Source organism: Chryseobacterium cucumeris (genome assembly GCF_001593385.1).
Taxonomy (GTDB): domain Bacteria; phylum Bacteroidota; class Bacteroidia; order Flavobacteriales; family Weeksellaceae; genus Chryseobacterium; species Chryseobacterium cucumeris.
This window is the reverse complement of record NZ_LUVZ01000047.1, coordinates 57,672-115,342: the sequence shown is the minus strand read 5'-3', so window position 1 is coordinate 115,342 and position 57,671 is coordinate 57,672. Positions and strand designations below refer to the sequence as shown.

Genomic DNA, 57,671 nt, shown 5'->3' with positions numbered 1-57,671 from the left:
ATAAGCTCTCCCCTGGAACATAAATGCGTTTCTGAAAGTATTCTGGATATGAAAAGCAGAAAAGGAGTAGAAGTAAACTATATCCGCCCGAATGAAAAAGGAGATATTGATCTTGCTAAATTGGAAGAACTTTTAAAAGCTTCAGATAAAAAAACATTGGTAAGCTTAATGCATGCCAACAACGAAATTGGGAATATCATCAACCTTAAACAGGTTGCCCAGCTGTGCAAAGAACATCATGCACTTTTCCACTCAGATACGGTCCAGACAATGGCTCATATGAACCTTGACTTCTCTGATATTCCTGTGGATTTTGCATCCTGCAGTGCCCATAAATTTCATGGGCCAAAAGGAGCTGGATTTGCGTTTATCAGAAAAACAACAGGTTTAAAAGGAATTATTACCGGAGGTCCTCAGGAAAGAAGCCTTAGGGCGGGAACTGAAAATGTTTGTGGTATCGTAGGATTAGGAAAAGCATTAGAACTTTCTCTGAATCATATGGAGGAATATACCAACCATATGCAGAGTATAAAGGATTATGCAATTGAAAGACTTTCTGCTGAAATAGAAGGAATTAAATTCAATGGAAGAAGTGCTGAAAAGGACAACAGTCTTTATACAGTTTTAAGTGCTTTATTACCTTATAAAAATCCACTCATAGGACTTCAATTAGATATGAAAGGGATTGCCATCTCTCAGGGAAGTGCATGCTCATCAGGAGCTTCAAAACCTTCAATGGTCATGATGATGGTGCTTTCTGAGGATGAAATGGATCACTGTACTCCATTACGTATCTCGTTCAGCCATATGACGACCAAAGCGGAGATTGATACATTGGTCAATGCATTAAAGGAAATTTCAAGTGATTACACTATAGAAAAAACTAATGTTGAGCATAGATAGGCTTGTGCTCTAAAAAGCGTAATTTTGAATATCCAATAAAGGATTAAAAGAAAATAATATTAATTAAAATAAAAGAAACAAAAATGGCTTTAGAAATTACAGACAGCTCATTTCAGGATACGGTTTTAAAATCAGAAAAACCGGTATTAGTAGACTTCTGGGCAGTATGGTGCGGACCTTGCAGAACTTTAGGACCAATCATCGAAGAAGTAGCATCAGATTTTGAAGGTAAAGCAGTAGTTGGAAAAGTAGATGTAGACAACAACCAGGAGATTTCTATGCAGTATGGTATCAGAAATATTCCTACTGTTCTTATTTTTAAGAATGGAGAAGTAGTAGACAAATTAGTAGGTGTAGCTCCAAAAGAGGTAATTGCTGAAAAATTAAGTGCTCACTTATAAAAAAAATAAGTTTGATAATGAACGCCTTCCAGTATTGGGAGGCATTTTTTTTAAAATAATTTGCAGGTAACAAAAAAAGTTGTAATTTTGCAACCACGAAAAAGAAACGACGTTCTTTAAAATAATGATCCGGTAGTTCAGCTGGTTAGAATGCCGCCCTGTCACGGCGGAGGTCGCGGGTTCGAGTCCCGTCCGGATCGCAGAAGTTTTCTCAATTTACTTTAAAAAAATTGATCCGGTAGTTCAGCTGGTTAGAATGCCGCCCTGTCACGGCGGAGGTCGCGGGTTCGAGTCCCGTCCGGATCGCAGAAGTTTTCTCAATTTCTTTTTTAAAAAATTGATCCGGTAGTTCAGCTGGTTAGAATGCCGCCCTGTCACGGCGGAGGTCGCGGGTTCGAGTCCCGTCCGGATCGCAACTATCAATCAAAGTAGTCAAAATACTGTAAAATACCTATTTTACAGTATTTTTTTTTGGAATATGCGTATTAATTTTAGGTTAAAATATTTTGTGGTACTAGTAATTTATATTTTGAATAAAAATTAACGTATGCTATTAAAAATATTAATAATAATTATTATCTTCGCCTGATAATAAAACCACCAATTGTTGAAATAATGAAAAAGATACTTTAGGTTTATTTGTGTATGGGGAATGTTTTTAAAATCAGGGAGTTAAGATATATACCCAGGTGGTCGGTTTTTCTTATTGATGTTTCAGTCATTTTTTTTTCAATTTTAGTTTCATATTTTCTTCTGAATAGTCTGGAGGTAAAACTTAATTTTACTAAGTATCAAAAGGAAAAGATATTTTCAGTGGTGCTTATTAATATTCTGTGTATAATTCTGTTCAAAACTTATGCAGGAATTATCAGACACTCTACTTTTTTTGACTTTTTTAAAATTGTATGGTCTTCAGGGAGTGCTCTTATTGTCTTGCTTGGACTGAATTTTATGTCAGAACTGATATTGGGCAAACCCGTATTTTTATATCCTGTTCTTTTTTTATTTTTCTTTGTCTCCATTTTTCTGATGTTTTTTTTCAGAATGGCAATCAAAAAGCTTTTCGGTGTCTTAATAGATTCTAAGGATACTCTATCCAAAGCTAGAATTGCTATCGTAGGAGTAGAGGATACTTCCGTGTCATTAGCAAAGGCTATTATTCACAATCCCGATCATCCCTATCAGCTGGCAGGATTTCTCACTGCAAGATCAGATTCTAAAAAAGCAAGGTTGCTTGGATATAAAATTTATAATAAAAAGCAATTTCTTAAGAGTGATACTCTGAAAGAACAATTTGATGCGGTTTTAATCAAAGACGTGATGACAAAGCAAGAGATAGAAGAATGGACTAGCTTTGCATTGGATAAAGGATTGAAAGTATTAAAAGTACCCGTAACCAATATCATAAAAGAGGATGATAAGGTGAGAAGTATCCGTCCTCTTCAGATTGAAGATTTACTGAATCGTCCGACAATTAAAATAGAAAACAATGAGGTAAAATGTTTTCATGTTAGTAAAAATATTCTGGTAACCGGAGGTGCCGGGTCTATAGGAAGTGAGATTGTAAGGCAGGTTGCTCAGCTAAATTCGTCATTGATTGTTGTGGTAGATCAGGCTGAGTCTCCTTTATATGAGTTGCAGCTTGAATTATTAGAAAGATTCCCAAATCAAAGGTTCAAATTTATACTGGCTGATATTTCAAACTATTCCAGAATGGAGAAATTGTTTGATGATTATCAGTTTTCAATAGTTTATCATGCAGCAGCCTACAAGCATGTACCATTAATAGAAGATAATCCACATGAAGCTATTTTTGTCAATATTGGAGGAACTAAAAATGTGGCACTCTTATCGAAAAAATATAATGTAAATCGTTTTGTGATGGTGTCTACAGATAAAGCTGTAAATCCCACCAACGTAATGGGAGCTTCTAAAAGAGCTGCTGAACTTTTTGTACAGTCTCTACAAAATTCTTCGGAGAATACAACAAAATTTATAACAACGCGTTTTGGAAATGTATTAGGTTCCAATGGCTCTGTAATACCACATTTCAAAAAACAAATTGAAAAAGGAGGTCCGGTGACGATTACTCATCCCGATATCATTCGTTATTTTATGACGATTCCTGAAGCCTGCGAATTGGTACTTCAGGCAGGAACAATGGGACAGGGAGGAGAGATTTATGTTTTTGATATGGGTAAACCGGTTAAAATTTTGGATTTAGCGGAAAGAATGATCAAATTATCAGGATATACTCCAGGTATCGATATTAAAATTGATTTTATTGGCTTAAGACCTGGTGAAAAACTATATGAAGAACTTTTAACGAATAATTCTACAACTATTCCTACCCATCATGAGAAAATTATGATATCCAGAGATCCATTGATGAAGTTTGAAGATATAGATATTTTGTGCTCGCAAATTATTCTTTCAGCAATGAATAAAGATAGTTTACAGATTGTAAGAATATTAAAAATAATTGTGCCGGAATTTAAAAGCAATAACTCTGAATTTGAAATTCTTGACAAGATATCTGAACATGAAGCATATGAATGAAATTAAAGAATAAAATACATAAAAAACTGATATAAAATAATAATTTTGCTATTTTAATTCCAAACGGAATGAAAATTGCTAGAGAAAGAATTGATTTAAATATAAAGATTAAATACCTCTCACATTCGTAAACTTCTTATAAATATAGAATACTTATGTGGTTAGTTTTCTTCCTATTAGGTATCTTAAATTAAATTTAGTTCAGATAGATTTTAAATAATAACACAAGTAGACTTAGAATAAACAACATATGAATAAAAAGATTATTACATATATAACATTGTTATCGGTTATTTTGTTATCATGCAGACCGAAGCAGAATATGGTATATATGTCGAAACATAATATGGAAGAGGAAGTTGCGAAAGCAAAATTTCAGGGATTACATATTCAGGAAGGTGACGTGCTGTTAATCCTTGTTTCTGCATTAGATGAAATTGCGGTAAAACCCTTCAATCTTAATACTGCCAATAAAGTTGGAAGTGTAAGCAGTACTGGAGTTAATCAATATGTACAGCCAAGCGAATATCTCGTGAATGAGGAAGGATATATAAACTTCCCGGTATTGGGAGATGTTTTTGCAAAGGGAATGACACAGATACAGCTTAAACAGGACCTAGAAGCCAGGTTGAGAAGATACCTGACAGACCCTTTGGTTACGATTACCCTGAAAAATTTTAATGTAAGCATCTTAGGGGAAGTGAAAAACCCTGGACAGAAAGAAAGTGTTTCCCAAAAGATCAATATTTTCCAAGCTCTTGGTCTTGCAGGTGATATGACAGATTTTGGAGACCGTACCAATGTAAAATTGATCCGTTCCGGAGATGATGGATCAGATCAGGTTATCAACGTTGACCTTACTAGATCAGATATTGTAAATTCACCATACTATTATATGAGGCAGAACGATATATTGTATGTACAGCCGGACAAAAACAAACAGGTTCAGGCCAACTCTAATCCGAACAGAGCCCTTACATTCCAGATTATTGGTGCATTACTGACAGCTGGTACACTTATTATTGCTTTAACTCGAAAATAAAATATGCAGCAGATAGAATTTCAGGAAAGTGAAGAGTCTTTAGATCTTAGAAAGATCATTGGAAAGTATTTAGGCAAATGGCCTTGGTTTATAGCATCTGTATTATTATTTGTAATCGTAGCTTTTGTATATCTTCGGTATGCTATACCTCAATATCAGTCTACCACAACTCTAAAATTTGATAAAAAACAATCGGATCTAAGTGGTGCTTTGATCGATCTTGATAATCTTGGCCTTGGCTTGGGAAATGCAGATGAGCTTAAAAGTGAGGTTGCTGTAGTAAGTTCCAGGCCTATTTTGATGAAGGTTGTCGAAAACCTTAATCTCAATGTACAATATTATAATTCTGGTGAAATAAGGGATTCTGAATTATTCACAAAAATACCTATCGAAGCCAAAATTATATCTTATAAAACTGATATCAAGAAATTTGTTTCATCCGAATATCTTGTGAAGGAAGTCAATGGAAATGATTTCGTTTTAGAGGATAAAGATAAGAAAACAGTAAAAGGCAGTTTCAATAAAAATCTGGCTCTTAATTTCGGAACTGTAGTTCTTCAGAAAGTTCCAGGACTTATCTTTAAGGATAAATATAAAATTGTGTTTTGGAATCCTCTGGAGAAGGTAAAATCTTTGGAAAAAAAGATTCAGGTTGATCTTCCGGATCAGAAAGCGATGCTTATGGACATTAGCATCATAGGAACTGTTCCTGAAAAATCAGAAGCCATTCTTAATGAAGTAACCAAACAGTATAATCTGGATGGGCTAAGAGATAAAAATTTACAAGCTCAAAATACTCAGGAATTTATTGATAAACGATTAGAAGTTATCTCGCGTGATCTTTCCGGAGTTGAAAATCAGAAAGAAGATTTTCAGAACCGTAACCGTATAGTGGACTTGCAGGCACAGGCGCAGTTAGCACTTCAAAATACGACCGACAACACAAAACAACTTCTTCAGCAGCAAACGCAGCTGGATCTCCTTAACTCTCTTCAATCTGAAGCTTCAAAGGGTTCTAATCAACTTATGCCTTCTAATTTAGGATTAAACCCTTCTTTAGAACAGACAATTTCACAATATAATAGTCTTGTTATCAGTAGAAACAAAACTTTGAAGCAGGCAACCAATGAGAACCCTGCGGTAATAGAAATGAATAAAGAAATTTCTTCATTGAAAGAAATTGTAAGAGATAATATAAGCCAGCAAAAGGCTACAATTCAGGCATCTATTGCGCAGATAAACAGTCAGATTTCTGCCAATACAGGAATGATTGAAAAAGTTCCCGGACAATCGAAAGTTTACAGAGGTATCGAACGGCAGCAGAATCTTAAAGAACAGCTTTTCCTTTTCCTTTTACAGAAAAGAGAAGAAAACGCGATCAATCTTTCTGTTAATGTTCCTAAAGCTAAAATTGTAAATCCTGCTTATACGATTGATGGGCCTGTTTCTCCAAAGAAGATTATAATTCTTTTGGCTGCACTTATATTAGGATTGCTTTTACCTGCTGGGGTACTTTATCTTTTCTTTATGTGGGATGATAAAATCTACAACCGTACAGATATTTCAGAAAATTCATCTCTTGGTGTATTGGCAGATATTCCTGCTCTTAAAGATAATCAGCTTCACCTTGTACAGAAAAATGATTTTTCAGAATTGGCTGAAGCATTCAGAATATTGGTTTCCAATCTTAAATTTCTCCTTCCTAAGAAAGACTCGGCGAAAGTTATATTGGTAACTTCTTCAGTGAAAGGAGAAGGAAAAACATTGGTTTCAGTGAATCTCGCTCTGACATTGGGAAGTAAAAACGGAAGATCATTACTAATTGGTTCGGATGTTAGAAATCCGCAGATACAGAGATATGATGATGAGCGTGTTAAGAATGCTGGTCTTACGGAATATTTATATGATGAGACAACAGATATAGAAGATCTTATACATATTTCCGATACCAATCCTGAATGTGATGTAATTTATGCGGGATCTATCCCTCCAAATCCTCAGGAACTTCTTTCCAACGGTCGTTATCAGAAGCTTATCAGTGAGATGTCCTCCCGTTACGAATATATTGTGATTGATTCGGCTCCTCTGATGCTTGTTTCAGATACGTTGAGTATTTCAGATACAGCCGATGCTTCTCTATATGTTGTAAGATCAGGAGTATCAAGAAGAATATTAATAGAGTTTGCAAATAAACTCGTAAAAGAATCAAAAATAAAAAACATGTCTTTTGTAATTAATGATGTTGCTAAAAATGTAGGAGGATATGGCTACGGTTACAACTATGGTTACGGTTACGGGTATACGGCTGATAAGAAGAAAAACTGGTGGCAAAAGCTTTTTAATAAATAATCCATTTATCTTCAAAAATATACATTAAAATAAAGTAAGAACATCACATATAATATGAATATACAGAATAAAATTGGGGTAATCGGACTGGGGTATGTAGGATTACCTCTGGCCCGTTTATTTGCAACAAAATACGCGGTCGTTGGTTTTGATATCAATCACGCCAGAATTGCAGAACTTAACAGCGGAAAAGATTCTACTTTGGAGGTAGAAGATGACGTATTGCAGCCGGTTTTAGTAAAAGAGAACCCATTTTCAGGTTCATCAAAAGGTTTGCTTTGCTCATCTGATCTTGAAGATATTAAAGAGGCTAACATCTATATTGTAACTGTTCCTACACCGGTAGACAAACATAACCGTCCAGATCTAACGCCTTTATATAAAGCGTCTGAAACAGTAGGGAAGGTATTGAAAAAAGGGGATATTGTTATTTATGAATCTACTGTTTATCCCGGAGTTACAGAGGAAGAATGCATTCCTGTACTAGAAAAAGTTTCGGGATTGAAATTTAACGAAGATTTTTTTGCAGGATATTCTCCTGAAAGAATCAACCCAGGAGATAAGGAACGTACAGTAGAGAAAATTTTAAAGGTAACTTCAGGTTCTACACCGGAAATCGGTAAAAAAGTAGACGAGTTATATAAATCTGTAATTGCAGCGGGTACCCATCTGGCACCAACCATCAAAGTAGCTGAAGCATCAAAAGTAATCGAAAATTCACAGCGTGATATCAATATTGCATTTGTAAATGAGCTTGCAAAGATATTTAATCTCTTGAATATCGATACAAATGCCGTTTTGGAAGCTGCAGGAACGAAATGGAATTTCCTGAAATTCAAGCCCGGATTAGTAGGAGGGCACTGCATTGGGGTAGATCCTTTTTATCTTGCCCAGAAAGCACAGGATGTAGGATATTATTCTGAGCTTATCCTTACAGCAAGAAGACTGAATGATTCTATGGGACAGTTTGTAGCTTCCGAGGTGGTAAAAACGATGATTAAGAAAAGAATCAACATTCCGGATGCCAAAGTGCTGAATCTTGGAATCACCTTTAAGGAAAACTGTCCGGATGTAAGAAATACGAAAGCTGCAGATGTTATTAATGCACTGGAAGACTATTCTATCAACGTAACAACGTATGATCCATGGGCGAATCCGGAAGAAGTGATGCATGAATATGGCATTAAATCTACAAATTCTGTGGAAGATGTCAAAGGGAAGTTTGATGCAGTTGTTCTCACAGTTTCTCATGATGAATTCCTGAATATTGATCTTTCCAGTTATTTAAAAGAAGGTGGGGTGATATATGATGTTAAAGGAATTTTAGAGAAATACGATAATCGTTTATAAAAAGAAATTAGAAAATGAAAATAGCAGTAGTAGGAACAGGATATGTAGGTTTGTCTAATGCCATCTTATTGGCGCAACATAATGAAGTTGTAGCTTTAGATATTGTTCAGGAAAGAGTAGAATTGCTTAATTCTAAAAAATCCCCTATAGAGGATGAAGAGATCAGTACATTTTTAAGTACGAAACATCTTAATTTTAAAGCTACTTTAGATAGAAAGGAAGCTTATGATAAAGCTGAATATATTATTGTTGCCACACCAACAGATTATGATCCTACAACAAATTATTTCGATACAAGCAGTGTTGAAAATGTAATAAATGAAATTGCAGAATATAATTCTGAAGCTGTAATTATTATTAAATCTACGGTTCCGGTGGGTTATACTGTAGATTTAAAAAGCAGACTAAATATAAATAATGTGGTGTTTTCTCCTGAATTTTTAAGAGAAGGCAAAGCCCTGTATGATAATTTATATCCCTCCAGAATTATTGTCGGGGAACAGAGTGAGCGCGCAAAAATTTTTGCAGAATTATTGAAAGAAGGTGCCATAAAAAAAGATATTCCGGTTTTATTTACAAATCCTACAGAAGCAGAGGCAATTAAATTGTTTTCAAATACCTACTTAGCATTGCGTGTGGCTTATTTCAACGAATTAGACAGCTATGCACAGATCCATGAACTGGATACCCGCCAGATTGTAGAAGGTGTTGGTCTGGATCCAAGAATTGGCTCACATTATAATAACCCTTCTTTTGGCTACGGAGGATATTGTCTGCCTAAAGATACCAAACAGCTTTTGGCAAATTATAATGCTGTTCCTAATAATATTATTCAGGCAATTGTAGATGCAAACAGAACCCGTAAAGACTTTATAGCAGATTCTGTACTTGCTAAAAAACCAAAAAAAGTAGGCGTTTACCGTCTGATTATGAAAGCAGGCTCAGACAATTTCAGAGCGTCTGCCATACAGGGTGTCATGAAAAGGATTAAAGCTAAAGGCGTGGAAGTTGAAGTGTTTGAACCGGCTCTTAAGGAAGAATATTTTTTCGGTTCCAAAGTGGTAAAAGATTTAGTGAAGTTTAAGGAAGAATGTGACGTAATTATATCTAACCGTAATACTACTGAACTATCAGATGTTCAAAGTAAGGTGTATACTAGAGATTTATTTGGAAATAACTAATGGAAAAAATATTAATAACAGGTTGCGCTGGATTTATTGGTTTTCATTTATGTAAAAAACTTTTGAATCTTGGATATGTCATTGTAGGTCTGGATAATATCAATGATTATTATGATATAAACCTGAAATATGATCGTTTAAAAGAATTAGGTATTCATAGATCAGAAGCCGAAAAGGAAAATAATTTAGTTGAATCCTCTACATTTTCAAAATTTAGTTTTATCCGTTTGAATTTAGAGGATAGAGAAAATTTGCCAAATCTTTTTAAAGTACAAAATTTTGACTATGTAATTAATTTGGCAGCTCAGGCAGGCGTTAGATACAGCTTAGAAAACCCAATGGCTTATGTTGACAGTAATTTGGTAGGTTTTGTAAATGTATTAGAATGCTGCCGACACAATAAAATTAAACATTTGGTATATGCCTCAAGTTCATCTGTATATGGTGAAAACGATAAAATTCCGTTTTGTGAAAACGATCAAGTGGATCAGCCAGTAAGTTTGTATGCTGCAACTAAAAAAGCAAATGAATTAATGGCACATACTTATAGTCACTTATATAAACTTCCAACCTCTGGTTTGCGATTTTTTACAGTATATGGACCTTGGGGAAGACCAGATATGGCACCTATGCTATTTGCTGATGCTATGACCAATAATAGAGAAATAAAGGTTTTCAATAATGGAGAAATGAGTAGAGATTTTACCTATATCGATGATATTGTAGAGGGAATTATCGTAACTCTTAACCATCCTAATAAAGATGATTTTTATCAATTATTCAATATTGGAAATGGATCTCCTGTATCATTATTATATTTTATTGAGTGCATGGAAAATTCTTTAGGATTAAAAGCAAATAAAAAAATGCTGCCAATGCAGGCGGGAGACGTTGTAAGAACCTGGGCAGACACTACTCTGTTGAATGAATTAGGATATAAGTGTATTGTACCTATAGAAACGGGCGTTTCAAAATTTGTTGAATGGTTTAGTGATTATACAAATGAATAAGCTAATCAGCATAATTAAAAACAACGAAAGATTGGTAAAGAATTTTTCTTATTTATCAATTATCAAAATTGTAACATTGTTTTTACCGCTTTTTACTTACCCTTATTTATTGAAAACCTTAGGTCAAAGTAACTATGGATTATTGATATATTCTCAGGCGGTTGTTGGATATTTTGTTATTTTCGTAAATTTTGGATTCAGTATTACGACAACCAGAGAAATTTCCCAAAATAGAGATAATTTATTAAGAATATCTGAGATAATATCAGCTACTTACTTTGCTAAAGTTTTATTTTTTGTTATTTCGCTTTTAATTTTGTATTTGTTGAGCATATATATAAATGATATTCATCAGCACTTTTCTTTATTTTTATATACTTTATTATGGCTAGGATTATTTGAAGTTTTTTTTCCAATATATTATTTTCAGGGAGTTGAAAAAATGAAATATATAACGATGATTACTCTTGTCAGCAGGGTGATTTTCTTTATTTGTATTTTTATTTTTATCAAATCAAAAAGTGACTATGTACTTTTTCCTATAATAAATTTGGCAGGTTCACTCGTTGGAATTATTTGTTCCCTTTATATTCTTTATAAAGACGGAATAAGACTAATAAAGCCCTCATTTAAAGAGACTATTTATCATATAAAAAGTTCCTATATAATGGGATTGGCACTTGGCTCTAATTCTTTGAAATCAAATTTAAATCTTATTTTAATTAAAAACGTTCTTAGCTTTAATGAGGTTGCCGTATTTGATCTAATTTCAAAGTTGTTAAATATAGCAAATACTGTAATAGATTTAATTAGTCAGACGGTTTTTCCAAAGCTAGCGAAGGAAAAAAATAAAAAATTCTTTTTAAAGCTTTTAAAATTCGTTACAGTAATATCTATAGCTATGACTCTTTTATATATAGCTTTTGGAAATATGGCTATTGATATTCTTTCAAATAATCAAATAAAAAATGCATATCCTGTTTTGATTTTAATGAGTGTGATGGTTCCTATATATTCCATCGGAACAATGTTAGGAAGAAATTGTTTAAATGTCTATGGATATGACAGACATGTACTTTATAGTATGATTATATCAAGTTTCATATATATTCTAGTTTACTTATTACTTAAAACTATTCTAAAAGTAGACTTCAACATATATGTGTTTGTTGGTGTTTATTTATTATCGTTTTTTGTTGATACTTTCTATAGATATATTATCTGTAAAAAAGAAAAACTAATTTAATATGAAGAAGTTATATAGAAATTTAATAAAACTGTACCAATATGTGTACAACTTATTTTATAGTATATTTTGCCTTAATAATGTAAGAATTTTTGTTAATAATCACATTACAGTAGGTCTTAAGTATATAAAAAAACAAAAAACAAACTTTCCTCACCCAATAGGAATTGTGATAGGTCAGAAAGTTGTTTTAGGAAATAATTGTACTATATATCAAAATGTTACTATTGGATCTAAAGATACGGCAAACTATAAGACCAGTAAATATCCAACCTTAGGTGATAATGTAACGATATATCCTAATAGTATAATAATAGGTAATGTGACAATTGGAAATAATGCCATCATCGGTGCCGGTTCGCTAGTTCTTACTGATGTAGAAGAGAACTCTATAGTAGCAGGAGTACCTGCAAAAAAGATTGAAAAAAAATAGTATGGTTAGTGCAAGTGTAATAATGTCTGTTTATAATGAAAAGATTGATTGGGTTAAGGAATCAATCGAATCCATTATTCATCAGACTTTTAAAGACTTTGAGTTTTTAATAGTATTAGATAAACCTGATAATATTGAATTAAAAGAATATATACATTCAGTTTGTGAAAGTGATAACAGAGTTATTTTCATTATTAATGAATCCAATATAGGTTTAACAAAGTCACTAAATAAAGCGATCAGCATGTCTAAGGGGCAATATATTATCAGAATGGATGCTGATGATATTTCTTTAAAAGATAGGTTTGAAAAGCAAATAGCCTTTATGAACTCAAATGAAGACATTTTAGCTTCAGGCGGTAGTATTGAAAAATTTGGTAATACAAGTGAGCTCTTAGAAATTGAGACGGATTCGATAAAAATTTTGGAAAAATTTGTTATTCCCAGTCCACTCTATCCTCCATTACCACATCCTACTGCTATCATTCGGAGAGAGGTCTTTTTTGAAATGGGAGTACGCTATAATGAGGACTTTTTAGTGACTCAAGATTATGAGTTGTGGAATACTATTATTAAGATAGGAAAGATTGGTAATCTTGAAGATATATTATTAAAATATAGAATAACAGATAATCAAATTACTAGTAATAAAAAGCAATTACAGAGAACAAATAAAAGTAGAATAATAAAAGATCATATAGAGTTTTTTATTAGTAAAAATACTAAAGGAAATTATAAAATTCCTTCTAAAATAACAATTAACGAAATCAAACAATTAAAAGTTTTTCAAGATAGAAGTGAATTATTATTTAGAAATCAGCTTACAAATTTTATAATTTGTTATTATCTATCATTAGATAAATATAGTTTTTCTAGTCTGTTTTATTTTATAACACAGGATTTTTTTAATAATAGAATACCTAATTCTCTTAAGAAAACTATAATCTTAAATCATATTAGAAAAAATTCAAAAATTATTCAGTAAAATAAATGAAATATAAAATATTCTTATATGTATTATTATTTTGCTATATATATCCTATATATATGAAATTTTTCCCTATCCCAACAGATAGAATTATTCAAATATTGGGGTTAGGATTTATTTTCATGGATATTCCATACAGAAAATTAGTTTTTAGGATTAAAAATCTCAGCTTATTTTATTTTGCTTCATTATTAATTTTAATTGTAATACTAATTGTTCAGAACTGGAACTATAGTTCACTTGATCTTTACTATTTTAAAGATCATTTTGATATCTTTTTGTATTTTTTTCCAGCTTATCTTATCATTTATATTTTATATAAAATTAATAAGAATAAAATTGTTAATAATTTATTAGATTCAATTGTTATCATTGCAGCGTTACAGGCTATTATTTCGTTGGTTTTCTTTTTTGTTCCACCTATATTTGACGCCTATACTTCTTTATTATCTCAAAATGCAAGTCAGGGTTTAACAAGTAGATTAGGACAGGTTGAAAAAAGATTAATAGGTGTTGGAAGCGCTTTTTTTACTGGTGTAATAAAATATGCTGTTGCTTTTTTCATAGCTATTATTCTTCCCTATTTAAAAACCGATTTATACAAAAGGAAAACAATTTATATAATATCCTTTGTGTTAATCATAATTGCTGGATTGATGACAGGAAGAACATTTTTCGTTGCTATTTGCTTGGGATTAGTTTTATACCTTTTGATTGATCCCCGAAATACCCTTAGACTTATATATAAGGTTATCCCATCAGTTTTGGTATTAACAATGTTACTATATTCAATAATGATTTCAATAGGAAATCAAGAGCGTATTGACAGAGTTTTTAATTTTGTTTTTGAATTATTTATTAATTATCAAAAAAGTGGAGAGCTTACAAGTTCTTCAACTGAAGGGTCTATAAGTATGTATAAATTTCCAAAGACATTAAAAACATGGATCATTGGAGATGGAAGGATGCAAAACCCAAATGGTTCATATTATATGGGATCAGATATAGGGTATGTTCGAATGATTTTCTATTTTGGGATAATATTCACTGTACTTTATATGATGTATCAGGCATACTTATGTTATTTACTGTCAAAAAAAAGCCCTTCGTGGATCTTCAAAGCATTTTGTTTAATCGTATTATCTTGGATTATTGTTTTAAATTTTAAAGGGTTAGCGAATTTGAACATGTATTTGTTGTTGTTTTTTATTGGATTAGGTGTTAATAATGTTGTTGCTAAGCAAAGTAGCATGATCAAAAATAAAAATATAAAATGATAATTGATTTTTTAGATAGGGTTTATTCTTCATTAAGATCTAAAGAAAATAAGATCGAATCATTATTTCGGTTTATTATTAGAAAACTAAGCAATCTGATATTACCATTGTATCTTAATCTTACAAAAAAAGATTCAAGGTTGCAATTAGTTAATAAGGAAAATATTATCGTATCACTCACAACATTTCCGGGAAGAATATCCAAATTATGGATGGTTGTAGAATGTATGTTACGACAAAGTCTGCTGCCAAACAAAATTGTATTGTATCTGGCAAAAGATCAATTTCCGAATGAGTTGAAAGATATACCGGATAATCTTCTGGATTACTATAATAAGAAGCAATTAGAAATAATATTTGTAGAGGAAGATTTAAGGTCTCATAAAAAGTATTACTATGCCTTTAAGGAATATCAAAACGACATTATTATAACCATAGATGATGATATTTTTTATCCGTCGAATATCATCAAAGACTTAATGGATTTACATAAGAAATTTCCCGATACAATTTGTTGCCACAGAGCACATAAGGTTATTAGAAATGATGATAATACCATAAGCAAATATTCAAAATGGAAAAAAGTCTTCGGAAATTGTGGACCGACATTTGATCTATTTCACACAAGTGGGGGAGGAACTTTATATAAAAGTAATTTTTTTAGTGAAGAAGTTGTAAATAAAGATGCATTTGTCAGCTTATGTTTTATGGCAGATGATGTCTGGCTGAATATTATGGCTCAGTTGAATAAGACAAAGACAGTGAAATCCGATTATTTTTCAAACCTAATTCCCATTGAAAATAAAAATTCACTCTTTAAGTTAAGTCAGGAAAACGTTGCAGATGGAGGTAACGATAAGCAGTTACAGAATCTGATTCAAAATTATAATATTAATAATTATGAAATATTTAAGTGATTTTATAAAGCTTAGTGCGTTATTATTATTTAGCTTTTCTTTTGCTCAGCAAAACAGAGTAAGCAGGTATAATGCAGATATGCAGGCATCCAAAAGTTATGGTTTGCAGAAAATGGAACTGTCATCGAAGAGTAAAAATACTTATGATTTCATGGCATTAGGATATTTTATCAATGCAAATAACAATATGTATCTTAAAACAAAAGATAAAAAATATATTGATACTAATATTTCTGTCATAAAACCAATCCTGATTGATACGAATTCAAATACCTCGTACCAAAAGAATGGCTGGGTGATGAATGTCGCAAAAGGAAATCAGAATGCAGTAGCGAACGGAAAGGAGCATTTAATTTCGGAAGGATATTTTTTCAGATATATTGGTGAGTTTTTGGATATTCTAGCTAAGAATAAATTGTATACGAATTATCAACCAGCGATAGAAAGTGGTTTAAAATACTCCTTCGATAAATGGAAAGCCAGAAGCTTCAGCCAATATGGAGATTATTCATTATTGTTTCATCAGAGGCTTCATACAGGAGCAAACTGGGCTGTTGTTGCACTCTATCTGATGAAGTATGACGAATCTGATAAAAATTCATATGCCTTATTTGTAAATCAGTTTGATCAGCAGCTAAAAAAAGCGTTGGTTTTAAATAAGAGCGCAGGTAGCGTTTTGTATTATACGTGGAACAGTACATATCCTGATACTTTTTGTAAGGCGTTACAGAAAATTAAGAATTATAAACCGGTTGTACAGGATGTGTCACATGGAAATCATGTTGTTTTATATTTAATAAAGGCAAAAGAATTGGGAAATGCCAATTGGGCTGACTTTAATTTCAATTATTTATGCAATACCTTAAAGCTTAAGATTCTTAAAGGGAACAGTATTGCCGATAATGTAGATGGTACTACAGATCCAAGTGTGCAGAATACAGGATGGAAAATATCGGATGGCTGGATGAAACTTATCTATTTTGATGCAAGTTTATATCCTTTAGTCGAAAAAAACCTTTCGAATTACAGTAATAAAATTAGCAACTCTTCTTTAGAGCTGCAGTTTAATTCAATTTATCCATAATGATACTTCACATTACAAACGATTACTCAGGATCTACAGTTTATAAAAATTTGGTGAGGGAGCTGGATAATAACGGGCTAGAGCAGATTGTATATAATCCATTTCGAGAATCTTCCAGAATAGGGAAAAATAAAATAGATTTTAAAAATACCCGCTCTCAAATTATCTATAGCCATATTTTATCAAAATATGCAGATCGGATTTTGTATAAAAGAAAAATTAAAAAAATAGTACAGGACATTGAAGCAAAAATAGACCTCAAGACCGTCAGATTTATTCATGCTCACACCTGGTACAGCGATGGTGGGGTGGCCTATGAGCTTCATAAAAAATATAATATTCCATACATATTAGCAGTACGAAATACAGATCTTAACGTGTTTTTGAAGTATTTTCTGCACGAAAGAGGCTACGGACAAAAAATACTTCAGAATGCAAATAAGATCATAACCATTTCGGCAGTCTATAAAAAAAGAATGCTTGAAGATCCCCGCTTGTCTCATATCATGAGCGATATACAGCAAAAACTAATGGTGATCCCAAATGGTGTAGACCCTTTCTGGATAGAATCAAAGGTTATAAACAGGAAAATTGTTGAGAATGAAAAAAACATTAAGCTGCTTTATATAGGGAAATTCAATAAGGGCAAAAATGTTTTTAACCTTATTAATGCTGTTAAGAATCATAATCACAAAATTCAGAATAAAATAAAATTAACACTGATTGGAGGGGGAGGAAATGACGAGAAAAGAATCCTGGATTCCATTAAAAATGATCATTCCTTTGAGTTTGTAGGAAAAGTAGACAGTCTGCCTGTTCTAAAATCCTATTACGAACGAAGCGATTTCTTTACAATGCCTTCCAAAGCAGAAACCTTTGGCTTGGTCTATATAGAAGCACTTTTGCAAGGTTTACCGGTGATGTACACGCAAAATGAAGGGATCGACGGTTTTTATGATGATTCTATTGGAGAAAAAGTGGAGGACACTTCTGTTTCTGCAATCGAACGAGGGCTTGAACGGTTAATCCAAAAACGAGATCATTATAGTTTTGATATGGAACAATTGTTAAAAAATCATGACTGGAAGAGAATAGCTGAAGTATATCAACAATTATATATAGAAAAAAAATAATGAATATATTATACATCCACCAATATTTCGTAACTCCTCAGGAGCCAGGAGGAACAAGATCGTACTGGCTGGCACAAGAACTTATTAAAAACGGGCATAAAGTTACTATGCTCACCTCATCATCCAAATTTTCAGAGGATATTAAAATTGTAGAAATTGATGGTATTGAAGTCGTTTATATAAAAGAAGACTACGACCAGAATATGAGTGTTTCCAGAAGGTTAAAGGCCTTCTTGAAATTTATGTACAAATCATCTGTAGTAGGAATGAAACAGAAAGATATCGATTTGGTAATTGCTACATCTACTCCTCTTACAATAGGTATTCCGGCACTTATATTAAAGTGGTTTAAAAAGAAGCCTTTTGTTTTTGAAGTAAGAGACCTCTGGCCGGAGGTGCCAATACAGATGGGAGCCATAAAAAATAGTTGGACAATAAAAACGACTCGTCTGCTGGAAAAAGTGATTTATAAAAATGCTTCCCGTGTTATTGCTCTTTCTCCGGGTATGCAGGCTGGAGTTGTAAAGTATATTCCTAAAGAAAAAACATCCATGATTCCTAATATGGCTAAAATGGACGAATTCTGGCCTAGGGGAAAAAATGATCAACTGATGGAAAAGCTCGGCTTAAAAAAAGATTCCTTCAAAATAGTTCACTTTGGTTCTTTGGGATTGGCAAATGGGGCTCAGACAATTATTGAATCCGCCAAATTATTAAACAATAGAGAAGATATAGAATTTTTGTTTGTAGGAGGAGGTTCTACCGAAAAAGATTTAATAGAAGAAGTAGAAAAAAGTAATCTTAAAAATGTGAAATTTCTCGGAAAGTTCCCTATGACTGACGTATCTGAGATTGTCAATTTTTCGGATGTTTCGATGATTTCCTTTTTGGATATTCCTATTTTGTATACCAACTCTCCAAACAAGCTTTTCGATTCGTTGTCTGCAGGAAAACCAATTATTGTAAACTCTGCCGGCTGGACGAAAGATATAGCCGAAAAATATCATTGCGGATTTTATGTAAACCCAAACCGTCCGGAAGAACTTGCACAAAAAGTACTCTATCTGAAAGACAATCCCGAATTGGTAAAGGAAATGGGACAGAATGCAAGGAAACTGGCTGAAACAGTTTATGATAAATCCATTTTGTGTAAAAAATTTGTTGAAGTCATCGAACAAACAGAATAAATGATCAAGAGAAAGAATCTATTGTATGTACAAATTATAGATAAAGGGTTATCTTAGAATTTAAAGTAACAAGAATGTTGGTTTTGTGTGTTTTTTATAATCGACTTTCTTAAATTTTCTAAGTAAAATAGGGCAGAAGAGTATTAAGTACAGCTCTATATTAATTTTTTTATCTTTGACAATCTGTATCTTAACAATAACTTTGAAAGAAAAGAAATACGTTTCTTTGGAAAAGTTAAAAAAATCTATATATTTGCACCAGTTAAAAAGCAAATGCTACCTTAAAAAAATGATCCGGTAGTTCAGCTGGTTAGAATGCCGCCCTGTCACGGCGGAGGTCGCGGGTTCGAGTCCCGTCCGGATCGCAAAAGAGTCTTCTATTTTTAGAAGGCTCTTTTATTTATTACTCCTACTTTTGAGACTTATATTTTTGTGGAAAATTTCTTGATGAAGGTAAAGTTTTGGTTTAAAATTAAGTAAGTAATTATGTTTTTCTTTGGGCTTTTCAACTATAACTCCTCATTTACAGTAATAAAGCCTCCGTTTTTTTACGGTATTTTTAAGAATGTCTTTTAGGATTCAAATTTAGGTCTGATATTTGTACTGGGTAGCCAAACTAAATGGCCGATTTATTTATGAAAAACATATCTGTGAAAAAATCCTTTTTTTATATCTGTTTATGTGCTTTTTTTCTGGTTTCCTGTAAAAAGGAAATAGAAAAAATAAGTGATACTTTTAAAGATACAGTTTCTTCTTCGGAAGTTGCGGAGGTAGAAAAGGATTCTCTAAAGAAAGATTCTGTTCCTGTCGTTAAAAAAGAATCTGTTCCGCCTGTTATGCAGGAGAATGGCTTTTATAATGCCTTTGTTCTTCCCAAAGATAAAAAGATGCGTGATTCTGTTTACGCAGAATTCAGCAAGAAATATAGTGTGGAAGAAAGAACAGCTATTTTAGCCTTAAACAGATTGGATTCTAAAAGTAAATGGAATGCCGACACCTTGGTAGTTCCTGCAAAAATAGATACCACGCTGATGGCCTATTCACCGTTTCCAATGCAACTGGATGTGTTAAGCGGAGTGAAAAAGTTTGTCATTTTCTCATATCCTATACAGGCTTTTGCGGTATACTCTAATGGAAGTCTTGTAAAATGGGGACCAACAAGTATGGGTAAAAAAGCAGCCCAGACTACAAGAGGCCTTACTTTTGCCAACTGGAAAAAGAAACTGGCTATTTCCACTGTAAGCAGCGAATGGAAACTTCCTTACAATTTTAATATTCACAATATAGGCGGAATCGGGTGGCATGAATATACACTTCCCGGATATCCTGCTTCACACTCATGTTTACGATTGTTGAGAAAAGATGCCCAATGGTTGTATTCCTATGCAGATACCTGGATTTTGAATCCCGGTGGAGCTACTACTAAAGCCAGAGGTACAGCAGTAATGGTATTCGGAGATTATAAATGGGGAGGAAGAAAACCATGGAGAAATCTTTTGGATGATCCTAATGCCAACAATATTTCCGTTGAAGAATTGACGAAACTTTTAGAACCAGACGTTCCGAAGATGCTTAAAGAACAAAGCAACAGAGAAAAAGTTGCAGATTCTATCAAAGCAGCAAAAGCAGCAGCTCCTATTCAAAATGAAAAGCCTGTAGAACCTCTGTCTAATTAATTTTCTTTTCAAATTGTAAAGTAGATTCTTCAGCAAACTTTCGAAGTTTAAGCATTTCCTCTTTACCTTTATGTTGCCCAAATCTGGCAGCGATATACGTAAGAAGAATAAAAAATAACATGATAAAAGAAGCGCTCAGTGCCCAAGGGTATTCGGCGCTTTTTATTTGCTTTTCTACGTAATACATTGTGAAAAAGGTCATCCAAAGAATAGAAAAAGAAAAATACAGGAACATAAAGAAGGTCCACACCGCAGAACTGGGACCGAACACTCCACGTATGGTCGTATGCTCATCTTCTATTTCTATCCGTAAGGCAAGGCTGGGTTTCCAGTAATTATCATATTCTGTTTTTACCCAGATGGTAGCCACTTCTTTATTGATATTGCCTGAAAACTCATCTTTATGCTCTTCCATATATTTTTTCAGATTTTCAGCATACTCTTCCTTAGTAAGATGAGTAAACATTTTAAATCTGGGTCTGGTTCTTATTCTGTCTAAGGTGGTTTCTTCAGTATTCATATTATTATTCTTGATAAGGAATAGGGTCTTGAAGGGTAAAACTTAGTGTGAGTTTTTCATTTTTCCTTTGAATGAGCATATTGATAGTTCTACCTTCATTAGATTTCATAAGCTCTACAATTTTTTCAAGGGTCATCTCGGAAGTAGGATCTCCATTAATACTTAGAATTCTGTCTTCCTTTTTCAGACCTGCTTCATAGGCCGGCGAATCTTTTCTTACTCCGGCAATAGAAAATATAGGTTTTAGACTGAATTTATATTGAAAAGCATTTTTATAGGCACCGTTTACTATGGTTGTCGTTTTTTGGGTTTCAATATTTATTCTGTCTTGCTGCCATTCCAGCCCGTCCTGTTTGAAATCCAATCCGCTCATATTAAAGTGAAAAGGATCATTAAAGTATCTGTTTCTTTTCAAATATAACTTTTTGTTAGGATAATCAAAAATGACTGTAAACCTGCGCATAATTTCACTGCCTATAGAGCCTTTCCTGTTTTCTACTAAATTGACGTGTTGTATAGAGAATTCATCCGGCATAGAAGTGAGAGGCTTTTCAAACTTAAAATTTCCAAGGTAAAAATTATGAATACGACTTCTTTTACCATAAATATCTCCATTGAAACCACGGCCAAGAAAATCATCAATATTAGGTCTGTTATAAACAAAATTTTTAATTAGTGTGGGAAAGAGCCATATCGCATCACTGTTTCCAAGATCAATCAGCAGTTTTGAGTCTTTCTTTTCATTTGTCATTTCTACACCTGCATACAGATAGGGCTTGTCTCTTTCAATGGTAATGGGGAATTCTTCAAATTTTCTGATTTTCTTTTCTAAAAGAGCAGCATTTTCAAATACAGTTATTTTCTTGGATGAATAATCGATATAAATAGGATGATTTTTGAAAAAATGATAGCCAATCACTCCATTTACAGGAATTCCTACGTGAGGCGAAATATTAAATTCTTCATCAATAATGATATAAAGAGACATGGAGGTATTGATAATCCCATCACCTATTTTGCCTATATTGCGCTCAGACTTCAGTCCATCAATACTTAAACTACCCCCAAGCCCGGAAAATTTGACTTTTTCAACATTGCTTAGCTTCACTTCTTTGTTTTCCAGGCTGAAAAGGATGGTTTCAGAAACTCCCGTATCCAGAAGAAAGGTGAGTTCAGCACCGTTGATATTAATAGGAATAAAGATAAGGTTGTTGATAAGCTGAAAAGGAATGACTGTTTTTTTAGTATTAATTAACTCAAAAGTATTTTGAGCATTTACAAAAATGCTTAGAAATAATCCCAGTAAAAGCAATTTAAATTTCATTTACTGAATTTACTGAATTTATCTATATGATAATAAAAAAAACATTCCAAAAGCTGGAATGTTTATATAAGTTACAATGAAGTAATGTTTTTTATTGAATTTATTCCAAAATGGTTTTGGTTATTTTGAAAAGAAGTCCATTAAATCCATATAATTCTTCTGGTTAACCCCATGCCCGCTCATATATTCTCTAAACGTGAAATAACAGCTAAGATCATAAAGAAGATCAGCTGCTTTTCTTCCCCATTCCAGAGGGATCACAGCATCATCCGTACCATGAGAAATGAAGAAACGCAGCCCCTCCAGTTTCTTTTTATCTTTTACAATACCCTCCAGAATTTTATCTTCAGGATAACTGCTCATACAGGCAACACGATTGAAAAGCTCAGGATGTTTTAAAGCCAAAGCATAACATAATATACCACCCTGGCTGAAGCCACAAAGATGAGCTTTGCTTTCCGTAAGCCCATAGTGGTTGACAATCTTTAGTATACTTTCCAGAACTGCATGTAAAGATTCGTTGGCTTGGGGAACATCAATGAAATTTTCAGGATCATTAAAATTGATATCATACCATGAATATCCTTCAAATTGAGTATCATGTGGAGCTCTGAAACTTACAATGATCCAGTCATTGGGAAGAGTTTCTCTAAAACTGAAAAGATCCTGCTCATTGCTGCCGTAGCCATGAAGCATAAAAAGAATGGGAGTTTGGGAAGTAATATTTTCCGGCTCTCTTACTAGATAATCTAAATTCATACAGCAAAGATAATTAAATTACCTGCAGAATCTTAACTTTTATTATTCATACAATGAACTTCTGTTGCACGAGGGTTTATGTGTAATGATTAATTATTTGGAGTATATTTTTGAATATTTCCGGGTCTTTCTGTTTTTATTGATTTGATATTATTTGGAAATCTTTATTGGAAATTTTTCATAAAAGTTATTTTTATATTAATAAAAAACTTATATTTGAAACATTAAAAAATCTATTTGGAGAAATGAAGCAATTTTACAATTCAAAAAGTTTACTTAGACTTTCTTTTTTATTCGTTTTATTATTTTCTGTAATCACCGTTGTTAATTCTTGTAAAAAAGATGATGATGAAGAATTTCAGGATCATGTGGTTCAATTCGAAGTGAAGACCACTGCCGGAGGAAACATTATAAGTGTTGTAACACAGGTAGGTACAGCTCAGAATACCATATACAATACTCCGCAGTCTCCTGTAACTTCACCATGGACAAGTGGAGAATTCTTTGTGAATTCCAGCCAGGCACAGCTTAATCTTGATGCGAATGCATCAATGCCGGATGATAATTCTGAATTGACAATCAATCTTTATATTGATGGTGAGATAGCAAGAACAGTGAAGAAGAAAGGTAAAGGGGTATTGGTTGCTTCTATTGATTATAGCTTCTTAGAACCTTAAATTACTTTAACAATATATAAAAAACCGCTTTTAAAGCGGTTTTTTTATTCTTCAATCATACGTTGCTGTACTGCGAGGTTAATCAATTCTGTTGAGTTCTTTGCCTGAAATTTCTGTAGCAGATTCTTACGGTGAGTGTCCACGGTAAGAGGACTTAAAAAAAGTTCTTCAGCAATTACATTACTTGTTTTTCCCTGTGCTACCATCTGTAGAATTTGTTTTTCCCTTTTAGTCAGTCTTGGAATAGGAAGGGTAGTCTGAGAAGGAAGACTGATAATCTGTTTGGTTTCATTGCAGAAAACAATATCTCCCGAAAGAGCTCCTCTGATACCTATCACAAGATCATCAATGGAAGTATTTTTGAGAAGGTAACCGCTTGCTCCGTTTTGTATAGACTGCATAATAATGCTTCGTTCTGAACGGTTACTGAACATTATGACAGAGGTGCTTGGCGATATTTTTTTGATTTCTCGGCAGAGTTCTGTTCCGTTGGAATCTGGGAGCGTAATGTCCAGAAGAACAATATCTACCATTTCAGACCGGATAAAACTCAGTGTTTCTGCACCGGATGCAAAACTTCCTGCGACATTGAAGAAAGGCTGGCTTCTCAGCATCATTCTTAATCCTTCAATGACAATGGGATGATCATCTACGATGACAATATTTATTTTTTCATTCTCCATGGATGTTAAGTTCTATATTAATTGCTGTTCCTTGATCATCAGAATTGATTTCCATTTTTCCTTTCAGGTAGTTGACTCTGTTTTTCAGATTACGAAGTCCCATACTTTTGGAGGTATTTTCTATATTTTTATCAAATCCTTTTCCGTTATCTTCAATCGTGATCAGAAAATTCTCGCCGGATTGGGAGCATTGAAGCAGAATACTGCTGGCTTCGGCGTGTTTTACAGCATTGGCCAGTAACTCCTGTACAATCCTGTAAATATTAAGCTGGATATTTAAAGGTAATGCTTTGTCAATATCAATAGCCTGAAAATCAATTTCCAGGTTTTTTCTCTTGTAAAATTCACACAGGTCGAGTATCGCGGTTTCCAAACCAAAATTAAGCAATGATTCTGGCATTAAATTTCTCGCTACATGACGGAGTTCACTTACAGAGCTGTCCAGCTGCCCCAGTATCTTATAAAACTCCCGATCTTTTTCAGGGTTTAAATGACAGGAAGACCACGTAGAAAAGTTGATCTTTACGCCGGCAAGCATTCCTCCCAGACCATCATGAAGGTCTCTTGCAATACGTTCTCTTTCCCTTTCTTCGCCATCAAGAATGGCTTTGGTTAACGATAATTCTTCCTTTTGCTTAATATCATTGATTCTCTGTTCATTTATTTTTTTGTTTTTTCTGAAAATAATAAACAGGAAGATCAGAAGACTTAACGCCAGCAGTAAAACAAGACCCATTCCCCACAAATAAGAATTCTTTTTGTTGACTTCCAGATCTTTTTGATTCTTTTCAGCATTTAAAGTTGCTATTTTCCTTTCTTTTTCAGCAGTATTGAATTTAGTTTCGAGTTTGTTGATTTCAAGCTTTACATTTTCTGTATTCAAACTATCGTTGAGTTTGGAATATCTTTGTTCCCACAGGAGCGCTTCTTTAGTATCTCCCAGTTCTTCATTAAGCAAGGAAAGCTGCTTATAAAAAGTTTTTCTGTTATTAAGATCAATAGCCAGAGATTTTTCCGTTAAAACATCTTTCAGGGTAGTCTTAGCTTCTTTATATCTTTTAAGTTTCTTTAAAATGTCAAACTTGTTGAAATAAAACATTTGAGCCAGAAGATTCTGATTGTACTTTCTGGTATACAATATTCCTTTTTCTATCACAGGAAGAGCTTCCTCATTTTTCTGCCGGGTAATATACAACAGGGTTTTGCTGTAATAATAAAAAGCATTGGATGAGGATTCAGGATATGTCCTGACAAGCTTTTCGGCTTTATTCAAATACTTTTCAGCCTGGTCTCCATTGGCCTGATAACAAAAATTGTTGGCAGAATTGAGATAGGTAAAAAATAGCTCCGCAGAATTCGGATATTGTTTTTCAAGAATTTCAAGGGCTTTGTTATTATAACCTTCAGCTTTTTTAAACTGGGCATTATAAGTAAGAATAACTGCAAGCTGAGTATACAGGAATCCCAGGTTTCTGCTGTTCTTATATTTTTCAACCAATGGAATACTCTTTTCAAGCATGATTTTAACTAACGGAATATACCCCTCTTTATCCTTTTGAGAGACTCCGTAGCTGTACCAGGCAAGAGCCTGAAGAAAATCGGATTCTTCATTTTTAAATTTTGATAAAAATTGAATAGCCTGCTGATAAGAAACAGCAGCTTTGTTTTTATTCCTGTCCAGATTATACTGTCCTTCGTAATAATAATATTTTGCCGAAATAAAAGGATTGTTTTGAGCCAGTATTTTCCCTTTTGCAAGATATTTTTTACTCAAAACCGAATCACTGTTCCTGTAATAATTTGATAAAAGAAAAGAGGCCGTTGCTTTTGAAGGATCGGAATGATTTCCTTTTGTAATGTTTTGTAAGCTGTCTATATAAGCTTTCTCATTAAGCGGAATGATTTGTTGGGATTGTAAAGTAAAAGATAAAAATAGACTTAACAGGACAAGTAATCTCTTCATTATGGATCAATTCTGTAAAATTGTTTTTTTAAAACGTTCAATTTAATTAAAAATTTTAGCATAAAAAATACCTGAATTTAGGTAGAAAAAATTACTGGTTTTTCAGGATTGATAGACGTACGTGATGCTCATAGCTTTGCAAACATCAAATCATGAATCATAGAATATTCAATATAGTAACTAAAATTTAAACAAAAAGATTATGAAAAAAATGAGAATGAATCAGCTGTTAAGAGGAGCATTTGTTGCAGTAATAGCAGCAATGCTTATTGGATTTACGGCTTCATGCAGTAAAGATAACGATGACAATGAGAATGGAGCAGGAAAAAGTCATAAAGTGGTTTTTAAAGCAATCGCTTCTTCAGGTAGTAATATTGAGGTAGCGGTTTATGGAATTGACGGTAATCCTACCACTGCAACAAGTCTTAGCGGAACAACATGGAGCAGCCCTGAGGTAACATCAGAACCGGGAGCATACAATGCCACCGTTGGAGTAAACGCTGTCGGACCGGATGCTTCTGCAACTTTGAAAGTTCAGATCTGGGTAGACGGAGAACTGAAGAAAGAGGGGACTTCCAGCGGACAGTATTTGTCGGCTTCTACAAGCTATACATTTTAATATTAAATTATTTTAGGACATAAAACGGGCGCTGAGATTCATCTCAGCGCCCGTTTTTATATATATCTTTTACTAATTTGCTCTTACAATAAAGTAGCTTTTTTTACCTTTTTGTAATAATAAGAACTTACCATCGATAAGATCCGTTTCATTAGCTGTAAAAGTATCATTTACTTTTTGCTTGTTGACAGAGATTGCATTTCCTTTAATCTCTCTTTGAGCTTCACTCTTAGATTTTAAGAACCCTGACTTTTCAGAAAGAAGATCAACAATATTCACTCCTAAAACATCAGCTTTTGCAATTTCTTTCTGAGGAACTCCATCAAAAACTTCAAGGAATGTTTCCTCATCAAGACTTACAAGATCTTCAGCAGTAGAACGTCCGAAAAGGATTTCAGAAGCTTTCAGTGCTTTCTCATACTCTTCTCTTCCATGTACCCAAACTGTTACTTCTTCAGCCAGTTTCTTTTGTAGTTTTCTTTCGTGTGCCGCTGTTTTGTGCTCTTCAATTAAAGCTTCAATTTCCTCTTTTCCTAAGAAAGTGTAGAACTTAATGAATCTCTCAGCATCTTCATCAGTAGCATTCAGCCAGAACTGGTAGAATTTGTAAGGAGAAGTTTTCTTTTTATCCAGCCAGTAATTTTCTCCACTTTCAGACTTCCCGAATTTGGAGCCGTCTGCTTTGGTAATCAAAGGAACCGTTAATGCAAATGCTTCACCCTGAGCTTTTCTACGGATCAATTCTGTACCTGTAGTGATATTTCCCCACTGGTCTGAACCTCCCATCTGCAGCTTTACATTATTGTTTTGGTATAAGTGGAGGAAATCATATCCCTGGATGAGCTGGTACGTAAATTCTGTAAAACTCATTCCGTCTGCCCCTGACTCTCCAGAAAACCTTTTCTTTACAGAATCTTTAGCCATCATATAGTTGACTGTGATATTTTTTCCTACATTTTTAGCAAAATCAAGGAAAGAAATATTCTTCATCCAGTCGTAGTTATTTACCAGCTCAGCTTTGTTAGGCTCGTTTCCTTCGAAGTTTAAGAATTTCGAAAGCTGATTTTTTAAACAGTCAACATAGTGTAAAAGAGTTTCTTCATCCAAAAGATTTCTTTCAGCAGATTTTCCGGACGGATCACCAATCATTCCCGTTGCACCTCCCACTAATGCAATCGGCTTGTGGCCATGAAGCTGGAAGTGCGCTAAAATTTTTATCTGGATAAGACTTCCGATATGTAAAGAATCGGCAGTAGGATCAAAACCAATATATGCAGTAGTTACCTCTTTATTCAGTTGTTCATCGGTTCCTGGCATCATATCGGCAAACAAACCACGCCACTTTAGTTCTTCTATAAAGGAATTCATTGATTTTTAACTTTAAAATTTTAAGATGCAAAGATAGTAAATTCATAAGTATTAAGGGTAAAAGCGGAATAGCAAAAATGTAGGGAAAAGAAAGTCATAAATCATGAAAATCTTTGTTAACTTTGAGAATTGAACAAGTTCACATTTTTGCCCTTTTACTCCTTTGTTTTTCACCCCAAATAATCTATATTTGTTATTAATGAACGACGAACAGCTATTCCTGCTCATCCAGAAGGCCAAAGATAAAGATCAGAAGGCCCAGACTAAACTCATCAATATTTTTTGGGTAGATGTTTTCTCTTTTGTCATGAAAAAGGTAAGAGATGAAAATGATGCGGATGAAATTACCGTCAATGTTTTTTCAAAAGTATTGTCAAAACTGGATATGTTTGATCCTCATTTTCAGTTCAAGACCTGGATATTGACCATTGCCCAAAATACTGTTATTGATTTCTGGAGAAAGAAGAATCGGGATAACGAAGACGCTGTTGAAAACCTTGATGAAGTCAAAAACCAATATGCAAAATCACCTGAAGAGCTTCTGATTTCTGAAGAAGAACAAAAGAAAATCATCAAAACCATAGAATCTCTGGATGCCAATTATCAGGACATTATCAAGCTGAGATTTTTTGAAGAAAAAAGCATCAAAGAAATTGCTGAAGAGCTGGGAATCTCCGTTGCCAATACTAAAGTAAGAGTAATGCGAGCCAAAAAAGTCTTAGCCGAACTGTTGAAGAATAATGAATTTGATGATCATTAAGCTCAATAATTCAATACATACTATTCAATAGAAACGTATTTTAACCCGTTTACTAAAAATACAAATTCAAAATTGGCTTTAGCCAAAGATTAAAAATAAACCTCTTCTTTTGTTTTCGGAAGAACTATTTTTTGCTGCTTTTCCTGATTTCTGTTCTGCAGATTGATCTTCAGCCCTTTTTTAATATAAGTTTCTTTTAAAGACTTACCATATTCCGCAGTATTTTCTACCTCTTTTGAATAATTAAGCTGTCCTGTTGAAAGGTTAAAATCTATCTCTTTCCAGTAATCACCAGGTCTTCCGGAAATGGAGGAGGTTCCTATGAGCTCAAAATTCCCGTTCTGAAATCTATATTTATCTGTAACATCCCATTTCCAGCTGCTTCCGCCGTTTTGGGAAATAATCAGAATTCCTTTTTCTATTTTAGTTTCTCCATAAGGATCACCCATCATCCCTCCGCCATTGCTTTCCATAACAGCGTTTCTCGATTTTTCAAGAATAGTCCATGCTCCACCTGTTTTTTTCAGAATCTGAATTTCACGGATGTTTCCCATATCAGTCGTATCCTTTGTATTGTAAATAATTACTTTCTCAGGAATTTTATCACCATCAAGATCACCATCTACTGTTTCAATAACTGAAGAACCTGCAGGCTGAAATTGTTTTTGGGCCAGACAAAATGTTCCGCATACAGCGAATAAAAGAAAGAATATTTTTTTCATAAGAATATTTTGAACAGATAAATATACAAATGAAATTTGAATGATCAATTTCATCAATATATCCGGTTGATGGTTTCCATTAAAAAATCCTTAACTTTGAGCTTCAATTTTAGAAATGGAAAATTCAGTTCAAGACACTACCGTTCAAAAACCAAAATGGATCCGCGTAAAACTTCCTACCGGAAAGAATTACAGAGAGCTGAGAACTTTGGTTGATAAATATAAATTAAATACCATTTGCCAAAGCGGAAGCTGCCCGAACATGGGAGAATGTTGGGGTGAAGGTACAGCTACTTTCATGATTTTAGGAAATATCTGTACAAGAAGCTGTGGATTCTGTGGCGTAAAAACAGGAAAACCGCTTGACGTAAACTGGGACGAACCTGAAAAAGTAGCAAGATCCATCAAATTAATGAAGATCAAACATGCCGTTCTTACTTCTGTAGACCGCGATGATTTGAAAGATATGGGTTCTATTCTTTGGGGAGAAACAGTGAATGCTGTCAGAAGAATCTCTCCGGGAACCACAATGGAAACATTGATTCCTGACTTTCAGGGTATCACAAAACACCTTGACAGATTAGTAGAAGTTGCTCCTGAAGTAATCTCTCACAACATGGAAACCGTAAAACGTCTGACCAGAGAAGTGAGAATTCAGGCAAAATACGAAAGAAGCCTTGAAGTATTAAGATACCTGAAAGAAGCCGGACAAAGAAGAACCAAAACAGGGGTAATGCTTGGATTAGGTGAAACTAAAGATGAGGTTTTCCAGACGATCGAAGATATTAGAAATGCCAATGTAGATGTCATTACACTTGGACAATACCTACAGCCGACTAAAAAACATCTTCCGGTAAAGAAATTTATCACTCCTGAAGAATTTGATGAATTCGGGGATTTTGCAAGAAGCCTAGGTTTCAGACATGTTGAAAGTTCTCCACTCGTAAGAAGTTCTTACCACGCAGAAAAACATATTCACTAAAAATACAGACCGTTCAGCAATGAGCGGTTTTTTGTTTTTTAGGTAGCAGATTATAGGTGATAGGTTGCAGATATTAGTGGTTACTAATGAAGGCGACAATCGTTACAATAACGACTGTCATCATTCCCATCCTTTGGAGGGGTGTCAAAAATTCAAAGAATTTTTGACGGGGTGGTTCCTACAACACTCAACAAAGCCTACTTAACAAGTCGTATCCTTCTTAATCACTCCAATCCTACCATTTATTTCAATCGGTCTGAAATGTTTTTTCTTAAACTCCGAAGGCGTTTCTCCTGTATGCTGTTTGAAAAGTTTATTAAAATAAGAAAGACTTTCAAAACCTACCTGAAAACAAACTTCTGTCACAGACTGATCTTTGAGCAGGAATATTTTAGCCTGATTGATCCTGTAATTGTTAACAAAATCAGTAAACGTCATATTCGTCTGCTTTTTAAAATACCGGCAGAAAGCAGGAGTACTCAAGCTGACAACTTGGGCCACTTCATTGACATTGGGCTTCCGGTCATAATTTTCATGGATATAATCGTAGATGGTTCCCATTCTGATTTTATCATTCAAAAACCATTTGATCCGGGTATCTTCCTTATTCAATTCTTTCACTTCTGTGGAATGGGCAAGAATTTGCAGAATTTCAATCAGCCCAACCAAGGATTCAAAAGAGTTTTTATCTTTAATAGCCTGTAGTTTTTCAACAACTGTATTTTTGGTTTCTCCGGAAAATGAAAGTCCGAGATAGGAACGTTCCAAAAGGTTCTTAATATTCTCAAATTCCGGAACAGGAAGGATAATATCCTGAAGGAAGCTTTCCCGCATCTGTAATACAAGCTGCCTGCATTCGGTCTGAATACCATAGTCAAAATTAAGATGAGGAACGTTGGAACCAATCAGTAAAAGATCACTGTCTGTAAAGCCGGAAATGTTTTTTCCAACGTGGCGGATTCCATTCACAGCTTCTACATACACCAGTTCAATTTCCGGGTGATAATGCCAGAAAAAACAGTTTTTCAGAGAAGGAGAAAATAGTTTGAAGGATTTCCCTTTTTCAAACTCAATAATTTCTTTCTGGATCTTCATTTTGTTCTTATTTGATTATTTATGAATTTAAAATTAAGTAAAAAGGTTAATATGGAGCAAGTTTTTATCATTCAAAGAGAAGTGAAATTCAAACTTTCTTGCGATTTTTGCACTTTCAAAATAAAGATACTCAGGTGATCCTTTAACTTGAACGAAATTAATTCAGAAAAAGATTTAGAGACAATGAAGATTGATAAAAGAATAATACCACTGGCAATTGGTGGTTTAGGGATAGGAACTACGGAATTTACCGTCATGGGACTGCTGCCGGATATTGCCAAAACATTACAGATTACGATTCCGCAAGCCGGACATTTGATTTCAGCATATGCCATGGGCGTGGTTATCGGAGCTCCAATCCTGATTGGATATTCTGTAAAATTCCCTCCGAAAAAAGTCCTGATGGCTTTTATGATCCTTTTTACATTCTTTAATGCGCTTTCGGCTATTGCACCGGGATATAACAGTATGCTGGTTATCCGTTTTATGTCCGGACTTCCGCATGGAGCCTTCTTCGGTGTAGGAACAGTAGTGGCTTCAAGAATGGCAGGAAAAGGAAAAGAAGCATTTTATATATCGATGATGTTTACAGGGCTTACGGTTGCCAATCTCGCAATGGTGCCTCTGGTCACCTATATCGGGCATACGTTCCACTGGAGGCTGTACTTTGCTATTGTGGCTGTTATCGGACTTTTTGCCATCTTATTTTTAAAACTGTGGCTTCCGAATCTGGAATCCAACCAGAATACCCACTTTATGGAAGAACTGAAATTCCTTAAAAATAAACAGTCGTGGCTGGTATTGGCTATTACAGCCATTGGATTTGGAGGATTGTTCACATGGCTGAGCTATATTACTCCTTTAATGACTGTTGTTGCCGGGATTAAAAGCAGCCAGATGGCTTATGTAATGGTCCTTGCCGGGGCCGGAATGGTAGTTGGAAACCTGGTGGGTGGTATTGTTTCAGATAAATTAGGCCCGGAAAAAACCTGTGTATTACTGATTTTCCTTATGATGATCTCTCTTGGAGGTGTTTTCTTCCTTGCAGAATACAAGAATATTGCTTTGATACTGACGTTCATGTGTGGTGCGCTCTCAATGTCTATCGCATCACCCATCAATATTATGATGATGAAAGCTGCCCCGAAAAGTGAAATGATGGCCGCGGCTTTTATGCAGGCAGGGTTCAATATTGCCAATGCAATGGGAGCGTTCCTTGGAGGAATTCCTTTGGAGTATGGTTACTCCTTCAACTATCCATCGTTGGTGGGAGTAGGGATGACCTTTATCGGATTGGTTATAAGCGTAAGATATATGTACCTGTACGGCTCAAAAACTCAGAATGAAGAAGAAATAGCTGCAGAATGCGTCTCATGCGATAAATAAAAATGAGTCATAGTGAAAATAACATCGCCTGTTTCTTACTGAAACAGGCGATTTTTTATCAAATAAATGTTATGCCTCTACCTCATCTCCGTTTTTACACCAGTAGAGGGCATTGTATAAATTTTCTTTGGGGAAAGATTTAAACTCTCCCGGCATCAGAACACTGAAAACACTGGTGAAATCACGTATTCCTTCTTTATCCGTAACAATGGCTGACCGGTTCCAGTTGGTAAGATTTTTCAGTCCCAACAATAAATCTTCAAGCCACGCACCCATGGTAAAATTATCCAGATCGGTATCCAAATACAATAAATAATTCAGCTCACCGAACTGCTCTACCTTCTCTTTTACGCGCGGAATTACCAGTTTTTCAAAATCCTCTTTCGTTACTTCTCCCGTTGCATTGAATGCCGCAACATTCTCCGGGGCTTCTGGAATAATTGTTATCATAATCAATATTTTATGGTGGTTCAGTTTAAAAGAATAACAATAATTACACCATAATTTAGTAGAAAATTGTTAAAAAAGGTATAAATGTTGTTAGTTTCAGTGTAAAATATTAATATGAATCTCAAATCAAATGAACCTTTCTGGCTTTTAAAAAACGGATTGTTAGCATCTTATCCATCTTTAAAATCAAATGAAGAATGTGATGTTCTCGTTATAGGAGGCGGCATTACGGGAAGCCTGATCGCTCATCAGATGATAAAAGACGGGTATAAAACCATCCTGATTGATAAACGTGAACTTTGCAACGGAAGTACTTCCGCTACCACTTCAATGTTACAATACGAAATAGATGTTCCTCTCTATGAACTGATCGATCAGATTGGGAAAAAAGGAGCGGTCTTAAGTTATAAAGCCTGTAGCGATGCTATTGATACATTGGAGAAAATCACAAGAACCATCAGATCCAAAGCAGGTTTCAAACGCAAAAAATCATTATACTATGCCTCGAAAAAGAAAGACCTGGAATGGCTGAAAAAAGAATATGAAGCGAGAAAAGCCGCCGGATTTGAAGTAAAATGGCTGTCTTCGGATCGTGTTATGGACCAGTTCGGATTTGAAAATACGTATGGCGGAATCTTGTCAAAACAGGGCGCAAGCATTGATGCTTTCCAATTCGCTCATGAGCTTTTCATGCATAATGTAAAGAAGGGATTGAAGATATTTGATAAAACTGAAATGGTAAAAGTGGAGGAGCATAAGGGATTTAATCTGGTCACCACAGACAGCGGATTTCAGATCAAAGCAAAAAAAATGATTTACTGTATAGGATACGAAAGCAAAAATCTGATCAAAGAGAACTTTGTCAACCTTAAAAGTACCTACGCGGTCGTCTCTGAAATTGATAAAGACAAGTTCAAAAACATCAGCAGCACATTAGTATGGAATACTGATGATCCTTACCTCTACATGAGAACTACTGATGATGGAAGACTTCTCATTGGAGGAGGAGACGAAGACTTTTATGATGCCGAAAAACGTGATGCTATATTGTATAAAAAAGAAAAAGAAATTCTTAAAAATTTAAAGAAAATAAAACCCGATTATCATTTCTATACAGACTTTGTCTGGGCTGGAACTTTTGGGGAAACAAAAGACGGCTTACCCTATATCAGTGAGCATAAAAAATTTAAAAACTCTTATTTTGTGTTAGGCTTCGGAGGAAACGGAATTACTTTTTCAGTCGCGGGAATGGAAATGACTTCTTTGTTCATGAAAGGCAAAAAGCATTCGTTATCAAGATATTTTAAGTTTGGAAGGTAAATTTTCATGCTTTGTCTTATATATGACAATACTCCAATTGTTGTGCCCAATTCCCCTCCTGTGGAGGGGTGTCAAAAATTCAAAGAATTTTTGACGGGGTGGTTTAAAAAAGCAGGCAGTCACAAAAAGACTGCCTGTTCAACTACAAACTATACCCGTTCTTTTTAGCAAGTTCAACAATAGAACTCTCAATGGCTTTTCCCAAATCATCAGAATCTTCTGTTCCTCTTTTTTTCATTTCGGAATCAATATAACCCTGGCGTTTTTTGGAAAGTTCTTCTATTTCCTTTTGAATTGTATCGCGTGCCGCAGATTTGGCAGCAATCGTTTTTTGAATTTCTTCCTTGCTTTTTCCTTTCAACTCGGCAGGAAGTTCACTTTCTTTAACATTGGTGATAAATCCGGCATCTTTTTCAGCTTTATCTACCAGATCCCAGTGATCATTTTTGTAAGCATTCTTTTTAGATTTGGCAACTGTTCTTTCTACCAGATTGGAAGCTGACTGCATTTCTGCGTTTTTATCCTGTGTGATCTGCTTAAGCCTGTACTCTGAACCATGATTTCCGTAGTAGATATAAGTATCATTTAACCTGGCATTGCATTCGGAAATTCTTTTGTCGTAAGGTGTTTCAATGTACATCACTTTTCTGTCGCTGTCGATATTGAAGTATTTTCCACCTCCCAGAGATGCCCCGTTTTGCCAGAACGTTTGGATTCCCTCTTCGCGGCTTCCGCAGAAAATGGTGTTGGTGTAAATATTTTTACCTTTCGCTTTTAAAACAACTTCCTTATAATTTATTTTTCCCTGATCAAATGCTTCATTACCTGCGATATAAATCAGTTTCATACTTTTCTCATTGCTGTCCCAGTTCAGGTTGGCAGCAGCATCACGGATCACAGCACCACAATATTCACTGCCGCCATTGGTTCTTAATGCGAACAGCTTTTCAGAAACAAGATCCAGATCCTGAGTGAGGGGAGTTACCTGACGGATGTAATTTTCATCACGAATTCCGTCGTTGCCGTATTCATACAGTGCAATTTCGATCTGGGGAGCTTTTCCGTTGTATTTAAGAGTGGTCAGCGTATTCACAATATTCCACAGTCTGGATTTTGCCTGATCAATCAGTCCGTCCATACTATTGGAAGTATCAAGGAGAAGAGCAACCTGAATTTTATTGTCTTTTACCGTTGAGGTTAGCGGAATTAATGTTGCTTTTTGTTCCGGTAAATGATCGTCAGTATTACTTTTTGCAGCAAGGTTTTCCTGAATGTTTCCGGAGCTTAAGAAAGCTGTACCTGCTGCAAGTGCTAAGATTTTTAAAGTTGTCATATTGTTGTTTTTTATTGGTTATTTGTTGTAATCGGAAATCTTTAAATCCTTATTATTTTAAATTCCTGAAGTAAAATTATCCCTATTTGAGGCTTGAAATCACGAAACTTGGTGAACGGAAAGTTTCACTTGGTGGATGACAAAATAAGGAAGGCTCTAATTGTATGTTTAGTGTGATAGTAATAAATCTAATGTATCATTTCAATACTGTCAGGCTGAGTGGAGTCGAGGCCTTTACCATTCGAAAAACTTTAAAAGATCGACAGGTATTTTTCTTCAGCCATAACCCGATAACCCAATAGTACAAAAACAAAAAAGCCGCCCAAAAGGCAGCTTTCTCACATCTGTTATTTTAAAGGATTTCATATTTTGTTTTGATGCTGTATTTCAGCTTGATATTTTCAATATTATCAAAAGAATAATCTACAGGAGCATCAGCCATTTCCACCTGCACACCGTAAGATCTTCCTTTATAAGCTGCAGGCATGATCACATCACTGGTGTAGTCTTCTATCTCTACAATTTCAAGAGCGTTTCCTGTTTTTTTACCCATGCTTTCCAGTAGGTAGTCTGCTTTTTCTTTAGCGGCTTTCAAAGCATTGATCTTCACTGTTTTTTTGAAATCCGCAATTTTAGTATTCTTTACCTCTGCAATATTCAGGCTGCTTACCCACTTTTGATTCAGGTCTTCAAAGATTTTGCTGAGGTTTGATTTTGTACCGGCTTTAAACTGATAGTTCTTAGAAAACTTAGCTGTCTTAGAATAGATATTCTGGTACATCGCTTTGAATTTGATATCCTCGTTCTTTACTCCTGCATTTTTTAAAATATCAAATAACTTCTTTTCATTATCTGCCAGATCGTTTTTATTATCAGCTTTTATCCCGATGCTAAAGATAATTTCATCCGGTTCCACTTCCATTTCGGCAACGCCTGTTACTTCAATGGCGTTTTTCTTTACTTCCTGAGCATTTACAAAGCTTCCAAGGGTTAAAATTCCGATTAATAAAAAATGTTTCAATTTCATAATTTCCTGTTTTTAAATTTTTAATTCTGATGTAAAATTACGCTGATCAGAAACCAGATTCCGGGAGACTTGGTGAAATAGAGTTTTCACTTGGTGAGTCTTGAAAAAAGTATTGTTTTGAAAAAAAATCTTTTAAACCATTAATAGAATCAAGAGACTTAATTTTGTTTAAATGCTTAAGTGGTGACCTTCTCTTTATTTTAAAAAAAATCATCTTACCCCAGAGTATCAAACACTCAACTTGGTGAAGGGGAAACTTCACTTGGTGAATAGTTTTTGAGCAGACTATATATATGTATATCTTTGTTTTATGAAAATGCTTAAACTCTTTACTATCGTTTTACTTGTGCTTTTGGGAAATATAATCTATTCCCAAACCACTACTAACAGCAGTGCTGCTGTGGAAGAAGTACAGGTAGAAACGAAGAAGCTGAAAAAAGCAATGGACAAGAAAAATGAACCTGCCCAGGCAGATTCTTATTATAATATTGGAGAAACATTCTTCAATGGCGGGAACTTTGCGAAAAGTGAAGAATATTATACAAAAGCCAAGAAGCTGTATGAAAAACTCAACGATAAGCCCAATATTGAGAAAGCTACCCGAAGATTAGCCCAGTCACAGGAAAAGCAGAATAAAATAACACCAGCCATCAGCAATTACAGCATGGCTGCACAGGTAAGCTATAGTGAAAAAAGTAAAGCGGTCAATGCTAATGATGTAGCAAGACTTTCTTCTCCCACACCGGAGCTCAAAGCAGAAGCCATTCAGAATAATATCAATCTGACCAAAAAAGAAAATGAACAGGGCGATCTTGCAGAAAGTTACAGCCAGCTTGCAGATGTTAATCTGAGACAGAAAGACGTTTCCAGTGCCGAAGAAAATTTGAATACAGCCTATAAAATTTCTAAAAAAGAAGCTCCTCAGCAAGCGCTCGCCATCAATCAGAAACTGGCAGATCTTTATGTGGAAAACAAAAACTTTGAGAAAGCTATTGAAGCTAAAAAGAAAGTTCTGAAGGAGGATTTTGTGAAAGAGAACTCACAGGAAAAAGTGAATCAGATTCAGGAGCTGGCCGATATCTATATTAAAAAGAATGATCCTAAAGAAGCCGTAGACCTTTTGAAAAATGCCTACGGAATTGCTTTAGACAAAGGTCATACGCTGGAAGCACAAAGAAGTGTAAAGAAACTGGATAGCCTTTATGCGATTTCAGGAAATGTGGATGCCTCAGTTCAGCTGTACAGAGATTTTTTGGGAAAACTTCCGAATCTTGTTTCCAAAGACAGAAGCCTTGTTGATAATAAAATTCTCGAAGATACAGAGCAACGAATCTCACAGCTGGAAAAAGAAAAAGAGCTTAAAGACGAACTTATACGAAAGAAAAATGTCTTTAATTACAGTCTGATCGGTGCATTGGTTTTGCTGACAGGACTAATCATGTTTATTTTCAGCACCCTGAAAAAGGTTCAGACGAAAAATAAGAAAATTGCCCTTCAGTCGTTACGTCGTGAGATGAATCCTCATTTTATTTTCAACAGTTTAAATAGTGTCAACCATTTTATAGCCACCAATAATGAGCTTGAAGCGAATCAGTATCTTACCAAATTTTCGAAGCTGATGCGCGGTGTAATGGAAAATTCCACTGAAGATTTTATTCCTTTTCAGCAGGAGCTGGATCTTCTTCAGAATTATCTTGCTCTGGAAAAAACGCGTTTCGCAGATAAATTTGATTATGAAATTGAAGTAGATCAAAGCCTGAATATGCAAAATCTGCAAATTCCGGGAATGCTGATACAGCCGTTTCTGGAAAATGCTGTCTGGCACGGACTCCGCTACAGAACTGACAAAGGATTTTTAAAATTAAGCTTTAAAAAAAGTGAGTCTCATCTGAACATTCTTATTGAAGACAACGGAATAGGTATTGAAGAAAGTAAAAAGCAGAAAACCCAGCACCAAAAGACCCGAGAGGGAAGAGGGATGAAAAATACGCTGGAAAGAATTCAACTTCTGAATGATCTCTACAAAAAAGAGATCACCTGCTCTGTAAAGGATAAGGAAAATAGTAATGGTGTTTTGGTAACTATCCAGGTCAATTTGAAGTAATTGAATTCAAATCGATCTGTGGTTTCTATTTGATATATTTTTTCTTTAAAACAGAAAAATTCTTTTTGATATAGTCCAGTTCATAATGGGCAGGAATGATTTCAGTACCTGAACGGTTAATAAATCCATAGGTCCCCGTTATGTTTTTTACCAATGCCAGGTCCTCAGAGTATTCACCGAATTTATTAATCCTGGAATACACAGGTTGAGTGATGATTTTTCCGCTTACATCTGAAATTCCATACGTTCCGGAATTGGTTTTTGTAAGTCTCCAGTTTTTATTGATCTTACTGATATCCTCTCTTTCTGAAATTTTCATCTGTGAAAAAGAAAAACTGAATATACTCATGCAGCAAAGAATAAGAAGTTTTGATTTCATATGATTTTGTCTGGTTTATTAATTTTAATCTCTAAAATAATTCTTTTGCACCTTTCCTGCAATAAAAGTTACCAAAAGTATGGCTAGAGAACTTGTGTCAGCAAATTGTAAGGTTGGTTAAATATTCCTAATTTGCAACTGCAATCTAATGATCTGCCACCTAAAATCTGATCTGATGAAAATAAAAGCTGTAATTATAGATGATGAACTCATAGCAAGAGAAGTTTTACGAAACTATCTGACCAAATATTGTCCGCAAGTGGAAATTCTGGGTGAAGCTGAAAATATTAAAGAAGCCGTACCATTAATCGCTGAAAAGCAGCCTCAGCTGGTCTTCCTGGATGTGGAAATGCCTTTTGGAAATGCCTTTGATGTACTGGAAGCTACCAAAGAATTCTCCTATGAAACTATTTTCATTACTGCATTTTCACAATATTCATTACAGGCTTTAAATAAATCAGCAAGTTATTATATTCTAAAACCTATTGATATTCAGGAACTGATTCTTGCAGTCAATAAAGTAACAGAAAGTCTTGAGAAAAAAGATGAACTCAACCGGAATAAAATCCTTCTTGAAAACCTGAAATTAAAACCTGAAAAACAGCAATTGATTTTGCCAACTTTACAAGGATTTGACGTCGTAAAAACCGAAGATATTGTAAGACTTCAGGCGGATGGAAATTTCACTCAGGTATATCTTACGGATGGTTCAAAGAAGATGGTATGCCGCTTTCTGAAACACTTTGATGATCTTCTGGAAAATCCGTTTGTGAGGGTTCACCGTTCCCATATTATCAATACAGGTTTTGTGAAATCCTACCATAAAAGCGGAACAGTGATGCTGTCTGATGATACAGAAATTGAGGTTTCAGGAAGCTTTAAAGATAATTTCCTGAAAGTATTTTCATAGAATTTATTGTACCTTAACAGACTTAAGGCATTATTTTTGACGTTTTTATAACAACCATACAAAATCTTTCTGTCATGAAAACTATTCATAAAATTATACTTCCCGTTTCGTTAGGAGCATTGGGGCTTATCGTTTTCAATTCCTATTCTGTAAGGATTCCCAGAGGTGCATTTGCTGTAAAGAATTTTGATCTTAAAAAATATCTGGGCAGATGGTATGAGATTGCCCGTTTTGATTACAGGTTCGAGAAAAATATGGACAATGTTACTGCAGAGTATACAGAGAATCCGGATGGAACAGTTCAGGTCAGAAATAAAGGGTATGATTACGTTAAAAAAGTATGGAATGAATCTATTGGAGAGGCAAAATTTGTAAAAGACCCGACAGAAGCACGCCTTAAAGTTTCATTTTTTAAACCAATATGGGCGGGTTATAACGTTATAGATATTGATGAAGACTATCAATATGCTCTTGTAGCAGGAAGCAGTTTAAAATATTTATGGATTCTTTCCCGTACTACCAATATTCCTGAAAGCATCCGCCAGCGTTTCATTCAGAAAGCAAAAAAAATAGGCTATAATACTGATGAACTGACCTGGGTAAAGCATAACCAATAAAAAAAAACGAAGAAAACAGATGAGGTTCCTAAACTAATTTGCTCTCTGTTTTCTTTATTCTAAGCTTTTAGCTGTTTATATATTCCTTCCATTCTTCAAAACGGTGGTCAATAACCTGTTTCATCAGATCATAATTTTCGTAGGTGTCTTCGATGTGGTAGAATGTCTCGTATTCGTAGTCGCTTTCCTCTGCTTTGGCATCAAAAATATTCACATAATCATCAGCAAATGAACTGTATCGGTTACCGAAATCAGTATCGTCTGCATAATAGTCTTTGGCAAAAAGATTTCCCAGTTCATTCAGATCATATTCGGAAAATTTTCCATCGCAGGAATCCATAACAAATTCTGCTCCAGTCATTTCTCTTCGTTTTACCTTTTCTATTTCTTCTGCAGCATCTTCTTTCAGTTCATCGGAGATCAGATTGTTATGAATACACCAGTTCAGAAACATTCCTGTATGTGTTGCCCCGTTTTTCTGAGGAAGTCCTTCCGGAAAATCACCACCATAATGCCATGACGCATCATCATATTTAGACATAATTTGTATTGTAGTTTTTGATAATTCTGGCAAAAATAGAAAAAATCAATTTATATTGCCGCTGCCATAGAATTTTCCGTCATTTGCATAGAATTTTTTTCAACAAAAAAATATATGGAAAAAGCTGTTCTGATTACTATCGGGGATGAAATTCTTTCCGGAAATACGGTAGATACCAATTCTAATTTTATTGCAACTGAACTTAAAAATATTGGAATAAAAGTTATTCAGATTCTTACAATCTCAGACGAAATTGAAACTATTAAAAATGCTTTAAGTACTGCCTTTGAAACCGGAGACTTAGTCATTACAACCGGAGGACTTGGGCCAACCAGAGATGATAAAACCAAAAAGGCACTTGCCGAATATTTCAATGATGAAATTGCATTGGATGAGGTAACCTTCGATCATTTGAAAGGCTATATGGAAAGAAGAGGACGCGCAGATATTCTGGAGAGAAACAAAGAACAGGCTTTTGTACCTACAAAATCCATCGTTTTTCAGAATCATTACGGAACGGCACCATGTATGATGATGGAACAGGACGGGAAATTGTGCTACAGTCTTCCTGGAGTTCCTTATGAAGTAAAACCACTGATTAAGGATCAGATTATTCCTTATTTACAGCAAAGATTCAGCCTTCATTATATCCATACCAGAATTGTTTCTGTAGTAGGAATTCCTGAGAGTATCCTTGCAGACAAAATTGAAGAATGGGAACTGGCGCTTCCTGAAAATATTGCACTGTCTTATCTTCCGGTAGGAACACGTGTAAAACTCCGTCTGACAGCTTCCGGTGAGAATGAAGAACAATTGAAACAAAGAACAGAAGAAGAAATTCAAAAATTACTTCCTTTGGTACAAGGTCATGTAATTGCCGTAACTGAAGATAAAATAGAAAATATTCTGGCAGAAATGCTCACTGAAAGAAATTTGACGATTTCTACTGCAGAAAGCTGCACAGGAGGTGAACTGGCCAAAATGATTACTTCAGTTTCCGGAAGCTCAAAATATTTTCTAGGGGGAATGGTAGCTTATGCCACAGAGAAAAAGATTAAAATTCTAAATGTTTCCAGAGAAACCGTTGATGAGTTCACTGTAGTGAGTGAACAGGTGGCACAGGAAATGGCCAAAGGGTGTCAGGAATTGTTTGAAACTCATATTTCCCTTTCTACAACAGGCGTTGCTGGGCCAGGAAAAGGAGAAGACGGTAAAGATGTAGGAACGGTTTACTATACAATCAGGATCAATGATCAGGAAGTAACCTCCAAATTATATATGCCACATCTGGAAAGAGTAGACTTTATGGATTTTGTTTCCCAAAAGGTGATTCAGGATCTGGTAAGTCTTCTCGTAAACAGTTAAATACGAATATATCTTTTTAATTTTTTTTTAATTAATTTTTATATAGTTTTTCACGCTTTTTGAAAGCCCTACAATAAATTTCAAAAATCGTGGAAAATTCCAAACAGATTTTTCAGACCAGCAGCAAAAAACGCTGGAAAAGTGTCCAATGGGGAAGCCGTATTTTTATTTTCATAGGAATACTGCTTCTGCTTGCTTTAGGTCTGATGATGACTCTGGACAGAAGTCCTAAAATACCTTTTAAAGAAGATTATAAAGCGGTAATTACAGCTAATAAACCTTATCTTCAGGAGAATAAAATTTCAAAAGAATATAAAGGTTTCAGAAGCTTTATTTCTGAAAAAACAATCCATACCAGCCTCGACAAAATTGAGAAGGCGAGAGCAGAAAGATACAAGAATCAGAACCGAAACTGGGCTCAGTTTCCGGGAGGAATTCGTTCTGCATTTTATGTAGCGTGGGATCCTCAATCGCTGATGTCACTGAAAAGAAATATCAGACACGTCAATCTTGTTTTCCCTGAATGGTTTTTCCTTGATCCCAAAACAGGAGATCTGAAAACCAATGTAGATCCGGAAGGATATAAAGTGATCAAAAGAACAGGTGTGGCTGCCATGCCGATGCTTAGTAATAACTTCGACAGAGAATTCCGTTCAGAAGGGCTGGTAAAAGTTCTTAATGATCCTCAGAAAAGAACTCATCTAATCCAAAAAATCACTCAGCAATGTAAAAAATACCACTTCAAAGGAATTAATATTGACTTTGAAGATATGAATCTGAATTCTGATGAAAATCTGATTGCCTTTATGAAAGAACTTTCAGAGACTTTCAAAAAAAATCAGTTACTGGTTACGATGGATATCATGACGGATAATGATGATTACAATATTCCAAGGCTGAATCCTTATGTAGATTATTTTGTGCTGATGGCTTATGATGAATATTCAGCAGGAAGTGATGCAGGTCCGGTTTCTTCTCAAAAATGGATTGAAGAGCAGACTGGAAAAATTGTAAAACAAACCTCTCCTCAAAAGATTATTTTAGGGTTGGGAGCATACGGTTACGACTGGAGTTCCAATAAGGATGATAATACTTCTGTTACTTATATGCAGGCAATTACCAAAGCCAGTGCCAGTAAAGCAGTTATTGATTTTAATGACAATACTTTTAATTTAAATTATTCTTATACCGATTCTAAAAATTTAACCCATACCGTATTTTTTAATGACGCCGCTTCTATTTTCAACACAATGCGTTTCTCTTCAGAATATCCTCTGGCCGGAACAGCGCTCTGGAGATTGGGAAGTGAAGACAGCAGAGTCTGGAATTTCTATGATAAAGATCTTACTTTCGCCGGACTTTCAAAAGTGAATTTGAAATCACTTGAAAATGTAAAAGGGCAGACCATGGTGGATTATATCGGAGACGGAGAAGTTCTGGATGTTCTGAATACCCCTCATGACGGAAAAATTGCACTGGAGATTGATCCGAAAGAGAAAATTATCACAGACGAAAATTATGTCACTTACCCAAGTTCATATGAAGTAAAAAAATACGGAAGCGCTCCTCAGAAAGAGCTTGTCCTCACTTTTGATGACGGTCCGGATGAAACGTATACGCCGCAGGTATTGGATATTCTTTCCAAATACCACGTTCCGGCAGCCTTCTTTCTGGTAGGATTAAATGCAGAAAAAAATCTTCCGCTTGTTAAAAGAATTTACAGAGAAGGACATGAAATAGGAAATCACACCTTTACCCACGAAAATGTAGCAAAAGTAAGCCCGGAAAGAGCTTTGCTGGAAATGAAACTGACAAGATTGCTGATCGAATGTATTACTGGTCACAGTACCATTCTGTTCAGAGCTCCTTATAACGCAGACTCTGAGCCTACCACTTCAGAAGAGATTATTCCGGTAGCATTGGCCAGACAGCAAAACTATCTTGATATTGGGGAAAATATAGACCCTGAAGACTGGCAGCCGGGGATAAAAGCAGATGAAATTGTAAAACGTGTAATGGCTGGAATCAAGCAGCAGAGAGGAAATATCATTCTTCTTCATGATGCAGGCGGAGATACCAGAGAAGAAACGGTAAAAGCTTTAAAAATTCTGATCCCGACACTTCAGAAACAGGGCTATCATTTTACCAATCTAACGAATATTCTGCACAAAAGCAGAAACGAGTTGATGCCTGAAGTTCCTAAAACAAGATCGTATTATATCATGCAGCTGAACCTTGTATTGGCTACTGTTATCTACGGAATAAGCCATTTCCTGGTTGCATTGTTTACCATTTTCATTGTGTTAGGACTGATCAGATTACTGCTGATGGCATACTGGGCTTTTAAAGAAAGAAGCAAAGAAAAAAAACTGGGTGAGTTTCCGGTTCTAAAATCTTATCCGAAGGTTTCCATCATAGTTCCTGCTTATAATGAAGAAGTGAATATTGTGTCTTCCCTGCAGAATTTGTTGAAACAGACTTACCCCAATTTTAATATTATTATGGTAGATGACGGAAGTAAAGATTCTACTTATGAAAAAGCATTGGAAGCATTTCCGGATCACCCGAAACTGAAAATCTTTAGCAAAGGAAACGGTGGAAAAGCCACTGCCTTGAATTTCGGAATATCACAGACCGATGCCGAATATGTAGTATGTATTGATGCTGATACGAAACTGCAACAGGATGCTGTGAAATATCTTATTGCAAGATTTTTAAATTCAAGTACGGAAGAAAAAATAGCCGCTGTAGCAGGAAATGTGAAAGTAGGAAACAGGGTGAACTGGCTTACCAGATGGCAGGCTATAGAATATACAACAAGTCAGAATTTTGACAGGCTGGCGTATGCACATATCAATGCCATTACAGTTATTCCCGGAGCTATCGGAGCATTTAAAAGATCCGTGATCATTGAAGCAGGAGGCTATTCATCAGATACTCTGGCAGAAGATTGTGATATTACGGTGAAAATATTAAAAGCCGGATATACTGTAGCGAACGAAAACAGAGCAATAGCAGTAACGGAAGCTCCCGAAACCACAAAACAGTTTTTAAAACAACGTTTCCGCTGGACTTATGGAATTATGCAGATGTTCTGGAAACAGAGACAGACTTTCCTTAACCCCAAATATAAAGGATTGGGACTTTGGGCAATGCCGAATATTTTATTATTCCAATACATCATCCCATTTTTCTCGCCATTGGCAGATGTAATTATGTTCTTTGGAATCCTGTCCGGAAACGGAGACAAAATATTCACCTATTATCTGATTTTCCTTTTGGTAGATGCTTCATTAGCATTAGTAGCATTCATCATGCAGCGGGAAAAACTGATCAATCTCCTGTATATTATTCCACAGAGATTTGGGTATAGATGGCTGATGTATATTGTATTATTTAAAAGTTTAAGAAAAGCATTGAAAGGCGAAATGCAGTCCTGGGGATTCCTGAAAAGAACCGGGAATGTAAAAGAGATAGCAACTTCTTAATGAGGTTGGTGGCTGAAGAATGAGGCTGGAGGTTGTTTTCATGACTTTCATAACTTCCAGCTTTCTGTGCCCAACTTCCCACTTAGGATACTTTCATGTTATTTATTTAAATTTGTTTTCATATTCAAGTAACAAATCTGAAATAAATCATACATATTCTAAAAATTGTTATCATAATGAAAAAAATAACGCTTTCTTTGTTTTTAATAGCAGGGATCTGCACTCAGACTACAATGAGCGCACAAGCTAAAGCTGCTAAAGTAGCAGTGAATAACACAGATAAAGGTTTAGACCTTAGCTTGATGGACACTTCAGTACGTCCGCAGGATGATTTTTACAACTATGTAAGTGGAACCTGGATGAAAACTGCCAAAATTCCATCTGACAAACCAACTTGGGGAAGCTTCAACAAACTGGCTGAGGATACGGATAACAATTCCATGACCATCCTGAACTCTCTTCTGAAAGATAAATTTGCTGACGGAAGTGAAGGAAAAAAAATTCAGGATCTGTATGCTACTTATATGAACATGCAGAAAAGAAATGCTGATGGAATTAAGCCAATCCAGGAAAATCTGAACAAGATTGACGCTATTAAAAACATGACTGATCTTCAGAACTACCTTACTTCTGTAACGAAAGAAGGTGAAAATGTTTTCTACGGATGGGGAGTGGATGCAGACCTTAAAGATTCTAAAATGAATGCAGTTTACTTAGGTAATGCTTCTCTAGGTTTAGGAAGAGATTACTATCAGAAGGTAAACGAAAAAAATACTGAAGCTATCGCTGAATATCAGAAATATGTAGCTTCCATGCTAAAAGAATTAGGATACAAAAATGCTGATGAAGCAGCAAAAGGTATCGTTAATTATGAAAAGAGCATCGCACAAACTTACCTGACCAATGAGCAGAGCCGTGATAACACGCTTCAGTACAATCCTAAGACGATGGCTGAACTTTCTGCTTTGGTAAAAAATGTTGACCTTCCAGGTTATCTTAAAAAAGTTGGGGTAAATTCTGACAAAGTAATTATCAGTGAATTAGGATTCTATAAGAACTTCGATAAATTGGTAAATGCTCAGAATCTTCCTGTAATCAAAGATTATCTGAAATTCCACATGATCCACGGAAGCGCTTCCTACTTAAGCGAAAACTTAGGAAATATGAAGTTTGCTTTCTATGGTAAATACCTTAGAGGACAACAGGAGCAAAGAGCTCTTAACAAAAGAGGATTTGAGTTGATCAACGGTTCTTTAGGAGAAGCTTTCGGAAAATTATATGTTGAGAAATATTTCCCTGCTGAAGCAAAAGCTCAAATGGTGGAATTGATCGACTATTTAAAGAAAAGTTTCGCTGTTCACATCAATAACTTATCTTGGATGTCTTCAACAACTAAGGAAAAAGCAATGCAAAAGCTGAATAAGTTCACTGTAAAAGTAGCTTATCCGGACAAATGGAAAGACTATTCAAAATTAAATATCGTTTCTGAAGCTAAAGGAGGAAATCTATATCAGAACCTTCAGAACATCGGTGAATGGCAGTATAACAAAGATTTGGCTAAAATTGGTAAGCCGGTAGATAAAACAGAATGGGGAATGACTCCTCAGACTGTAAATGCATATTACAACCCGGTAAACAACGAGATTGTATTCCCTGCAGCGATCCTTCAGCCGCCATTCTTTAACCCTAAAGCAGATGCAGCTGTAAACTTCGGAGGTATCGGAGCGGTTATTGGTCATGAAATGAGCCACGGATTTGATGATTCAGGTGCACAGTTCGATGCAGATGGTAACTTAGTAGACTGGTGGACTCCGGAAGATAAAGCAAACTTCGAAAAAGCAACAAAAGCTCTTGCTTCTCAATATGACAAATACGAGCCTGTAAAAGGAACTTTTGTAAACGGTACTTTCACAAATGGTGAAAATATTGCTGATTTAGGTGGTGTAAATATCGCTTATGATGCTCTTCAAATGTACTTAAAAGATAAAGGAAACCCAGGAAAAATCAGCGGATTCACTCAGGATCAGAGATTCTTCCTAAGCTGGGCAACCGTTTGGAGAACGTTATCAAGTGAGAAATATATGGTGAATCAGGTGAAAACCGATCCACACTCTCCAGGATACTTCAGAAGTTTTGGTCCGCTTATCAACGTTGACGCTTTCTACAAAGCATTCGACGTTAAAAAAGGAGATAAACTATACAAAGCTCCGGAAGACAGAATCAAAATCTGGTAACAATAACAGCCGCTCAGCAATGAGCGGTTTTGTTTTTTTAGGTAGCAGGTGATGGGTTGCAGATTATAGGTAATAAATAATAAGTAATAGGAATCATGATTAGGAATCGAAGTGACAATTTTATATTAACGGTTTCCATCATTCCCCTCCCTCGGAGGGGTGGCAAAAATTCTTTGAATTTTTGACGGGGTGGTCTAATAACATTAAACTTTAAATCCCGAATTATCAATTATCATTCATTACATATCATTAAAGTTTGTATATTTGATAAGTTTGTGTAAAATCAAAAATTATCTTTAATGAAAAAGCTAAATATTGGAATGCTTGCCCTTTCAGGTATTGTATTTCTTAACTCATGTGGTGCAGCAAAGACTGTAGGGACAGACAATAAAACAGAAGCTACAGCAAAAGTAGTTGAACCGGTAAAAGAAGAAGCAAAAGAAGAGGGAATCAATTTATCGTATATGGATACCAGTGTCCGTCCACAAGATGATTTTTTTAGCTATGTGAATGGAAACTGGGTGAAAACGACTCAGATTCCTTCAGATAAAGCAAACTGGGGATCTTTCAATGCATTGAGAGAAAATGTAGATGATGCTTCATTAGATATATTAAACAAAATTCTTACAGAATCATATTCTTCCGGGTCAGAAGGACAGAAAATCCAGAATCTGTATGCCTCTTTTATGGATACCAATAAGAGAAATGCAGAAGGTCTGGCTCCTATCAAAGCTGATCTTGCCAAAATAGATGCTATTAAAAGTCTTGGTGATCTTCAGAAATATCTTTTAGAAGCTACAAGATTAGGCGATAACTCTTTCTACGGATGGAGAGTAGGTGCTGATATGAAGAATTCCAATATGAATGCGGTGTATCTTGGCGGTCCGGATCTTGGTTTGGGGAGAGACTATTACCAGAAAGTAAATGATGCCAATACTAAAACACTGGCGGAATATCAAACCTATGTTGGAAAGTTATTCGGAGTTTTAGGATATAAAAATACTACTCAGGCGGCACAGAATGTGGTAGACTTTGAAAAACAGCTTGCTAATTATTTATTGACTCTTGAGCAGAACAGAGATGCCAATTTAAGATATAACCCTAAAAAAGTATCAGAATTATCTGGGCTTGTGAAAAACGTTGACCTGGCAAAATATCTGAAAGATGCAGGAGTAAACACAGACCGGGTGATCATCGGAGAACTGAAATATTACCAGAATATGGATCAGTTCATTACCCAGAAAAACCTTCCTTTACTGAAAGACTATCTGAAATATCATATTATCAATGGAAACGCAAGTAATCTGGATGACAATTTGGAGCAGATCAGATTCGATTTCTATGCTAAATATTTACAGGGACAAAAAGAACAGCGTCCGATGAACAAAAGAGGACTTACCCTTGTCAATGGTGTTCTGGGTGAAGCTTTCGGAAAATTGTATGTAGACAAATACTTCACTCCAGAAGCTAAAAAGCAGATGGAAACGTATATTGATTACCTTTTAAAATCATTTAAAACACACATCGCAAACATAGACTGGATGTCTCCTGAAACCAAAGTAAAAGCTCAGGAAAAACTATCCAAGTTTACAGTGAAAATCGCTTATCCTGACAAATGGAAAGATTATACTCAGTTGAAAGTAGAATCACCAAAAGAAGGGGCTACATTATATTCTAATCTTCAGAATGTAGCAGCATGGCAATATCAGAGAAGCTTAGATAAAGTAGGAAAACCTGTTGACAAGACAGAATGGGGAATGTCTCCACAAACGGTAAATGCTTACTACAGCGGATCAAACAACGAAATTGTATTCCCTGCAGCCATTCTTCAGCCGCCTTTCTACAATCCTAAAGCAGATGCAGCAGTGAACTTCGGGGGAATCGGAGCCGTTATTGGTCACGAAATTTCTCACGGATTTGACGACAGCGGTTCACGTTTCGATGGAGACGGTAACCTGAATAACTGGTGGACGGATGCAGACCGTAAAAACTTTGATGCAAAAGTAGGTCAGTTAGCTGCTCAGTACAGTGCTTACGAACCTGTAAAAGGAAGCTTCGTAAACGGTAAATTTACTAGTGGTGAAAACATCGGTGATTTAGGTGGAGTAGCAGTGGCTTACGATGCCCTTCAGATGTATTTAAAAGACAAAGGAAACCCTGGAAAGATCAGCGGATTCACTCAGGATCAGAGATTCTTCATGAGCTGGGCAACGGTTTGGAGAACGAAAGCTACCGATCAGTATATGATCAACCAGGTGAAAACCGATCCCCACTCTCCAGGAATGTTCAGAGCATTTGGTCCGTTGGTTAATCAGGACTCATTCATTAAAGCATTTGATATCAAACCGGGAGACAAAATGTATAAAGCTCCTCAGGACAGAATAAAAATCTGGTAATTTTACCATAAATTGTTAGAAAAGAAAGAATCCGATTCAATACGAAGCGGATTCTCTTTTTTAATATTCTTTCTTATAGTTTCGGAGCACAAACTTTATTCCGGTTTCTATAATATCTCCCATGGTTTTACAATATTTGAAATTAACATCATAGGTGAGTTTTTGTAAAGCTGTTCTTAGTTCTATGACATTGGCTTCCGGTGCAAGATTGTCTTTTTTCATAATAGAAATAAGTTCATCAAATCTGTTTTGACTGCTCGTTACTCTTTTTACAATTTGTGAACGTACTTCTTTGCGGTATTGTTCTATGGAACTTGGCTTTAGCTTTTCCAATACCATATTCACCATTTGATTATTTTCTTTGAAATACTGTGGAAGATAAACTTTCAGATTTCCCTCATATGTTTGCTGATCAAAATCGATAGGACGGATTCTGTAAATAACCTGATCAAAATCGTGTATTGGAATCACCACATAATTATAAGAACGCATATCACCAAGGAGTCCAATAAGGCAACGCTCATTGAATTTCACAAATTCTTTGGAAATCTGTGCTTTTTCAAGTTCGGAGCAGTTGGATAAATGTTTCTGAATAAAAACGTCTCCGGGAATTCCTAAAATATGTTCCTCGATCAAAGTGTTTTTGTAAACCAGAAAGTTTATTCGGTTGGGAGAAAGCAGATCTTCAAGTTCAAGCCCGAATATTCGGGAAGCATCTGCCTGTTTAATATAAAAATAGGTGTAATTATCGTTAAGTATATTTCTCACCCGAATACGAAAAGGTTTAGAATTTCCGAACGTACAAAAGTCGATCGTATCAACTTTCAGATAAGGTAAAGTAGCAATATCTCCATCAGAATGAAGGAGGGTATAGATTTTATTTAAATTGGCCTCTATTTCTTTAAACTCATATTCAGAATACAGTACCCCAAGCCACAAAGTATCTTTGTCATCTTTATCCAGAATTCTTACACTGTCGCTGAACCTTAAAAGATCTTCATACAGAAACTTAATCTTGGTCGTTCTGTTATATTTTTCCAAATATTGCTGTAATGCTTCTGAAACAGGAAATATCGGTTTTCTGAATGCTATTTTTACATCTTTCATGACACTGTTCACTTTGTTTAAATATAAAGAATAATTTTTTGTAAAATCTTAGCAATTCTTATTTTAACATTTATCAGACATGTTTTTAAAAGAGTAAAGCGGACAAAAATTTTATTTTATTTTTCTTGGAAGACTTTATTTATTTTTTCATAGCTTAGTGATATCGTAATACGGTGATTTTATGTTGAATAAATGCAGAAGAATTTAGATGATCCAAGAAAAATCTTAGTAAAATTTTGTATGTTACAGTTTTTTTTTAAATTTAAACATTGGATTGGTAATTTATTTGATTCATCGGTAAATTACTCGAGGACAGATCCAAACCAAAATAGTAAATCTCAAAATAACAATAATATGGCAATGTTTAATTATGGTGTTGGCGGAAACGAGGTAAAAGTAGACGCTAATGAAGCTATTCAGGAAATACAGGAAAATAAATCACTGATAGTAAGCCAGCTTACAACAGAAGAGTCTTATACCCCTGAAATCGTAACAGGATTAAAAACAGTGGAAGACGTTTTCAGACATTTCCAGCCTTCAGTATCGGTACAGCACGAAACAGAAGATGGTGGAGTGGTAGAAGAAGAATTCCGTTTTCAAAACCTTGGAGACTTTACCCCTAAAAGCCTTACTCAGAAGTCAGATTATCTGCAGCAATTGAGCATGGAACAGGAGCAGTACAATAAAATAGTGCGTCAGCTGAAAACAAACAAAATTCTGCGCAATATGCTGGAGAACGATCAGACAAGAGCGGCGTTCATAGAGGTATTGAAAGAAGTGGCACAAGAACTTGAAAAATAATTAAAGACTTACATTAAATCATGGATAGCAAATTACAGGCACAAGAAAGCCAGCAGCAGGGTCAGCAGCAACACGCAGGGCAGCCGAAGGGTAACCCGCTTGCAGAGCTCAATAAAATGGGAGGATTTGGCTTTGTTGAATCCGTTGTAGACGGTATTGCCAATATGAACCCAACAAGAAAGGCAAGAAAAGAAATCTTCCTGAATGACAGCAATAAAGCAGAAGAAAGAAAAGAACTTCTTCAGAAGATCAACCTTTGGGTAAACCTTTTAGAAGGTAGCGAATCTGCTGATAAAATGGCTGATACGTGCAAAAGTAAAGCACAACAGGCCGACGAGAATTTAAAGAAAAACTTAAAAAATACACTGGATGCCGTTCGTATGTTGGAAACCAACTACAGAACAGTAGCCCAATTCTACAAAAATACGGAATTGGATAAAGTGGATAACGTAAGTATCGTGAATGCAAGCCTTGAGCAGGTTTCCGATCTGGATAATCCTCTGTTCATTGATGCTATTTCTGAAGAATTCAAAAATTATTATGACCGTCTTGATCTTAGAGATAACTACTCAATCCTTGCCATACCTGGATATTTAGGATCAAACAAGGTCATCGAGAAGTGGGCAAAAATCTGTAACGAAAACAAAGTAATGATGGTTACAGACTTCGCTAACCTTGATAAGCCGGATGACGTGGTAGATTTATTCCACTCTGCCAATCTTACAGGAGGTGAGCTTCACAGAAGTAACGTTATCATGACGTGTAACTGGCTGGTAGGACGTGGTAAAGCTGAAGAAGTAGGGGAAGAAGAAAACGTAGAACTTCCGCCTTCCACTTCATTAGCAGGAAAAATCCATAAAACACTGATGTCTCAGGTAGCAGCAGGTAAAAAACATGGTAATATCAACGAAGTAGACGCTGTAAAATTCGAGCTTAAGAAAAGTGAAATTTCTCAGTTGGAAAAAATGGGTCTTGTACCAATGGTTAACGAATACGGAAAAATTATGGCTTTCTCAGCGAAGACCTTATTTACAGGAGACAACATCGGTCTTCAGACGTATTCCGTAGTTCGTGTATTCGACTATGTAACTAAAGTATTACTTGATTTCCTTAATAGAAGAGCTTTCGAAAACTGGAATGCTAAGAATGAGGATGATTTGAGAAGACAGATTGTAACATTCCTGGATAACATCAAAGGACCGGACAAGCTGATTGAGAAATTCAAAATTGTTCGTTTCGAGCAGGATAGAGTAAACAAAGACAGAGTATGGCTGGATATCCGTATGACCCCTTATTTCCCTACAAAAAGTTTCGTTATTAAATTGGACGGGCACAAAGGCGATGATGGTAACGAATGGGATGCAGAATATACTCAGGAGTAACATAAACGTACTTTAGATAACAAAAACCGATGCAATATTACATCGGTTTTTTTTCAACCAACACCTATGAAATTGAATATGAATAAGAAACTTATCATTGGTTTACCAATGTTATCAATACTTCTTTTGATAAGTTGTGAAAAAAAATACCAAAGTCCAGGCACTTACGAAAATGATCTTTTCGCACAGGAACGCCAGGAAGGAAAAGCATACATCATGAACAGAGATGAATGTTTTGATGGCAGTGAACTCGTACTTGCAAGTTCAGAGGTAAAACTGGCAGACAGTTCAAAAGGCCGCGGAAAATCATTCTATCTCTATAAAGTAAAATCCGGAAAAGTATTGAAAACAGTAAGAGATTCTACGGTAGATATGCCAATGCTGTTTTTATCTCAATACAAATTAAAGATCAAAAATACAGATTCTATGTATGTGTATCTGAAGAAGCTTGAAGGGTATCGTTTTATAGCCAAAGACAGAAACCTTAAGTATCAGTGGTTAAAAGCGGCTCCGGTATATTCAGTTGAGAAAAATTAACTTTAAATTCAAGTTTTTTATATCACTATGTCATGATTTTTTTTACTTTTGTTTTTGAACAAACACAAAGACAAAATGAAAAAGAATGTAACCCTGTATGAGGATATCTCCCTCTATCGTCTCCAACCATTTAATCTGAAAAGTAGTACCTGTCTAAATAGCTTCCGACTGGGAGTTCGTTAAATTCTATCAGCCATGACAGGGAATATTGCCGGGGATCAGAATCCTCGGGTTGGAACAACATGTTCCTACGAAATAAAGCCTTCAGGACTTTCATTTGTACTGAATGGAGACTTTGAATGGTATCTTTATAAGAAACAGAAAAACGGAAGCTGGAAAGACATCACCGGAAAACCAAAAACCGGTGAAAAAGTGACATACAACTTTGGAGAAATAGCGCTGGGAGTAGAATTTCAAATGAAGGTGTATGAAATTAAAAAAGGGATTTTACCCGGCCTTCCCGTTACCAAGGAACTGGCTGACAGCCTTATAATTGTTCCTATCAGCAACAAAGTTCCAAAGATTGATAAAGTAGTCCTCTTCAACAGAGGAGCAAAAGACGTCAATAAAGCCAGCTACCGTGATACTCTTATTGCACAGGCTCATTGTATTGCGATGTTTAATAAAGAAATTGAGTTTCACCTTTGGGAAGATGACGCTCCTGGAAAAGGGCACGATGCCAGTATTAACAAAAACAACCGTCACACCCGCAGCTACAAGGCTCGCGTCAATGAAAAAGGAATTGCGGAAGTATCTATTCATTTAATGTCTGATGAAAAAATCCTTCGTCAGATGGCCGATCAGTTTCTGATGAAAGGTGACAGAAATGAAGGCGCCAGTCATGAATATTATATTACGGCTACCTACTCCGGGAAAATTCAGGGAGCCAGCCAGGTGAATGTAGATGTAGCCAATCCGGATTATAAAGGTCAGCCTCAAAATCACCCCAAACCTAAGCCGCAGCCTGAGAAACACACACCAAAATTCCTTGTCGGACCAGAAGGTGGTCCCAAACAGCCGGATCCTAAAGGTAATATTATAGAAGCTGTTTTCATTGATGATACAGGAAAAGAGCTTTCCAAAGTAGCGGTAGGAGATAAAGTTAGGGTCAGAATTCACTCCAAGAATATGGTGGAAAAACACATTCAGTATGTCATCTGGAAATATGATTCCACATCCACTCATGAAGTTTATAGAAGTGCAATGATTAAAATTCCTGCCGATGTATACGATACCTCAGGATTTATCATTACAAAAGTGAGTTCTGAAAAAGGAATAGGCTTTCCTATCGGCAATTCGAATTTCTATACACAAAACTATTTTATAGAAATTATCTCCAAAGATCTTTCTGCAGAATCTCAGAAATTTGGGGTAAATTCGGAAGGCCTGATGCAGGTGGAGAAGGTGAAGAGTGCGGTGGTGGTGCAGAAGCAGCCTGTGCAAGGGAAATCAACTGGCAAAAAAGTGTGCGAATGCGAAGCTAGGGTAAGAGCTTATATGAGGATGCTTAGAGTTGGTGAAGGTACGGGAGAAATAATTAAATCTCAAAAATATAATAAGGAAAAGAAAAAGATGGAAGTTGTCTATATTACCAATGATTTTGAAGGTGGTTACACTAAATTATTTGGAGGTAGTCATTTCACTGACCCACCTTATAACAAAGGTATGATTACTCACCCTGATATTAAAATTCTTTGGTACACAAAAAAAAATGGAGAAAAGGTATATAGTTCGGCAACAGGTGCGTACCAAGTAATGGGATATACTTGGAATGATAATGAAATGATAAAGAAAAGAACTATATATAAAATAAAAGACTTTTCTCCCGAAAATCAAGATAAATTTTGCCTGGTACTTTTTAAACATAAACGAGCAGGTATGTTAGATTTGATAATGAAAGGAGATATACAAGGTGCTACTGAAAAATATGGAAGTTATGAATGGGCGAGTTTACCTCCTGGAAGATATGGACAACCTATTGAAACAATGGAAAAAGCATTGGAGTTATATACTAGATTTTATCAAGAAGAATTATCTGGTAAAAGCCCTTTACATTTAAAAAAAGATTTTTTAAAAGAGTTCGGAC

The 57,671-nt window shown here is 35.2% G+C and carries 48 protein-coding genes and 4 tRNA genes (2 of these 52 cut by a window edge); 38 read left to right on the top strand and 14 right to left on the bottom strand.

What is annotated here, in order from left to right:
- The 21 genes from A1704_RS23435 to A1704_RS23335 form a co-directional block, all read left to right on the top strand.
- Positions 1 to 903 carry the 3' portion of a cysteine desulfurase family protein gene (locus A1704_RS23435; protein ID WP_062676404.1) on the top strand. 273 nt of this gene lie to the left of the window's left edge, so 903 of the gene's 1,176 nt are visible here — the last part of the coding sequence; its start codon lies off the left edge, out of view; the stop codon is at positions 901 to 903.
- 83 nt (positions 904 to 986) lie between these two features.
- Positions 987 to 1,304 (top strand): thioredoxin, encoded by a 318-nt coding sequence (gene trxA / locus A1704_RS23430; RefSeq protein ID WP_062676403.1) that lies wholly within the window; start codon positions 987 to 989, stop codon positions 1,302 to 1,304.
- Positions 1,305 to 1,430: 126 nt separating this feature from the next.
- Positions 1,431 to 1,504, top strand: a tRNA-Asp gene (locus A1704_RS23425).
- Between the two features lie 32 nt (positions 1,505 to 1,536).
- Positions 1,537 to 1,610, top strand: a tRNA-Asp gene (locus A1704_RS23420).
- Between the two features lie 33 nt (positions 1,611 to 1,643).
- Positions 1,644 to 1,717, top strand: a tRNA-Asp gene (locus A1704_RS23415).
- A 232-nt stretch (positions 1,718 to 1,949) separates the two neighbouring features.
- Positions 1,950 to 3,863 (top strand): polysaccharide biosynthesis protein, encoded by a 1,914-nt coding sequence (locus A1704_RS23410; protein ID WP_062676402.1) that lies wholly within the window; start codon positions 1,950 to 1,952, stop codon positions 3,861 to 3,863.
- Positions 3,864 to 4,194: 331 nt separating this feature from the next.
- Complete coding sequence (locus tag A1704_RS23405) at positions 4,195 to 4,905, top strand: polysaccharide biosynthesis/export family protein (RefSeq protein WP_238590677.1); 711 nt, start codon at positions 4,195 to 4,197, stop codon at positions 4,903 to 4,905.
- A gap of 3 nt (positions 4,906 to 4,908) precedes the next feature.
- A complete protein-coding gene (locus A1704_RS23400; protein WP_062676400.1) occupies positions 4,909 to 7,254 on the top strand; it encodes a GumC family protein in 2,346 nt (781 codons plus the stop codon).
- A 54-nt stretch (positions 7,255 to 7,308) separates the two neighbouring features.
- Positions 7,309 to 8,604, top strand: coding sequence for a nucleotide sugar dehydrogenase (locus A1704_RS23395; protein ID WP_062676399.1), 1,296 nt, complete (start codon positions 7,309 to 7,311; stop codon positions 8,602 to 8,604).
- Between the two features lie 14 nt (positions 8,605 to 8,618).
- On the top strand, positions 8,619 to 9,785 hold the full coding sequence (locus tag A1704_RS23390; protein WP_062676398.1) for a nucleotide sugar dehydrogenase: 1,167 nt from the start codon (positions 8,619 to 8,621) through the stop codon (positions 9,783 to 9,785).
- Positions 9,785 to 10,795 (top strand): NAD-dependent epimerase, encoded by a 1,011-nt coding sequence (locus A1704_RS23385; RefSeq protein ID WP_062676397.1) that lies wholly within the window; start codon positions 9,785 to 9,787, stop codon positions 10,793 to 10,795. The genes A1704_RS23390 and A1704_RS23385 overlap by 1 nt, the downstream gene beginning before the upstream one ends.
- Positions 10,788 to 12,041 (top strand): oligosaccharide flippase family protein, encoded by a 1,254-nt coding sequence (locus tag A1704_RS23380; RefSeq protein ID WP_062676396.1) that lies wholly within the window; start codon positions 10,788 to 10,790, stop codon positions 12,039 to 12,041. The genes A1704_RS23385 and A1704_RS23380 overlap by 8 nt, the downstream gene beginning before the upstream one ends.
- A gap of 1 nt (position 12,042) precedes the next feature.
- Complete coding sequence (locus A1704_RS25055; RefSeq protein WP_062676395.1) at positions 12,043 to 12,474, top strand: serine O-acetyltransferase; 432 nt, start codon at positions 12,043 to 12,045, stop codon at positions 12,472 to 12,474.
- A complete protein-coding gene (locus A1704_RS23370; RefSeq protein WP_131797566.1) occupies positions 12,461 to 13,459 on the top strand; it encodes a glycosyltransferase in 999 nt (332 codons plus the stop codon). Before A1704_RS25055 ends, A1704_RS23370 begins: the two co-directional genes overlap by 14 nt.
- A gap of 62 nt (positions 13,460 to 13,521) precedes the next feature.
- Complete coding sequence (locus tag A1704_RS23365) at positions 13,522 to 14,739, top strand: hypothetical protein (RefSeq protein WP_062676393.1); 1,218 nt, start codon at positions 13,522 to 13,524, stop codon at positions 14,737 to 14,739.
- Positions 14,736 to 15,656: a glycosyltransferase gene (locus A1704_RS23360; protein WP_062676392.1), complete on the top strand. Its 921-nt coding sequence runs from the start codon at positions 14,736 to 14,738 to the stop codon at positions 15,654 to 15,656. Before A1704_RS23365 ends, A1704_RS23360 begins: the two co-directional genes overlap by 4 nt.
- The gene (locus A1704_RS23355) at positions 15,640 to 16,740 is read left to right on the top strand and encodes a hypothetical protein (protein ID WP_062676391.1); all 1,101 of its coding nucleotides are present in this window, start codon (positions 15,640 to 15,642) and stop codon (positions 16,738 to 16,740) included. The genes A1704_RS23360 and A1704_RS23355 overlap by 17 nt, the downstream gene beginning before the upstream one ends.
- Positions 16,740 to 17,873, top strand: a complete 1,134-nt coding sequence (locus A1704_RS23350) for a glycosyltransferase (RefSeq protein ID WP_062676390.1) — start codon at positions 16,740 to 16,742, stop codon at positions 17,871 to 17,873. Before A1704_RS23355 ends, A1704_RS23350 begins: the two co-directional genes overlap by 1 nt.
- Positions 17,873 to 19,060 (top strand): glycosyltransferase family 4 protein, encoded by a 1,188-nt coding sequence (locus A1704_RS23345; protein ID WP_062676389.1) that lies wholly within the window; start codon positions 17,873 to 17,875, stop codon positions 19,058 to 19,060. The genes A1704_RS23350 and A1704_RS23345 overlap by 1 nt, the downstream gene beginning before the upstream one ends.
- A 291-nt stretch (positions 19,061 to 19,351) precedes the next feature.
- Positions 19,352 to 19,425 (top strand) — tRNA-Asp (locus A1704_RS23340).
- A gap of 285 nt (positions 19,426 to 19,710) precedes the next feature.
- Positions 19,711 to 20,736 (top strand): L,D-transpeptidase, encoded by a 1,026-nt coding sequence (locus tag A1704_RS23335; protein ID WP_065119736.1) that lies wholly within the window; start codon positions 19,711 to 19,713, stop codon positions 20,734 to 20,736.
- Here the strand turns inward: A1704_RS23335 and A1704_RS23330 are convergent.
- The 3 genes from A1704_RS23330 to A1704_RS23320 form a co-directional block, all read right to left on the bottom strand.
- Complete coding sequence (locus tag A1704_RS23330) at positions 20,729 to 21,256, bottom strand: hypothetical protein (RefSeq protein WP_062676388.1); 528 nt, start codon at positions 21,254 to 21,256, stop codon at positions 20,729 to 20,731. The genes A1704_RS23335 and A1704_RS23330 overlap by 8 nt on opposite strands.
- Before the next feature lie 4 nt (positions 21,257 to 21,260).
- On the bottom strand, positions 21,261 to 22,580 hold the full coding sequence (locus tag A1704_RS23325) for a PDZ domain-containing protein (RefSeq protein WP_062676387.1): 1,320 nt from the start codon (positions 22,578 to 22,580) through the stop codon (positions 21,261 to 21,263).
- Between the two features lie 120 nt (positions 22,581 to 22,700).
- The gene (locus A1704_RS23320) at positions 22,701 to 23,339 is read right to left on the bottom strand and encodes an alpha/beta hydrolase (protein ID WP_062676386.1); all 639 of its coding nucleotides are present in this window, start codon (positions 23,337 to 23,339) and stop codon (positions 22,701 to 22,703) included.
- A gap of 245 nt (positions 23,340 to 23,584) precedes the next feature.
- On the opposite strand from A1704_RS23320, the gene A1704_RS23315 reads away from it, so the two are divergent.
- On the top strand, positions 23,585 to 24,016 hold the full coding sequence (locus A1704_RS23315) for a hypothetical protein (RefSeq protein WP_228432265.1): 432 nt from the start codon (positions 23,585 to 23,587) through the stop codon (positions 24,014 to 24,016).
- Positions 24,017 to 24,060: 44 nt separating this feature from the next.
- On the opposite strand, the gene A1704_RS23310 is transcribed toward A1704_RS23315, so the two are convergent.
- Entirely contained in the window at positions 24,061 to 24,699 is a 639-nt protein-coding gene (locus A1704_RS23310) for a response regulator (RefSeq protein ID WP_062676385.1), read from the bottom strand.
- Positions 24,689 to 26,662 carry a tetratricopeptide repeat-containing sensor histidine kinase gene (locus A1704_RS23305; protein ID WP_062676384.1) on the bottom strand — a complete coding sequence of 658 codons (1,974 nt, stop codon included), beginning with the start codon at positions 26,660 to 26,662 and terminating at the stop codon, positions 24,689 to 24,691. The genes A1704_RS23310 and A1704_RS23305 overlap by 11 nt, the downstream gene beginning before the upstream one ends.
- Before the next feature lie 202 nt (positions 26,663 to 26,864).
- Between A1704_RS23305 and A1704_RS23300 the strand changes: the two genes are divergently transcribed.
- Positions 26,865 to 27,281, top strand: a complete 417-nt coding sequence (locus A1704_RS23300; RefSeq protein WP_062676383.1) for a hypothetical protein — start codon at positions 26,865 to 26,867, stop codon at positions 27,279 to 27,281.
- A gap of 72 nt (positions 27,282 to 27,353) precedes the next feature.
- On the opposite strand, the gene tyrS is transcribed toward A1704_RS23300, so the two are convergent.
- Positions 27,354 to 28,649, bottom strand: coding sequence for a tyrosine--tRNA ligase (tyrS, locus tag A1704_RS23295; RefSeq protein ID WP_062676382.1), 1,296 nt, complete (start codon positions 28,647 to 28,649; stop codon positions 27,354 to 27,356).
- Positions 28,650 to 28,848: 199 nt separating this feature from the next.
- On the opposite strand from tyrS, the gene A1704_RS23290 reads away from it, so the two are divergent.
- Positions 28,849 to 29,409 carry an RNA polymerase sigma factor gene (locus A1704_RS23290; protein ID WP_034692096.1) on the top strand — a complete coding sequence of 187 codons (561 nt, stop codon included), beginning with the start codon at positions 28,849 to 28,851 and terminating at the stop codon, positions 29,407 to 29,409.
- 89 nt (positions 29,410 to 29,498) lie between these two features.
- Here the strand turns inward: A1704_RS23290 and A1704_RS23285 are convergent, their stop codons facing one another.
- Positions 29,499 to 30,131, bottom strand: a complete 633-nt coding sequence (locus A1704_RS23285) for a hypothetical protein (protein WP_238590676.1) — start codon at positions 30,129 to 30,131, stop codon at positions 29,499 to 29,501.
- Between the two features lie 115 nt (positions 30,132 to 30,246).
- On the opposite strand from A1704_RS23285, the gene lipA reads away from it, so the two are divergent.
- Positions 30,247 to 31,113 carry a lipoyl synthase gene (gene lipA, locus A1704_RS23280; protein WP_002981042.1) on the top strand — a complete coding sequence of 289 codons (867 nt, stop codon included), beginning with the start codon at positions 30,247 to 30,249 and terminating at the stop codon, positions 31,111 to 31,113.
- Between the two features lie 201 nt (positions 31,114 to 31,314).
- Here lipA and A1704_RS23275 read toward each other — a convergent pair whose 3' ends face one another.
- Complete coding sequence (locus A1704_RS23275; RefSeq protein WP_062676380.1) at positions 31,315 to 32,208, bottom strand: AraC family transcriptional regulator; 894 nt, start codon at positions 32,206 to 32,208, stop codon at positions 31,315 to 31,317.
- Positions 32,209 to 32,391: 183 nt separating this feature from the next.
- On the opposite strand from A1704_RS23275, the gene A1704_RS23270 reads away from it, so the two are divergent.
- Entirely contained in the window at positions 32,392 to 33,594 is a 1,203-nt protein-coding gene (locus tag A1704_RS23270; protein ID WP_174525214.1) for an MFS transporter, read from the top strand.
- 69 nt (positions 33,595 to 33,663) lie between these two features.
- On the opposite strand, the gene A1704_RS23265 is transcribed toward A1704_RS23270, so the two are convergent.
- Positions 33,664 to 34,044, bottom strand: coding sequence for a SpoIIAA family protein (locus tag A1704_RS23265; RefSeq protein WP_047432974.1), 381 nt, complete (start codon positions 34,042 to 34,044; stop codon positions 33,664 to 33,666).
- Positions 34,045 to 34,158: 114 nt separating this feature from the next.
- Between A1704_RS23265 and A1704_RS23260 the strand changes: the two genes are divergently transcribed.
- Positions 34,159 to 35,364 carry an NAD(P)/FAD-dependent oxidoreductase gene (locus A1704_RS23260; RefSeq protein WP_062676379.1) on the top strand — a complete coding sequence of 402 codons (1,206 nt, stop codon included), beginning with the start codon at positions 34,159 to 34,161 and terminating at the stop codon, positions 35,362 to 35,364.
- A 142-nt stretch (positions 35,365 to 35,506) separates the two neighbouring features.
- On the opposite strand, the gene A1704_RS23255 is transcribed toward A1704_RS23260, so the two are convergent.
- Positions 35,507 to 36,697 (bottom strand): VWA domain-containing protein, encoded by a 1,191-nt coding sequence (locus A1704_RS23255; RefSeq protein WP_062676378.1) that lies wholly within the window; start codon positions 36,695 to 36,697, stop codon positions 35,507 to 35,509.
- A gap of 352 nt (positions 36,698 to 37,049) precedes the next feature.
- Positions 37,050 to 37,724, bottom strand: a complete 675-nt coding sequence (locus A1704_RS23250) for an SIMPL domain-containing protein (protein ID WP_062676377.1) — start codon at positions 37,722 to 37,724, stop codon at positions 37,050 to 37,052.
- Between the two features lie 310 nt (positions 37,725 to 38,034).
- On the opposite strand from A1704_RS23250, the gene A1704_RS23245 reads away from it, so the two are divergent.
- On the top strand, positions 38,035 to 39,828 hold the full coding sequence (locus A1704_RS23245; protein WP_062676376.1) for a tetratricopeptide repeat-containing sensor histidine kinase: 1,794 nt from the start codon (positions 38,035 to 38,037) through the stop codon (positions 39,826 to 39,828).
- A gap of 25 nt (positions 39,829 to 39,853) precedes the next feature.
- On the opposite strand, the gene A1704_RS23240 is transcribed toward A1704_RS23245, so the two are convergent.
- Positions 39,854 to 40,207, bottom strand: a complete 354-nt coding sequence (locus tag A1704_RS23240; protein ID WP_082798860.1) for a WG repeat-containing protein — start codon at positions 40,205 to 40,207, stop codon at positions 39,854 to 39,856.
- A gap of 175 nt (positions 40,208 to 40,382) precedes the next feature.
- Here A1704_RS23240 and A1704_RS23235 point away from each other — a divergent pair, with 175 nt between their 5' ends.
- Together A1704_RS23235 and A1704_RS23230 are read left to right on the top strand one after the other, a co-directional pair.
- A complete protein-coding gene (locus tag A1704_RS23235; RefSeq protein ID WP_065119735.1) occupies positions 40,383 to 41,117 on the top strand; it encodes a LytR/AlgR family response regulator transcription factor in 735 nt (244 codons plus the stop codon).
- Positions 41,118 to 41,191: 74 nt separating this feature from the next.
- Complete coding sequence (locus A1704_RS23230) at positions 41,192 to 41,734, top strand: lipocalin family protein (RefSeq protein ID WP_062676373.1); 543 nt, start codon at positions 41,192 to 41,194, stop codon at positions 41,732 to 41,734.
- A 67-nt stretch (positions 41,735 to 41,801) separates the two neighbouring features.
- On the opposite strand, the gene A1704_RS23225 is transcribed toward A1704_RS23230, so the two are convergent.
- Positions 41,802 to 42,275 (bottom strand): DUF7832 domain-containing protein, encoded by a 474-nt coding sequence (locus A1704_RS23225; RefSeq protein WP_062676372.1) that lies wholly within the window; start codon positions 42,273 to 42,275, stop codon positions 41,802 to 41,804.
- A 114-nt stretch (positions 42,276 to 42,389) separates the two neighbouring features.
- Here A1704_RS23225 and A1704_RS23220 point away from each other — a divergent pair, with 114 nt between their 5' ends.
- The 4 genes from A1704_RS23220 (at position 42,390) to A1704_RS23205 (ending at position 51,758) form a co-directional block, all read left to right on the top strand.
- Positions 42,390 to 43,640 (top strand): CinA family nicotinamide mononucleotide deamidase-related protein, encoded by a 1,251-nt coding sequence (locus A1704_RS23220; RefSeq protein ID WP_062676371.1) that lies wholly within the window; start codon positions 42,390 to 42,392, stop codon positions 43,638 to 43,640.
- 89 nt (positions 43,641 to 43,729) lie between these two features.
- Positions 43,730 to 47,128, top strand: a complete 3,399-nt coding sequence (locus A1704_RS23215) for a polysaccharide deacetylase family protein (protein ID WP_062676370.1) — start codon at positions 43,730 to 43,732, stop codon at positions 47,126 to 47,128.
- Positions 47,129 to 47,304: 176 nt separating this feature from the next.
- Positions 47,305 to 49,362 (top strand): M13 family metallopeptidase, encoded by a 2,058-nt coding sequence (locus A1704_RS23210; RefSeq protein ID WP_062676369.1) that lies wholly within the window; start codon positions 47,305 to 47,307, stop codon positions 49,360 to 49,362.
- Positions 49,363 to 49,661: 299 nt separating this feature from the next.
- A complete protein-coding gene (locus A1704_RS23205; protein ID WP_062676368.1) occupies positions 49,662 to 51,758 on the top strand; it encodes a M13 family metallopeptidase in 2,097 nt (698 codons plus the stop codon).
- 60 nt (positions 51,759 to 51,818) lie between these two features.
- Here A1704_RS23205 and A1704_RS23200 read toward each other — a convergent pair whose 3' ends face one another.
- The gene (locus A1704_RS23200) at positions 51,819 to 52,865 is read right to left on the bottom strand and encodes a hypothetical protein (protein WP_062676367.1); all 1,047 of its coding nucleotides are present in this window, start codon (positions 52,863 to 52,865) and stop codon (positions 51,819 to 51,821) included.
- Between the two features lie 354 nt (positions 52,866 to 53,219).
- Here A1704_RS23200 and A1704_RS23195 point away from each other — a divergent pair, with 354 nt between their 5' ends.
- From A1704_RS23195 to A1704_RS23180, 4 genes are all read left to right on the top strand, one after another.
- On the top strand, positions 53,220 to 53,666 hold the full coding sequence (locus tag A1704_RS23195) for a type VI secretion system contractile sheath small subunit (protein WP_041461881.1): 447 nt from the start codon (positions 53,220 to 53,222) through the stop codon (positions 53,664 to 53,666).
- A 20-nt stretch (positions 53,667 to 53,686) separates the two neighbouring features.
- A complete protein-coding gene (locus A1704_RS23190) occupies positions 53,687 to 55,048 on the top strand; it encodes a DUF5458 family protein (RefSeq protein ID WP_062676366.1) in 1,362 nt (453 codons plus the stop codon).
- Between the two features lie 78 nt (positions 55,049 to 55,126).
- Positions 55,127 to 55,585, top strand: a complete 459-nt coding sequence (locus A1704_RS23185) for a hypothetical protein (RefSeq protein ID WP_228432261.1) — start codon at positions 55,127 to 55,129, stop codon at positions 55,583 to 55,585.
- Positions 55,586 to 55,780: 195 nt separating this feature from the next.
- Positions 55,781 to 57,671, top strand: partial view of a glycoside hydrolase family 24 protein gene (locus A1704_RS23180; RefSeq protein WP_062676364.1) — the 5' portion only. It continues 584 nt past the right edge of the window; 1,891 of the gene's 2,475 nt are visible here — the first part of the coding sequence; it begins with the start codon at positions 55,781 to 55,783; its stop codon lies beyond the right edge, outside the window.

Bases quoted from the DNA above. Each gene is read 5' to 3' on its own strand.
- trxA (WP_062676403.1), top strand. From the start codon at position 987: ATGGCTTTAGAAATTACAGACAGCTCATTTCAGGATACGGTTTTAAAA.
- A1704_RS23410 (WP_062676402.1), top strand. From the start codon at position 1,950: ATGGGGAATGTTTTTAAAATCAGGGAGTTAAGATATATACCCAGGTGG.
- A1704_RS23405 (WP_238590677.1), top strand. From the start codon at position 4,195: ATGTCGAAACATAATATGGAAGAGGAAGTTGCGAAAGCAAAATTTCAG.
- A1704_RS23400 (WP_062676400.1), top strand. From the start codon at position 4,909: ATGCAGCAGATAGAATTTCAGGAAAGTGAAGAGTCTTTAGATCTTAGA.
- A1704_RS23395 (WP_062676399.1), top strand. From the start codon at position 7,309: ATGAATATACAGAATAAAATTGGGGTAATCGGACTGGGGTATGTAGGA.
- A1704_RS23390 (WP_062676398.1), top strand. From the start codon at position 8,619: ATGAAAATAGCAGTAGTAGGAACAGGATATGTAGGTTTGTCTAATGCC.
- A1704_RS23385 (WP_062676397.1), top strand. From the start codon at position 9,785: ATGGAAAAAATATTAATAACAGGTTGCGCTGGATTTATTGGTTTTCAT.
- A1704_RS23380 (WP_062676396.1), top strand. From the start codon at position 10,788: ATGAATAAGCTAATCAGCATAATTAAAAACAACGAAAGATTGGTAAAG.
- A1704_RS25055 (WP_062676395.1), top strand. From the start codon at position 12,043: ATGAAGAAGTTATATAGAAATTTAATAAAACTGTACCAATATGTGTAC.
- A1704_RS23365 (WP_062676393.1), top strand. From the start codon at position 13,522: ATGAAATTTTTCCCTATCCCAACAGATAGAATTATTCAAATATTGGGG.
- A1704_RS23360 (WP_062676392.1), top strand. From the start codon at position 14,736: ATGATAATTGATTTTTTAGATAGGGTTTATTCTTCATTAAGATCTAAA.
- A1704_RS23355 (WP_062676391.1), top strand. From the start codon at position 15,640: ATGAAATATTTAAGTGATTTTATAAAGCTTAGTGCGTTATTATTATTT.
- A1704_RS23350 (WP_062676390.1), top strand. From the start codon at position 16,740: ATGATACTTCACATTACAAACGATTACTCAGGATCTACAGTTTATAAA.
- A1704_RS23345 (WP_062676389.1), top strand. From the start codon at position 17,873: ATGAATATATTATACATCCACCAATATTTCGTAACTCCTCAGGAGCCA.
- A1704_RS23330 (WP_062676388.1), bottom strand. From the start codon at position 21,256: ATGAATACTGAAGAAACCACCTTAGACAGAATAAGAACCAGACCCAGA.
- A1704_RS23325 (WP_062676387.1), bottom strand. From the start codon at position 22,580: ATGAAATTTAAATTGCTTTTACTGGGATTATTTCTAAGCATTTTTGTA.
- A1704_RS23320 (WP_062676386.1), bottom strand. From the start codon at position 23,339: ATGAATTTAGATTATCTAGTAAGAGAGCCGGAAAATATTACTTCCCAA.
- A1704_RS23315 (WP_228432265.1), top strand. From the start codon at position 23,585: ATGAAGCAATTTTACAATTCAAAAAGTTTACTTAGACTTTCTTTTTTA.
- A1704_RS23310 (WP_062676385.1), bottom strand. From the start codon at position 24,699: ATGGAGAATGAAAAAATAAATATTGTCATCGTAGATGATCATCCCATT.
- A1704_RS23305 (WP_062676384.1), bottom strand. From the start codon at position 26,662: ATGAAGAGATTACTTGTCCTGTTAAGTCTATTTTTATCTTTTACTTTA.
- A1704_RS23300 (WP_062676383.1), top strand. From the start codon at position 26,865: ATGAAAAAAATGAGAATGAATCAGCTGTTAAGAGGAGCATTTGTTGCA.
- tyrS (WP_062676382.1), bottom strand. From the start codon at position 28,649: ATGAATTCCTTTATAGAAGAACTAAAGTGGCGTGGTTTGTTTGCCGAT.
- A1704_RS23290 (WP_034692096.1), top strand. From the start codon at position 28,849: ATGAACGACGAACAGCTATTCCTGCTCATCCAGAAGGCCAAAGATAAA.
- A1704_RS23285 (WP_238590676.1), bottom strand. From the start codon at position 30,131: ATGAAAAAAATATTCTTTCTTTTATTCGCTGTATGCGGAACATTTTGT.
- lipA (WP_002981042.1), top strand. From the start codon at position 30,247: ATGGAAAATTCAGTTCAAGACACTACCGTTCAAAAACCAAAATGGATC.
- A1704_RS23275 (WP_062676380.1), bottom strand. From the start codon at position 32,208: ATGAAGATCCAGAAAGAAATTATTGAGTTTGAAAAAGGGAAATCCTTC.
- A1704_RS23270 (WP_174525214.1), top strand. From the start codon at position 32,392: ATGAAGATTGATAAAAGAATAATACCACTGGCAATTGGTGGTTTAGGG.
- A1704_RS23265 (WP_047432974.1), bottom strand. From the start codon at position 34,044: ATGATAACAATTATTCCAGAAGCCCCGGAGAATGTTGCGGCATTCAAT.
- A1704_RS23260 (WP_062676379.1), top strand. From the start codon at position 34,159: ATGAATCTCAAATCAAATGAACCTTTCTGGCTTTTAAAAAACGGATTG.
- A1704_RS23255 (WP_062676378.1), bottom strand. From the start codon at position 36,697: ATGACAACTTTAAAAATCTTAGCACTTGCAGCAGGTACAGCTTTCTTA.
- A1704_RS23250 (WP_062676377.1), bottom strand. From the start codon at position 37,724: ATGAAATTGAAACATTTTTTATTAATCGGAATTTTAACCCTTGGAAGC.
- A1704_RS23245 (WP_062676376.1), top strand. From the start codon at position 38,035: ATGAAAATGCTTAAACTCTTTACTATCGTTTTACTTGTGCTTTTGGGA.
- A1704_RS23240 (WP_082798860.1), bottom strand. From the start codon at position 40,207: ATGAAATCAAAACTTCTTATTCTTTGCTGCATGAGTATATTCAGTTTT.
- A1704_RS23235 (WP_065119735.1), top strand. From the start codon at position 40,383: ATGAAAATAAAAGCTGTAATTATAGATGATGAACTCATAGCAAGAGAA.
- A1704_RS23230 (WP_062676373.1), top strand. From the start codon at position 41,192: ATGAAAACTATTCATAAAATTATACTTCCCGTTTCGTTAGGAGCATTG.
- A1704_RS23225 (WP_062676372.1), bottom strand. From the start codon at position 42,275: ATGTCTAAATATGATGATGCGTCATGGCATTATGGTGGTGATTTTCCG.
- A1704_RS23220 (WP_062676371.1), top strand. From the start codon at position 42,390: ATGGAAAAAGCTGTTCTGATTACTATCGGGGATGAAATTCTTTCCGGA.
- A1704_RS23210 (WP_062676369.1), top strand. From the start codon at position 47,305: ATGAAAAAAATAACGCTTTCTTTGTTTTTAATAGCAGGGATCTGCACT.
- A1704_RS23205 (WP_062676368.1), top strand. From the start codon at position 49,662: ATGAAAAAGCTAAATATTGGAATGCTTGCCCTTTCAGGTATTGTATTT.
- A1704_RS23200 (WP_062676367.1), bottom strand. From the start codon at position 52,865: ATGAAAGATGTAAAAATAGCATTCAGAAAACCGATATTTCCTGTTTCA.
- A1704_RS23195 (WP_041461881.1), top strand. From the start codon at position 53,220: ATGGCAATGTTTAATTATGGTGTTGGCGGAAACGAGGTAAAAGTAGAC.
- A1704_RS23190 (WP_062676366.1), top strand. From the start codon at position 53,687: ATGGATAGCAAATTACAGGCACAAGAAAGCCAGCAGCAGGGTCAGCAG.
- A1704_RS23185 (WP_228432261.1), top strand. From the start codon at position 55,127: ATGAATAAGAAACTTATCATTGGTTTACCAATGTTATCAATACTTCTT.